Annotated in this window: 53 protein-coding genes (1 of these 53 running past the window's edge); 21 read left to right on the top strand and 32 right to left on the bottom strand. The window is 47.9% G+C overall.

Features of this window, described 5'->3' with window-relative positions; genetic code table 11:
- The 3 genes in view from KDK17_RS11880 to sctV are tightly spaced (at most 51 nt apart) and all read left to right on the top strand, a layout consistent with a single transcriptional unit that may run on beyond the window.
- Positions 1 to 25, top strand: the final stretch of a protein-coding gene (locus tag KDK17_RS11880; protein ID WP_257255535.1) for a hypothetical protein. 347 nt of this gene lie to the left of the window's left edge; the window shows 25 of its 372 coding nt (coding positions 348-372); its start codon lies off the left edge, out of view; the stop codon is at positions 23 to 25.
- 23 nt (positions 26 to 48) lie between these two features.
- The gene (locus KDK17_RS11875) at positions 49 to 342 is read left to right on the top strand and encodes a hypothetical protein (RefSeq protein WP_257255534.1); all 294 of its coding nucleotides are present in this window, start codon (positions 49 to 51) and stop codon (positions 340 to 342) included.
- Between the two features lie 51 nt (positions 343 to 393).
- Positions 394 to 2481 (top strand): type III secretion system export apparatus subunit SctV, encoded by a 2088-nt coding sequence (gene sctV / locus KDK17_RS11870; RefSeq protein ID WP_257255533.1) that lies wholly within the window; start codon positions 394 to 396, stop codon positions 2479 to 2481.
- Between the two features lie 110 nt (positions 2482 to 2591).
- On the opposite strand, the gene KDK17_RS11865 is transcribed toward sctV, so the two are convergent.
- Positions 2592 to 3119 (bottom strand): GNAT family N-acetyltransferase, encoded by a 528-nt coding sequence (locus KDK17_RS11865; RefSeq protein ID WP_257255532.1) that lies wholly within the window; start codon positions 3117 to 3119, stop codon positions 2592 to 2594.
- Positions 3120 to 3198: 79 nt separating this feature from the next.
- Complete coding sequence (locus KDK17_RS11860) at positions 3199 to 3504, bottom strand: hypothetical protein (RefSeq protein WP_257255530.1); 306 nt, start codon at positions 3502 to 3504, stop codon at positions 3199 to 3201.
- A gap of 238 nt (positions 3505 to 3742) precedes the next feature.
- Here KDK17_RS11860 and KDK17_RS11855 point away from each other — a divergent pair, with 238 nt between their 5' ends.
- The 5 genes from KDK17_RS11855 (at position 3743) to KDK17_RS11835 (ending at position 8487) form a co-directional block, all read left to right on the top strand.
- Positions 3743 to 4021, top strand: coding sequence for a hypothetical protein (locus KDK17_RS11855; protein WP_257255529.1), 279 nt, complete (start codon positions 3743 to 3745; stop codon positions 4019 to 4021).
- Between the two features lie 229 nt (positions 4022 to 4250).
- Entirely contained in the window at positions 4251 to 6599 is a 2349-nt protein-coding gene (locus KDK17_RS11850; RefSeq protein WP_257255528.1) for a DUF1631 domain-containing protein, read from the top strand.
- A gap of 65 nt (positions 6600 to 6664) precedes the next feature.
- Complete coding sequence (locus tag KDK17_RS11845; protein ID WP_257255527.1) at positions 6665 to 6988, top strand: Hpt domain-containing protein; 324 nt, start codon at positions 6665 to 6667, stop codon at positions 6986 to 6988.
- A gap of 246 nt (positions 6989 to 7234) precedes the next feature.
- A complete protein-coding gene (locus tag KDK17_RS11840) occupies positions 7235 to 7810 on the top strand; it encodes an RNA polymerase sigma factor (RefSeq protein ID WP_257255526.1) in 576 nt (191 codons plus the stop codon).
- Complete coding sequence (locus KDK17_RS11835; RefSeq protein WP_257255525.1) at positions 7792 to 8487, top strand: anti-sigma factor domain-containing protein; 696 nt, start codon at positions 7792 to 7794, stop codon at positions 8485 to 8487. Before KDK17_RS11840 ends, KDK17_RS11835 begins: the two co-directional genes overlap by 19 nt.
- A gap of 45 nt (positions 8488 to 8532) precedes the next feature.
- Here KDK17_RS11835 and KDK17_RS11830 read toward each other — a convergent pair whose 3' ends face one another.
- A complete protein-coding gene (locus KDK17_RS11830; RefSeq protein WP_257255524.1) occupies positions 8533 to 9222 on the bottom strand; it encodes an SDR family oxidoreductase in 690 nt (229 codons plus the stop codon).
- Positions 9215 to 10219: an adenosine deaminase gene (locus tag KDK17_RS11825; RefSeq protein WP_257255523.1), complete on the bottom strand. Its 1005-nt coding sequence runs from the start codon at positions 10217 to 10219 to the stop codon at positions 9215 to 9217. The genes KDK17_RS11830 and KDK17_RS11825 overlap by 8 nt, the downstream gene beginning before the upstream one ends.
- Before the next feature lie 51 nt (positions 10220 to 10270).
- Between KDK17_RS11825 and KDK17_RS11820 the strand changes: the two genes are divergently transcribed.
- A complete protein-coding gene (locus KDK17_RS11820) occupies positions 10271 to 11149 on the top strand; it encodes a hypothetical protein (protein WP_257255522.1) in 879 nt (292 codons plus the stop codon).
- A gap of 60 nt (positions 11150 to 11209) precedes the next feature.
- Here KDK17_RS11820 and frdD read toward each other — a convergent pair whose 3' ends face one another.
- The 16 genes from frdD to KDK17_RS11740 all read right to left on the bottom strand — a co-directional run bounded on the left by frdD (position 11210) and on the right by KDK17_RS11740 (position 26365).
- Positions 11210 to 11560 (bottom strand): fumarate reductase subunit FrdD, encoded by a 351-nt coding sequence (frdD, locus tag KDK17_RS11815; RefSeq protein ID WP_257255521.1) that lies wholly within the window; start codon positions 11558 to 11560, stop codon positions 11210 to 11212.
- An 11-nt stretch (positions 11561 to 11571) separates the two neighbouring features.
- Positions 11572 to 11958 carry a hypothetical protein gene (locus tag KDK17_RS11810; protein WP_257255520.1) on the bottom strand — a complete coding sequence of 129 codons (387 nt, stop codon included), beginning with the start codon at positions 11956 to 11958 and terminating at the stop codon, positions 11572 to 11574.
- Positions 11958 to 12704: a succinate dehydrogenase/fumarate reductase iron-sulfur subunit gene (locus KDK17_RS11805; protein ID WP_257288154.1), complete on the bottom strand. Its 747-nt coding sequence runs from the start codon at positions 12702 to 12704 to the stop codon at positions 11958 to 11960. The genes KDK17_RS11810 and KDK17_RS11805 overlap by 1 nt, the downstream gene beginning before the upstream one ends.
- Positions 12705 to 12718: 14 nt before the next feature.
- Positions 12719 to 14503, bottom strand: a complete 1785-nt coding sequence (frdA, locus tag KDK17_RS11800) for a fumarate reductase (quinol) flavoprotein subunit (protein ID WP_257279836.1) — start codon at positions 14501 to 14503, stop codon at positions 12719 to 12721.
- Between the two features lie 486 nt (positions 14504 to 14989).
- Positions 14990 to 15655 carry an HrpE/YscL family type III secretion apparatus protein gene (locus tag KDK17_RS11795; protein ID WP_257279837.1) on the bottom strand — a complete coding sequence of 222 codons (666 nt, stop codon included), beginning with the start codon at positions 15653 to 15655 and terminating at the stop codon, positions 14990 to 14992.
- Positions 15634 to 16329 (bottom strand): Yop proteins translocation protein K, encoded by a 696-nt coding sequence (locus KDK17_RS11790; RefSeq protein ID WP_257288153.1) that lies wholly within the window; start codon positions 16327 to 16329, stop codon positions 15634 to 15636. The genes KDK17_RS11795 and KDK17_RS11790 overlap by 22 nt, the downstream gene beginning before the upstream one ends.
- A complete protein-coding gene (gene sctJ, locus KDK17_RS11785; RefSeq protein WP_257288152.1) occupies positions 16329 to 17117 on the bottom strand; it encodes a type III secretion system inner membrane ring lipoprotein SctJ in 789 nt (262 codons plus the stop codon). The genes KDK17_RS11790 and sctJ overlap by 1 nt, the downstream gene beginning before the upstream one ends.
- 78 nt (positions 17118 to 17195) lie before the next feature.
- Positions 17196 to 17612: an EscI/YscI/HrpB family type III secretion system inner rod protein gene (locus tag KDK17_RS11780; protein WP_257288151.1), complete on the bottom strand. Its 417-nt coding sequence runs from the start codon at positions 17610 to 17612 to the stop codon at positions 17196 to 17198.
- Positions 17613 to 17672: 60 nt separating this feature from the next.
- Complete coding sequence (locus tag KDK17_RS11775) at positions 17673 to 18044, bottom strand: hypothetical protein (RefSeq protein ID WP_257276067.1); 372 nt, start codon at positions 18042 to 18044, stop codon at positions 17673 to 17675.
- 78 nt (positions 18045 to 18122) lie between these two features.
- Positions 18123 to 19397, bottom strand: a complete 1275-nt coding sequence (locus tag KDK17_RS11770; RefSeq protein ID WP_257276066.1) for a TyeA family type III secretion system gatekeeper subunit — start codon at positions 19395 to 19397, stop codon at positions 18123 to 18125.
- A 61-nt stretch (positions 19398 to 19458) separates the two neighbouring features.
- The gene (locus KDK17_RS11765) at positions 19459 to 20952 is read right to left on the bottom strand and encodes a hypothetical protein (protein ID WP_257276065.1); all 1494 of its coding nucleotides are present in this window, start codon (positions 20950 to 20952) and stop codon (positions 19459 to 19461) included.
- Positions 20953 to 20970: 18 nt separating this feature from the next.
- On the bottom strand, positions 20971 to 22524 hold the full coding sequence (sctE, locus tag KDK17_RS11760) for a type III secretion system translocon subunit SctE (protein ID WP_257279844.1): 1554 nt from the start codon (positions 22522 to 22524) through the stop codon (positions 20971 to 20973).
- 16 nt (positions 22525 to 22540) lie between these two features.
- Positions 22541 to 23017: a SycD/LcrH family type III secretion system chaperone gene (locus KDK17_RS11755; protein ID WP_257288150.1), complete on the bottom strand. Its 477-nt coding sequence runs from the start codon at positions 23015 to 23017 to the stop codon at positions 22541 to 22543.
- 18 nt (positions 23018 to 23035) lie between these two features.
- Positions 23036 to 23872 (bottom strand): hypothetical protein, encoded by an 837-nt coding sequence (locus tag KDK17_RS11750; protein ID WP_257276063.1) that lies wholly within the window; start codon positions 23870 to 23872, stop codon positions 23036 to 23038.
- Positions 23873 to 23966: 94 nt separating this feature from the next.
- Positions 23967 to 25748: a hypothetical protein gene (locus tag KDK17_RS11745; protein ID WP_257276062.1), complete on the bottom strand. Its 1782-nt coding sequence runs from the start codon at positions 25746 to 25748 to the stop codon at positions 23967 to 23969.
- 197 nt (positions 25749 to 25945) lie between these two features.
- Complete coding sequence (locus tag KDK17_RS11740) at positions 25946 to 26365, bottom strand: CBS domain-containing protein (protein ID WP_257279846.1); 420 nt, start codon at positions 26363 to 26365, stop codon at positions 25946 to 25948.
- Positions 26366 to 26569: 204 nt separating this feature from the next.
- Between KDK17_RS11740 and ppa the strand changes: the two genes are divergently transcribed.
- From ppa to KDK17_RS11680, 12 genes are all read left to right on the top strand, one after another.
- On the top strand, positions 26570 to 27097 hold the full coding sequence (gene ppa / locus KDK17_RS11735; RefSeq protein ID WP_257279847.1) for an inorganic diphosphatase: 528 nt from the start codon (positions 26570 to 26572) through the stop codon (positions 27095 to 27097).
- Positions 27098 to 27255: 158 nt separating this feature from the next.
- A complete protein-coding gene (gene dsbD / locus KDK17_RS11730; protein ID WP_257288149.1) occupies positions 27256 to 29079 on the top strand; it encodes a protein-disulfide reductase DsbD in 1824 nt (607 codons plus the stop codon).
- A 120-nt stretch (positions 29080 to 29199) separates the two neighbouring features.
- Positions 29200 to 29646 carry a type II 3-dehydroquinate dehydratase gene (aroQ, locus tag KDK17_RS11725; RefSeq protein ID WP_257279849.1) on the top strand — a complete coding sequence of 149 codons (447 nt, stop codon included), beginning with the start codon at positions 29200 to 29202 and terminating at the stop codon, positions 29644 to 29646.
- Between the two features lie 218 nt (positions 29647 to 29864).
- Positions 29865 to 30332 (top strand): acetyl-CoA carboxylase biotin carboxyl carrier protein, encoded by a 468-nt coding sequence (gene accB, locus KDK17_RS11720; protein WP_257275731.1) that lies wholly within the window; start codon positions 29865 to 29867, stop codon positions 30330 to 30332.
- 10 nt (positions 30333 to 30342) lie between these two features.
- Entirely contained in the window at positions 30343 to 31686 is a 1344-nt protein-coding gene (accC, locus tag KDK17_RS11715) for an acetyl-CoA carboxylase biotin carboxylase subunit (RefSeq protein ID WP_257275730.1), read from the top strand.
- Positions 31687 to 31840: 154 nt separating this feature from the next.
- The gene (prmA, locus tag KDK17_RS11710; protein ID WP_257275729.1) at positions 31841 to 32725 is read left to right on the top strand and encodes a 50S ribosomal protein L11 methyltransferase; all 885 of its coding nucleotides are present in this window, start codon (positions 31841 to 31843) and stop codon (positions 32723 to 32725) included.
- A 148-nt stretch (positions 32726 to 32873) separates the two neighbouring features.
- A complete protein-coding gene (locus tag KDK17_RS11705; RefSeq protein ID WP_257275728.1) occupies positions 32874 to 33725 on the top strand; it encodes a DUF3426 domain-containing protein in 852 nt (283 codons plus the stop codon).
- Positions 33726 to 34275: 550 nt separating this feature from the next.
- Positions 34276 to 35217 (top strand): tRNA dihydrouridine synthase DusB, encoded by a 942-nt coding sequence (gene dusB / locus KDK17_RS11700; RefSeq protein ID WP_373690665.1) that lies wholly within the window; start codon positions 34276 to 34278, stop codon positions 35215 to 35217.
- Positions 35214 to 35516 carry a DNA-binding transcriptional regulator Fis gene (gene fis, locus KDK17_RS11695; RefSeq protein WP_257275726.1) on the top strand — a complete coding sequence of 101 codons (303 nt, stop codon included), beginning with the start codon at positions 35214 to 35216 and terminating at the stop codon, positions 35514 to 35516. Before dusB ends, fis begins: the two co-directional genes overlap by 4 nt.
- A gap of 262 nt (positions 35517 to 35778) precedes the next feature.
- On the top strand, positions 35779 to 37365 hold the full coding sequence (gene purH / locus KDK17_RS11690) for a bifunctional phosphoribosylaminoimidazolecarboxamide formyltransferase/IMP cyclohydrolase (protein ID WP_257275733.1): 1587 nt from the start codon (positions 35779 to 35781) through the stop codon (positions 37363 to 37365).
- 106 nt (positions 37366 to 37471) lie between these two features.
- On the top strand, positions 37472 to 38755 hold the full coding sequence (gene purD / locus KDK17_RS11685) for a phosphoribosylamine--glycine ligase (RefSeq protein WP_257275725.1): 1284 nt from the start codon (positions 37472 to 37474) through the stop codon (positions 38753 to 38755).
- Positions 38756 to 39057: 302 nt separating this feature from the next.
- Positions 39058 to 41442 (top strand): response regulator, encoded by a 2385-nt coding sequence (locus KDK17_RS11680; protein WP_257288148.1) that lies wholly within the window; start codon positions 39058 to 39060, stop codon positions 41440 to 41442.
- Positions 41443 to 41476: 34 nt separating this feature from the next.
- On the opposite strand, the gene hemE is transcribed toward KDK17_RS11680, so the two are convergent.
- From hemE to KDK17_RS11620, 12 genes are all read right to left on the bottom strand, one after another.
- Positions 41477 to 42544 (bottom strand): uroporphyrinogen decarboxylase, encoded by a 1068-nt coding sequence (gene hemE / locus KDK17_RS11675; protein ID WP_257279853.1) that lies wholly within the window; start codon positions 42542 to 42544, stop codon positions 41477 to 41479.
- Positions 42545 to 42727: 183 nt separating this feature from the next.
- Complete coding sequence (locus tag KDK17_RS11670; RefSeq protein WP_257275722.1) at positions 42728 to 44155, bottom strand: FAD-dependent oxidoreductase; 1428 nt, start codon at positions 44153 to 44155, stop codon at positions 42728 to 42730.
- Positions 44156 to 44286: 131 nt separating this feature from the next.
- A complete protein-coding gene (gene gltB, locus KDK17_RS11665; RefSeq protein WP_257288147.1) occupies positions 44287 to 48744 on the bottom strand; it encodes a glutamate synthase large subunit in 4458 nt (1485 codons plus the stop codon).
- 417 nt (positions 48745 to 49161) lie between these two features.
- Positions 49162 to 50253, bottom strand: a complete 1092-nt coding sequence (gene aroB, locus KDK17_RS11660; protein WP_257279890.1) for a 3-dehydroquinate synthase — start codon at positions 50251 to 50253, stop codon at positions 49162 to 49164.
- 77 nt (positions 50254 to 50330) lie between these two features.
- Positions 50331 to 50849, bottom strand: a complete 519-nt coding sequence (gene aroK, locus KDK17_RS11655) for a shikimate kinase AroK (RefSeq protein ID WP_257275719.1) — start codon at positions 50847 to 50849, stop codon at positions 50331 to 50333.
- Between the two features lie 135 nt (positions 50850 to 50984).
- Positions 50985 to 51476 carry a DUF29 domain-containing protein gene (locus KDK17_RS11650; RefSeq protein ID WP_257275718.1) on the bottom strand — a complete coding sequence of 164 codons (492 nt, stop codon included), beginning with the start codon at positions 51474 to 51476 and terminating at the stop codon, positions 50985 to 50987.
- 24 nt (positions 51477 to 51500) lie between these two features.
- Positions 51501 to 51998, bottom strand: coding sequence for a DUF29 domain-containing protein (locus tag KDK17_RS11645; RefSeq protein WP_257275717.1), 498 nt, complete (start codon positions 51996 to 51998; stop codon positions 51501 to 51503).
- A gap of 89 nt (positions 51999 to 52087) precedes the next feature.
- Positions 52088 to 54169 carry a type IV pilus secretin PilQ gene (locus tag KDK17_RS11640; protein ID WP_257275716.1) on the bottom strand — a complete coding sequence of 694 codons (2082 nt, stop codon included), beginning with the start codon at positions 54167 to 54169 and terminating at the stop codon, positions 52088 to 52090.
- Between the two features lie 267 nt (positions 54170 to 54436).
- On the bottom strand, positions 54437 to 54964 hold the full coding sequence (locus KDK17_RS11635) for a pilus assembly protein PilP (RefSeq protein ID WP_257275715.1): 528 nt from the start codon (positions 54962 to 54964) through the stop codon (positions 54437 to 54439).
- Positions 54964 to 55578 (bottom strand): type 4a pilus biogenesis protein PilO, encoded by a 615-nt coding sequence (locus KDK17_RS11630; RefSeq protein WP_257279856.1) that lies wholly within the window; start codon positions 55576 to 55578, stop codon positions 54964 to 54966. Before KDK17_RS11630 ends, KDK17_RS11635 begins: the two co-directional genes overlap by 1 nt.
- Positions 55575 to 56141 (bottom strand): PilN domain-containing protein, encoded by a 567-nt coding sequence (locus KDK17_RS11625; protein ID WP_257279857.1) that lies wholly within the window; start codon positions 56139 to 56141, stop codon positions 55575 to 55577. Before KDK17_RS11625 ends, KDK17_RS11630 begins: the two co-directional genes overlap by 4 nt.
- Positions 56141 to 57253: a pilus assembly protein PilM gene (locus KDK17_RS11620; protein WP_257279858.1), complete on the bottom strand. Its 1113-nt coding sequence runs from the start codon at positions 57251 to 57253 to the stop codon at positions 56141 to 56143. The genes KDK17_RS11625 and KDK17_RS11620 overlap by 1 nt, the downstream gene beginning before the upstream one ends.
- Between the last annotated feature and the right edge of the window lie 418 nt (positions 57254 to 57671).

The raw sequence follows: 57671 nt of genomic DNA, 5'->3' as shown, positions 1-57671 counted from the left end.
ACGGAATGTTCTGGTCGCGGGCTAATAGGAACAACAGGGAAACACACCATGAATAAGCCATTAAGGCAGTGGTTACTGGCTCAGGCCTCTTATTATATGGAGTATCTCCAGCCACGAAAGTCTATCGCTTTGCTGGAAGCCGTTAAACGATTTGAACCCCAAAACCCCGATGTTTATCGAATGCTCAGCTACGCCTACCTGCAAGTTGATCGACCTGAAGATTCTATCAAGGCCGCCGATACTTTTTTGCAGTACGCGAAGCCTGGAATGGATACCCGGGCCATTAAATGGATCAAGGGGCGAGCACTGCTCAAAAAGAGAAAGAAAGCCGCTGTAAAATAATCTCTTGCTTGACCAGACTGCTCTCCCCTGCAAACAGACTGGTCATAAAGCATGAATCCTGTCGTCGCAGGGCTTAATAAACTGGGCCAAAGAAATGACCTGATGCTGGCAGCCATGCTGGTAGCCATCGTCAGCCTGATCATATTGCCCATGCCCACCGTTCTGGTGGACTTTCTTATTGCCCTCAATATGGGGCTCTCTTTCATCCTGATGATGACGTCTATCTATCTGTTATCTCCGTTGGAATTCTCTTCGTTTCCAGCGGTGCTTCTGGTAACAACCCTTTTCAGACTGGCGCTCTCCATCACCACTACCCGACTGATTCTTCTTCAGGCTGACGCGGGTGAAATCGTCTATACCTTCGGTAATTTTGTGGTGGGCGGCAACCTGATTGTCGGTATCGTGATCTTCCTGATCATCACTATTGTCCAGTTTCTTGTCATCACCAAGGGCTCTGAGAGGGTGGCAGAAGTCAGTGCTCGTTTCTCACTGGACGGCATGCCCGGTAAACAGATGAGTATCGACGCTGACCTTCGTGCCGGTTCTATCGAAATGGAAGAAGCACAAAAACGTCGGGAACTGGTGCAGAAAGAGAGCCAGATGTACGGCTCAATGGATGGCGCCATGAAGTTCGTAAAGGGTGATGCCATCGCAGGTCTGATCATTATCTTTGTGAACATCACAGCCGGTGTCGCCATTGGTACCATGATGAATGACATGACGGCGGGTGAGGCTTTGCAGCTATATGCCATCCTGACTGTAGGTGATGGTTTGATTTCACAGATACCAGCTCTGCTGATCTCCATAACCTCCGGTATTATCGTTACCAGGGTGTCCAATGAAGACTCCAAAGATCTGGGTAACGAAATTGGTGGACAGCTCCTTGATAAGCCCAAAGCGCTGCTGGTGGGCGGCGTCCTGCTGCTTGGCTTTGCTCTGATTCCCGGTTTTCCCACTTTCATATTTCTAATGCTGGCGCTGATAATTGGCGGCGGAGGTTATTACCTGCTGAGGAAAGCCTCCCGCGAGATGGCTCAGGAAGCCGAAGGCGGGATTCCAGCCATGGCTGCCGCGACTGAATCAGCCGGAGATGCAAAGTCCAGACTGGACCAGCAGGAAGAGTTTACGCAGACACTGCCACTTATTATTGATGTACCTACTTCCATTCAGGAAACACTGAACACCCAGATGCTTAACGATGAGCTTCTGAAGGTTCGAAAAGCTCTGTACATGGATCTCGGGGTTCCCTTTCCTGGTATCCATCTTCGCTTTAATGACGCCATGATGGACAACAGCTATTCCATCATGCTTCAGGAAGTTCCTGTGGCGAGCGGTCATTTCAGACCTGGCTATGTCTTCGTTCGTGAAACCATTGACCATCTGGAAATGCTGAAAATCCCTTATGAACAGGAAGAAGATTTCCTGCCCAGCCTTGATACGCTCTGGGCAGAAGAAAGCCAGAAAGAGAAGCTGGAAAAAAATAATGTTAATTACATGGATGCTCCGAAAATACTGACATTTCATCTGGCTCACGTATTGAAAAAATATGCAGAAGAGTTTATCGGCATTCAAGAAACCCGATACCTGCTGGAAAAAATGGAGTCTTCCTTTGGCGAACTGATCAAAGAAGTCCAGCGTCTTCTGCCAGTTAATAAAATCACTGAAATATTCCAGCGACTGGTCTCGGAAGATATCTCGATCAGGAACCTGAGATCCATACTTCAGGCACTGGTCGTCTGGGGCCACAAAGAAAAGGAAGTGGTTCAGTTAACAGAATATGTCCGCTCATCATTGAAACGATACATCAGTTACAAGTATTCGAATGGTAAAAACATGCTGCCTGTCTACCTTCTTGATCAAGATGTTGAAGATACCATACGTGGTGGCATCCGACAGACATCAGCAGGCAGCTATCTGGCTCTTGATCCGTCCCAGTCTGCTCGCTTTGTTGAGAATGTAAAAAACACAGTAGGCAAAATTGGGCACCTTGAACATAAACCTGTACTGATCACATCGATGGATATTCGCCGATACGTCAGGAAGCTTCTGGAGCTGGAAGTTTATGATCTGGCCGTATTGTCTCACCAAGAGCTTACAGAAGAAATCACAGTACAACCTCTGGGTCGTATATCACTCTGATCAATGTTGATAACTGACAGCCCACTCTTTTTAGTAAGAAGGCTGTCTGGTCAGAAAAGAAATGCAGGAAGTGAAAAAAGATGTTTGCTCAGAGGCCATTCACTCGAGGATCATTGGAGTTCAGAACGAACCAGACCGTAAACGTATTGATCAAAGTAGTCTTCACCTTTGAAAATATGTTTTCTCAAGATACCTTCGAGTTGGAAGCCGCACTTTTCGAGTACTTTTCCAGACCCTTTGTTGTAATCAACCACATCGGCATAAATGCGGACCAGACCCAGCTCGTCCATGGCATACTGTGTGATACGGCTGAGAGCCTGAGTCATTACTCCTTTTCCCCAGTGGGATTCAGATAACCAATAGCCAATTTCAGCCGTAAAACGATGAACATCCACTTGGGTTACAAAGCCGATCTCACCAATGGCCTCCCCTTCATGATCGATCACAAAACGGGTATCAGCTTCATTTTCCTTCACATGCTGAATCCATGCTCTGGCATGCTCTATCGTATAAGGATGTGGAAAACTATCCCTGAGATTTTTGGCCACATTCCAGTTGTTGCCGTGACGTGAAAGTGATGGTGCATCACCGTAAAGAAAGCTTCTAACACAATATCCGTTACCCAGATCAAAACGCATATCCATTGCCTGACATGATCAATTCATCAGGTATTCAATCGGCAAAATACTGTGTGGCTAAAGAGGGGTATCAGAGCTGTCACTGCCCTTTTTTCATTTTATCGAGCATGGCATTGACAACGGCTCTAGCTTCATCCTGGGCATCGGGCATGGTATCAGGGTTAACATCTGGGGCAACACGCCATTCAATGACACGTTTGGCTAGTTTTCGAGCCAGAACGCCAACGATATCATCAAGGAACTTTTCGTCCAGCATGGGTGAATCCATAAACCGAAGGTGTACAAGAAGCTGCTCGGATTTACCTTCTTCTTTCATGTGGATGGCAAAATCGCCTGCGTCTGTTGTACTCTGACTGATGGTCAATGTGAAATGCTGTCCACTCATAACATTCTCCAAACATAACTAATCCAGTTGTCGGCGAAGCTATGGAGGGCTTTAAGGTGTGAACCCCCTGTTCTTACATAGATTGGAAATAATAATCCATGGTCTATAGAACAACTTCCATTTTGTCCCCTAACAAACTCTTTAACCTTTTTATCTACAATGAAATATGGTTATGGGCGATATAAATAAGGATAGACATTACCGCTCATCAGAATTTTCAACCCACAGGGAGAGAAGCATGATCACTAACCATGACGCAGAACCGATCCAACCTTCCAACCGCGGTCAAGTTGACCCAACCCAGCCAGTACAGCCAATTGATGCTGCTGAGGCAGAGCGCTTTGCTAATCTCAAAAAACAGGCAGAAATGGAAGAAGCTGAGACCAGTGAAGTGGAAGACGGCATGATCAGCCCGGAAGAGCTTCAGAGGCAGATCAGGGAGAACCTTTTCAAGAACGGCTTCAACAAGGCCATGGAGAAAGCCCGGGAAATATCTAAAGAGCTGAAAGAGGGCTAACCTGCAACTACTGTTATCACAAGTTTGACAACAGGTTAACCCTTTAGCCGTTTTTACTTCTTTTGATTATAAATATATTGATTCAAATAAATTACAATAGGACAAATAAGTCAAACATATTGGCTAAAGGCACCGCCAGAAATAAGCCTCAGGCCATTTAAGCAGGTAACCCCATAAACAATCAAACGTAAACTCAGACCTAATTGTCATACAGGGAGCAGTAGTATTTATGACAGGAACGTCGAGCAATGTTGTCACGCTACCGAGTTCAACAAAACTCTCTCAAGTGGGTGAAATAAACACCTCTCTCATCAATGCTTTCCAAAAATGGGTATTCCCTCCTGTCGATCATATTCTTACTGACCTGGCTCAGCATATCGTGGAGCTTTCTGATGCTGGCCAAAACAACGCTCAAATCATGCAGTTCATGGAAGCCAGGCAAAACCTGGAAAGATCAAAAAATCAGATCATACAATGCTTCCGGCAGGAGGCATTAAAACATTTCAATAATCTTGAAGAAGAGGACAATACACATGCCTCTGTTTCTCTGAGTGAGCTGTCATTGCTTGACAATGGCGATCTTGAGAAAAAGCTGGCGTGGCAATATGCCGCCAGTCAACTTAGCATAAATGACCAACTTCAACGCTTCAACAATATACAAAACAGGCTGTCTGGATTAATTCATCTTGAGCCAGAGAATAATCCACTAGGAGCTCAGAAGATTTGTGAGAGCTTCGCGCTAGCGCTGGTACCCGCTCAGCTGTCTTCAGACCTGACCCAGGAACTGCTTTTACAATTTGCTCTCAAGATAAAACCCGCTGTGATGGAGCTCTGGCATGAAGTGGACGAGTACCTTGATTCTATGGGGCTTGAAATCAGCATGCCAGCTACAAAAATTGCAGAAATACCAGAAGATGAACCCTTTTCAAAATCCAAACACATTCAAGTGGTACCAGAGGCCAATAGCAGAGAGGCTGCTCCCCAATATCGCTCAGAAGCGCCTGAACCTGAGACGACGTCAAAAACGGAGGATTCATCGCAAACCTGGAATGAAGCGTTCATGAATGAACTGGTAAACAGGCTGTTTTCCAGAGTAGAAGGACTACTACATACCCCGTCAGAGACTTCTAATGCAACGGTGAGTGGTGATGCCAGACTGTTTGCCAGCATCGAGCTAGCCAGTACACTGACATCCATACAGAAAGAGCTCTCGGGTCAACATGACTCTATCTTCAGTCTGGCAGAATCGATCAAGAGTGCCTTGAAGGACAAGGGTGTAAAACAAAAGCTCTCACCAAGGCACCGTGACCTTATCAACATGGTCGGCATGCTGTTCGAGTTTATTCTGGACGATCATGAGTTACCGGATGACGTTAAAAATCTGATTGGTTTACTTCAGATTCCTGTTTTGAAACTGACTTTACTGGAAGAAAGTTTTTTAACTGACCGTCGCCATGCGGCAAGAGAGTTACTCAATGACATGACCTCAGCCGGCATGCATACGACACTGGAGCCAGAAACAGAAAAGCCTGTTATCGAGTTGATTGAAGAAACAGTCAAGTACATTATCAAACATTTCACCGAAGACCCTGACATATTTTCCAGCTGTCATAAAACATTCAACGATAAGCTACTTAAAATCAGGGATTCTTTAGACCAGAATCAAACTAGAACAGAGCCCAATCAGACTGAACCTGCAGAGGGTGAAGAGGCCATTAGTACGGAAGATATTGTTCTTGAAGCTCAGACAAGCAAGGTAAACTGTGAGTTTCAACTAATCATCTCCAATCTCATTTCTACCCGGCAATATACAGTGCCGGACTCAATGGAAAAGCTGGTTAATGAAGTTTGGTCTGATGTTCTGGAAACCGCTGGTATGAAGAGCACTGCTAATACCAATGATTCAGCTGACATTCCATGGTTCGATGCCATTAATACACTGGATATCTTGTTATGGAATCTACAACCAGAAAACCGTGATTCGGTCCCAGCTCAAGACTGGCTCCTATTAAAAACTATGTTGCTCGACCATCTCAACAAAACCGGTCATGCCCCCTCTATCTTCGCTGAATGGATGCATGATTTGACCACACTGATATCAATGCCTGTTGAATTCCCAATAGAAGAAGAATTTATTAACGTAACCCTCGAAGATTCAGCAGCAAAAGAAGAGTTTGCAGAATCGGATACAGAAGAGATCGTACTTCAGAGTCAAAGGTTAGATCATCCTCACCTTGAATCAGACTTACTCATTCCCGAGGTCGTTGATACGACTCCAAAGGAAGACGGAGTCATCGAAAAAGATGTTCTGGAAGAGCATACCGGAGTAGAACTTAGCATAGGCCAGTGGGTTGAATTCATTGGCAAGCAGGATCAGCATTTCCGTTGTAAACTCTCTTCTATTAATACAGTCTCCCATCGCTATACCTTCATTAATAGTTCTGGCATGAAAGTAGCCGAAATGTCTGGCTACGCAATCAAGTCCGGTATAGAAAATGAGCGCATTCGTATTATTGAAGATACTCAATTCTTCGATAAGGCTCTGCATGCCGTCATGAACAAATTCCTGAAGTTTTAGCATCTGTCGACGACACATAACCTGAATGTTTTCCCCAACTGATCCAGATACAAAGGAGGTATCCATTGATCGACCTTGGGAACCTGGAACAGCTCACCGAAGACGATGCACCAATGATGCAGATGCTTCTGGATGAATTCCTCAACACCACAGAAGAGGATCTCAGATCCTTGGATAAAGCAGTTGAAAACAAGACACACCGCGAGATCGCCAGTCTCGCACACCGAATCAAAGGCTCATCAATGATTGTGGGAGCCAATCAGCTGATACAGCTGACCAATGAGCTGGAAGAAGCGGGCAAACAGGCTGAAAATGAGAAGTTCGAATCATTACTCTCTGATATCAGGAAGTGTTATAGCAGCGTTTCTGAAGCTATCAAAAAGCTATGAAATCTAAAACTGTATATGTGTCATGCTACCTTTACTCAAGCCAGAAAGACACTGTCGGACAACCTCCAATATCGTCACTCCCGGAATCATTCCTATGACCTGATCAAGGTTGCATAAACACTGCCTCATACCCCCTGCCTGTGTAAGGTCGTCAGACTGGATGTGGTCAGAGTCTTTTATGGAGGTTTGATGAGAGTGATTTATCCGGTAGAGTAAGCGTCCTAACCCATAAACAGTACAACTCGAATGAGTCTGACCTCCACCTCAATATCAACACCCTCTCCCCAGAGTCTTGCTGAAGATCTGGCCAGATGTGCCCGGGGGGAACAAAAAGCCTTTAAACATCTTTATCAGCTGACTTCGTCGAAACTCTTTGCCTTGATCCTGCGTATATTGAAAGACAGAGAGCTTGCAGAAGATTGTCTTCAGCAGGTTTATATAAAGATCTGGCAGGCATCCTCCAGCTATAACAGCAGCAAAGCTGCTCCCATGACCTGGATGAACACCATTGCCAGAAATCAGGCACTGGACCATCTGCGGAAACTGAACCGGGAGCCCCAGGTGGAAACGGAGGCGCTTGACCTGCAGGTCGACCAGAGTTCCAGTCAGGAACAAAAGATGACAGAAACACAGAACAGTCAGCAAGTCCACCGCTGTCTGAGAACTTTGAATGATAACCAGAGACGCTGTCTGGAACTCAGCTATTTTGATGGAATGACTCATCAGAATCTTTCTAACCAGCTGGAAGTTCCTATCGGAACAGTGAAAACGTGGATTCGACGTGGACTGATGAGGTTGAAGGAATGCATGACGACCGCTTAGATCTAAGCAATCCTGATGAAAGAAATCAGGCTGCAGCAGACTATGTGCTCGGCCTGCTGACGCCTGATGAAAAGGCTCAATTTGAAGTATTAATGGCTGTTAGTCACGATGTTCAGCGTGAAGTAGACGAGTGGCGAGAGTACCTGGATACTCTGAACGAGGCTCTGCCTCCTGTCGAGCCTCCCAAGCATATTTGGAAAAATATTGAGCAAGCTACCAACAATAAAGAATCATTCTGGAGCAGCCTGAAGTTCTGGCAAGGTTCCGCTTTTGCTTCGGTTGCCCTGGCTCTTATGGTGGCTCTGGCGAATTTTCAGTCGGTAAACCCGGCGAACATGGAATACGTTTATGTCGTCAACAACCAGAAAAAAAGCCCCGGGTGGATTCTTAACGCATCATTGGGCAGTAAAAAACTGGTTATGGAAACCGTTCAGCCTGATTCCATCCCTGAAGGGAAAGCCTGTGAACTCTGGTTGGTGGTGGATGGTGTAGAGCCTGTTTCTCTGGGAATGCTGCCTGAATCAGGTACAAAAGAGATGACGATACCCAAGGGATGGGCAGAGAAGCTTTCCAAAGCGAAAATTATTGTCACACTTGAAGACCAGAAGGGCGCACCCAACGGCTGGGACATGGGGCCTGTTCTGGATAAAGGTGACTGGAGCACTCGAACTTACTAACTTGTTTCGAGGCACTGCCTGACGGGGCAGTGCCTGATCTTCTAATTACCAGGGAATCAGGGCACCATCATAGTTAAAAAACTGCCCGGTATTTTCCGGCCCAAGCTGCTCAATCACAGAAATCAGCCCTTTTATGGAGGTTCGGGTATCAATCAAAGCATTGGGTCCGCCCATATCCGTCACAACCCAGCCCGGATGACAGATAGCCACACTGACCCCCTTATCAGATAGATCCTGCGCCATACTTTTGCCAACAGCATTCAATGCCGCTTTTGAGGAACGGTAGATATAGCTTCCACCGCTTGTGTTATCAGCAATACTCCCCATTTTGCTGGTCATCAATACAATCTTTGAACCTTGAGGCATCAGCTCAAACAGTTCCTGCACCAGCAAAACCGGTGCAATGGTGTTGACCTCCATGACCTTGTGCCACTCTTCAGATTCAACCTCGCCAAATTTCGCCCGCTGACCATAGATACCCGCATTATTAATCAGTATATCGATCTGCTCTCTCTGCAGCGTATGTTTAAGATTCATTCTCTGTGCGGGGTTGGTGACATCCAGAGGTACCGTTTCCAGTTTTTCGCTGTTCTGCTGCTTCAGGTTCAGCAAATCTTCTGCCGACTCTGGTGCCCGGCAGCAGGCATATACTTTGTAGCCTTTTTCCAAAAACTGCCTGCAATACTCCAGACCCAGACCCCGGTTTGCACCGGTCACCACCACCGTTTTAGTCATCACTTAACTCCTTATAGAGAGTGTCCAGACGAGCCAGATGCCGGGATCGTTCTGAACTCTCAAGAAAACTGGCATTGAAGCTGTTTCGTATCAATTGATAAACAGCCTGATCGTCCAACCCTAAGGCTTGCTGCGTAGCATGGAAATTATCGTTGATATAACCACCAAAATAGGAAGGATCATCAGAATTGACAGTGACACAAAGTCCTTTATCCAGCATCTGCTTCAGATTATGTTCTGACAAACTGTCAAATACACACAATTTGACATTCGAAAGGGGACACACTGTCAGGGGAATTTTGTTCTCAACCAGATACTGAACCAGACTCTCGTCATCCAAACATCGAACACCATGGTCAATCCGCAACACTTTAAGTGCATTCAAAGCTCCCCAGATGTAGTCTGCCGGACCCTCTTCTCCCGCATGAGCAACGGTCTTCAACCCAGCCTGTATGGCTTGGTCAAAGACCTCTGCAAACATCTCCGGAGGGTGCCCCAGCTCCGTTGAATCCAGACCCACACCGACCAGTCGCTGATGCCATGGTTTGGACATTTCAAAAGTATTCAGCGCTGCCTCAGCTCCTAAATGACGAAGAAAACACATAATAGTATGACTGCTGATACCCAACTGCTTTCTGCCATCCTGAAGAGCGGCATCCATTCCCTCAAACACAGTGCCAAACGGGATACCTCTGCCAGTGTGGGTCTGTGGATCAAAGAAAATCTCGGTATGAACTACATTGTCTTTTTGACAGCGCTCCAGATACGCCCAGGTCAAATCATAAAAATCCTGTTCGGTCTGTAGAACATTTGCACCAGCATAATAAATGTCCAGAAAGGATTGCAGGTTGGAAAACTGATAGGCGTCCCGGACTTCTTTAACGCTTTGGTAAGGCAGGCTGATTTCATTTCTTTCAGCCAGAGACAACATCAGTTCAGGTTCCAGGGTACCTTCAATATGCAGATGAAGTTCTGCCTTGGGTAACGAGTCAATCATGGAAGAATCTACCTTTTCATCTGTCATTAAAGATCGTCAGGAACTTGTTCTTTGAATGAATACTGCATTTCCACGTTAAAAAGAGCTATTCTTTCTAAAGATACTTATTATAACGCTCTGGCTGCAAGTCAGGCAGCGATATCAGGAAGGATGCTTTCGCTTTCAGGCGTCTTTTCCGGCAAAAAACCATGGAATGGCACTATGTCGAAGATTGATGGCTCAGGACAACCTCCCTCCCAAACACAATTTGAACCCAGCCGACCGCCTGTAAATCAGGGCAGTGGTGCTTCTGATGAAACGCAACCGAAGAAATATCTTTCAAAAGAGAAGCCGCTGTCAGGACCAGAAAAGAAATCGATTCTCTCCAGAGGCGTCAAATCAACGCCTTCAGAAGGTAAACTGGCACCTGCAGACTTGGGTATGATGCTGAAATTTTTTGAAAAAGGTGATTTGGTCGGTGCTCGGGAATCCATGGAACGTTTCATCAAGGACCTGAATCAACTCGATAAACTGATTTCTACCTTACCAAAAGATCAATCAGAGGGAGCCAAAAAATTGTTAGTCACCTTCGCTGGGCAGCTCACTGCTGACGATATTGTCAGTAAACTGGTGGTTTCAGACGTTTCACTGGAAGAACAGTTTGAACAAATCAGTGGCTACATGACCCAGCTGGGAACCTCAGAGAGCCCGGTCAGAACAATTGCCAAAATAAGGGCAGATGAGTACCTCAGTAACAGCAGTCTGGGACAGAACCAACTTCAGGAAATGACCAGACTCATGGAGGAGAAATGCCTCTTCTCTTTAAGTCAGACAGCCAACAAACTCGGATTAATGTTACAGGAAGGTGAGCTGACACCTGACCAGCAGAAAGCTGTGGAACAGCAGCTTCGTCAGATGCGCATCGAAATGTCGGCTTTTAACGGCACTTAGATATGATAAAAGCCGTCAAAGGCTGTCTGACGGCTTTTCTTGATCGGAAACCTCATTAAATCAGGACAGTACCAGAATCACAGTCACCACACTCAAAACCAGAGTAGCTCCATATAACATTACTTTAAGCCCTGCCCCCGGATGAACACCCAAATCATGCAGGCCGTGGTAAATACGGTGGATACAGGCCCAATAGGAAGGCACCAGGGCGACCAGAAGAACCAACTGTCCAATCAGATTATTCAAGAAGAAACCAGACATTCTTTCATAAGACAGTGCTTCTGCTGGAATCACGCCCAAAGATACCGCCAGAATCACCAGGATCGTAGCCGGGAAGAAAAAAGCGATTGTTGTTCCACCAGCGCCGAACAGGCTCCAAAGCAACGGCTCAATGTGTCTTTTCTGACTCATGACCATCTCCCTCAAAACAGCACAGCAGCAGCGAAAATAATGACAGAAACACCTGCCAGACCTGCATACATCAGTTTATTGACTACATGATCAGCCACCATCTTGCGAATCTGCTGAGGCAATACCCGTGGTGTCATATCAAAATAAGTGGCTGCATGAAACAGAGTCATCCCTAGCGTCACAACCGTGAACAGAATCATCAGAGGATTAGCCTGAAAAGAAAGCCAGCCCTCCCAGGCGTCTCCACCACGGGTCAGCTGAACAATACCAAAGAACAAGTTGATGCTGTAAAGCGCATCAAACACACAGGTCGCTTCCCTGATCATGTAGGTGCGATAAAAAAGATGATCCATATACCAAGTGCGCTTCATGGGACGCACATAAGGACGACGACTCATCACTCACCTCCTTTAAGCGGCATCAGGAAAGACAAAGCCCAATCCTGAGCGCCCTGCAACTTGTTCTGGTTGATAGCTGCAGCAGGATCGACATTCTTTGGGCAGACCTCTGAGCAATAGCCCACAAAGGTACAGGACCAAACACCGTTCTTGCTCTGAATCACTTCTGTGCGCTCATCATACCCGTCATCCCTTGTATCCAGATTGTAACGGTGTCCCAGTGCGATAACGGCTGGCCCGGTAAACAGTGGGTTAATCCCCATTTGTGGGCAGGCTGAGTAACAGAGCATGCAGTTAATGCAGCTGGAGAACTGCTTGTAAAGGCCCAGCTCTTTGGGTGTCTGCTTGTTTACACCTTCTGCAACCGGTTTTTCCATTGCATTAATAATATAAGGCTTCACAGACTCCAGTTTTTTGATGAAGTCTTCTGCATCCACCACCAGGTCACGCTCAATCGGGAAGTTGGCCAGTGGCTCTACCTTGATGGTGCTTTTGTAATCCCTCAGGAAGGTCTCACAGCCCAGCTTGGGCGTGCCATTAATGACCATGCCGCAGCTTCCGCAAACAGCCATCCGGCAAGACCAGCGATAGGCCAGAGAAGAGTCCAGTTCGTCCTTGATGTACTCAAGGGCATCCAGCACAGACCACTCTTCAAGAAAAGGAACCTCAAATCTACCGTAGCCGGGCTTCTCATCGCTTTCCGGGTTGTACCTCAGAATTTCGATGTTGATTGTCTTTTTACTCATTTACAGCCCTCCCGTCACTTTGCATCCGGCACCGCAGCACCCTTCTCAGCCGCTGCACCGTAAACACGCTCTTCTGGCTGATAACGAGTAATATTGACATCCTGATAGTCCAAACGGGGAGCTGAGTCACCGTTATAATATGCCAGAGTATGTTTCAGGAAGTTCTCGTCGTCACGATTGTCAAAACCATCAATTCGCTGATGAGCACCACGGGATTCCCTTCGATTCAGCGCTCCTACTGCAATGGTTTCAGCAACAGCCAGGGAGCTTTGCAGTTCAAAAGCCTGCAAGAGTTCAGTGTTAAAAACCTTGCTGCGGTCTTCAACCTGTAAATTACGAAAGCGCTCACGAAGCTCTGCAATCTTATCGACCCCTTCCTGCATCTCTTCGCCAATTCGGAAGATACCAAAGCAACGCTCCATAGTTTTCACCATCTCTTGACGAATGTGAGAAGCTTTTTCAGTGCCCTTCGCATTGCGCAGATTTTCGATGCTGGAGAGATGCATTTTCGCCTGATCCAACAGCTTTTTCTCATCAGGCATCACAGCCTGCTGAGCAAACCCGGCCGCTTTATCACCGGCCATTGCACCGAATACCACCGTTTCCGCCAGGGAATTTGAGCCCAAACGATTAGCACCGTGCATGCCAATGCTGGCGCATTCACCGGCAGCGTAGAGGCCTGGAATATCGGCCGCACAGTTGATATCGGTACGGATCCCCCCCATGGTGTAGTGAACCGCAGGACGAACCGGAACAGCCTGATGAACAGGATCAACACCTACATAGTTTTTAGCCAGTGAGCAGATCAGGGGCAGGCGCTCCATCAATTTCTTTTCACCCAGATGGCGAAGATCCAGCAGCACAGCATCACCAAGAGGAGTTTCAATGGTGTTGCCCTTACGCTGCTCATTCCAGAAAGCCTGGGAGAGCTTGTCACGCGGGCCCAGTTCCATGTATTTGTTCCTTGGCTGGCCCACCGGTGTTTCTGGCCCCAGACCGTAATCCTGAAGATAGCGATAGCCATGCTTATTGAGCAGAATGCCACCTTCGCCACGACAACCTTCGGTCATCAGAATGCCCGAACCGGGCAGACCGGTTGGATGGTATTGAACAAACTCCATATCTCTCAGTGGCGCCCCCGCTCTCATAGCCATACCATGACCATCACCGGTGACAATGGCGCCATTGGTATTGAAGCGGAATACACGACCAGAACCACCGGTTGCCAGAATCACGGATTTTGCCAGGAAAACCTTCGGCTCCCCTGTTTTTACTTCAATAGCAACCACACCCTGAACACGACCCTCTTCAACAATCAGATCGGTAGCAAAGTATTCGTCGAAACGTTCAATCGCAGGATATTTGACGGATGTCTGGTAAAGCGTGTGTAACATGTGGAAACCGGATTTGTCGGCAGCAAACCAGGTTCTCTCAATCTTCATGCCGCCAAAAGGACGTACGTTAACATCACCATTCGGCTTACGACTCCAGGGGCATCCCCAGTGCTCCAGACGAATCATTTCTTCTGTAGAGTTCTGAACAAAGTAATCGACAACATCCTGATCACAAAGCCAGTCGCCACCGGAAACGGTATCCTTGAAGTGATTCTCGAAAGAATCATGATCCTGAATAACGCCTGCTGCCCCCCCTTCTGCCGCCACGGTGTGACTGCGCATCGGGTATACTTTTGAGAGCAGTGCAATATTCAGGTTTGGGTCTTTTTCTGCAACCGCTATAGCAGCACGAAGTCCGGCACCACCAGCACCTACAATTGCAACATCGGTCTTGATGACCTGCATTTTATGCCAACCTCTACTGAAGGTCCGGTCTTTCAGCCTGGCAGCAGACTCCATCACAACCGGACAGGGTTAAGTGAAATCGTTGAAAGGAAACCTATTGGGAAATGTCTGGATACTGCCTATTGAGAGGATTTTCAGTGCTCACATTGAAAATCAGTATAGCTCTATTCAAGACCCTTACGGCTCATGCCATCGCAGTGGTCAGCCAAACCCGTTAACAAGTTAACGAGTTCAATATACTCACTAATAACATCTGAAGCAATCACGTGAAATCCCATAGATATGAGTATTCAACACATCCTGACTCTCACAGGGAAAAGTACAAATTCTGAACCATTTTCCTTCAAACAAAAACATTCAGAGAAATCAGTTTCTGAGCATGATGTGTAACAGACAGACATTTTCCTGTGGATAACGGTAAGCATCCCTGAGTCAGGGAGTGAGAAAAAAACTATAGAAGATTATATTTTCAAATATGAGTCACGATCATTGTGTCTCATCGAACATGGAGTGATCATTGGTAATACTGTTTACAGCTTCAGAATTAATTCTTTCAAAACGTTTTTGTAGTGCCTTGATCTGCAGATCCACGCTGGCATCAACCACCCCAACATCACTCTCCATGATACAATCCCCCGTAGACAGACGCTGATCCGAAACCAGGTTGATAAAGCCTACACCTTTGTATTCCGCCAGTATTTCATTAAGCCTTGCTTTAACCATCTTGAATTGACTGGGCGGGATACGAATGGTGACTTGCTTTTCATTTCTGACGTGCTGTAGTGCATTTTTTACCAGACTTACGGCAAGCTCTTCCTGATCATATTCACCAATTATTTTTTTAATCCCCGACATTAAAATATCAGCCAGAGCTTTCTCCACCTCTGAGAGATAGTTTATGGTTCGGCTGACGACCTTAAGCATTTGCTCAGCCTGATCAACCTTACTTTCTGCTAACCCTTCTTCAAAACCTCTTTGCTTTTCCTTCTCATAGGCCTGACGAGACTGCTCCAGTATTTCTCTGGCATGATCCCGGGCTTTCTTGATAATGTCTTTAGACTCAAGATAGTCTGCATAATCTTGTGTTTTCAGGACTTTCGCTGACGGGTCAATCGTCAACTGTCCGGAAGTCAGACGAACAGGTGACGCCATTCTCTATTCACCTCTTTATGTGCTTTAACGACCAGTGTCTTGCACTGATTGATATCCAGGTCCGACCTCTCTGAACTCCGGATAGTATCGCGAAATGAAACAGGCAGTTTTAATTCCAGCCTTTTGATAAAGGCAGGAGGACTGTCTGAGAAAGCCCTTCCGAGCACCTGAAAACCAGATTGCATAAGATAACGTTTAAAACTATCAAGATGATCCCAGTCAATCAAAAAACTTGGTCCCAGATCACTTCCGATGCGACTGAAAAACTGCGCCTTTTTAACAGCAAAACGAAACCCATCCTCTCCCAGTGTTTTCTTTAGCAACAGTCTTTCCTGCTTACGAAGGGTATTTCGAATAACGCTTTCGTTTAGAATAATACCCAAATAAAAAGCCAGCTTTGTAATGGCTTCTTCGTTCGCCAGGGCTACTCTTTTGTACTTTTCATCAAAGTCGTAATCATAGTCATTGCTCAGATCAAACTCTTTTAGTAAAAAATGAGACAGATGGTAATCTGCATTACCGGCTTTTCTGAGCTGTTTGACCAGTGGTGATAACTTGATGGTTTTCAACCAGCTGTGATGAATAAAGCGCACTAAGTACAGGTTAAATTCAGCAACGGACTGAAACAGCTCTAATTGTGGGTCTTCCTCGGGGTATCGCTGCTCTGCGTTCATTAACTCTTCCTGACTTTTTTCTTGCCTTTCTTCATGAACATCATCCAGTACAGTGCTCCACAACCGGCCAGTGCCACGATCAAGAGAAACAGGAGTCCGTAGACAACGCCCCTCAAAGCACCGGCGGAAGAAGGATTCACTTTAACGAAAAAAACCGATTCCATTTTGGGCGCGGCACTGCTCCCCTGATTAATGCGAGTAGCAGGAAAGAGAGAAACCGTGATTTTATCAAGAGACAGGCCTTCAATACTGTTAGACACCAGTGTTTTCACCTTTGGAATGAAGCCAGCCAGCTCCAGTTCTGGTGTGTACTTGATAAACACAGAGGCTGAGGAAGGGTAATTGACATCACTCAGAGAATCCTGCTCCTGAGGCAGGACAACATGGACACGAGCGGTGATAACACCATCAATCATGGATAATGTTGATGAAAGCTCTTGTGACATGGAATAGGTATAACGAGCTCTCTCTTCAGTGGGTGAAGAGATCAGACCGTCTTTTGGAAAAATATCACCAATTGAAGAGTATTTCTCCTTGGGGTATCCGTAACCACGAAGCAACTTGATGGATCTTGAAACTTCCTCAGATGGCACCATCAGGGTCACCATCTTGTCCTTATTGATAAGCTTTTCCGCAGGTATTTCGCCATCCAACAGGATGGCCAGCATGTCATTGCCTTCCTTTTCAGAAAGGCCAGAATAGAGCTCAACCTGACACCCTGACAGCAGAAAGCTGAGGCAGATGACTCCCAGGTATTTCAGAGTACGGTGCACAGTTCCCTTGCTCATGAACGGATGACTCCGGCTGTATTTCTGGATCCAAAATTACCAGGCAGCTGTGCACTTGCTTCAGGACTTCGTCAGGAATTATTGATTTCGCAGCAGAGTATCAAACGTCTGGGTACTCTTACTGACAATCTTCCCTATGTAATCCTCGGTGACCATCAGGTTGGTCATGGCCATCTGGGTTTTAAACATGTCCTGCATGGTCATCGTTTCACCAGGCTGCAGGTTGGAAACGACATTCTCCTTACCTGCTTCAACATGCTCTCTTAACCCCTGCATACCCCTGAGAATCTTATCTCCCAGAGTCAGGGCTTCCCCTTCTGGCTGTCCAACCGCTGAAGCAGCTTCTATTGACTGCTGTCCATCAGCATCACCTGAAAGCAGGCTGCCAAATTTATCGGCCGCACCTGCATCCACTTTTTCCGGAACGGCAAACGTTTCGGCAGATTCAAGCGCTTTCTCTGTCAGGCCTTTTGAGTTGATAATATTTTCGGCCATATAACAGACCTCTTGAGTTGGTCTTCATTTTCAGCAAGCGGGGCCTGCCACCTTGCAACCTTAAGCAGCAAGCTGCTCAGACTGTCTAATTATTGTTTCGATAGCACTTTCAACGGTTGGACGGGAGAACTGTTCATTATTGAGATGAATCAACCAGACCAGTTCCTCTTCTCCTTTCAGCCCTGCCTGCAATGGCAGCGCAAGAGACTGGGTGTAATGACATTTTCTTAGCGCATGAACCAGGCTTTTGCAGGCATCAAATCGGGACAACCCCTGAACCATGTAAATAAGAACACCCTCTTCCTGTGTCTCCAGATACAGAGCCCTTTCAGATTCAAATTCAATGCTGATTACTCCGGAGACGCCGAAACTGAGTCCCTCAATACCCATTCCCCGGCCAATATCCGAAATCACCTCATCCCGCCAATCCATTGCCTGCTTCCCTCATGCTAGCGTCCTTTCACAGCTACCCCTGCCTGTTATCACCCACAGAGCCTTATTCCATGGTGGCTACTCAGATTTTTGTTCCTTCTCAGCAGCAAAAAAAGGTGTTTCAACTTTCTTACTCGATGGTAAATCCAAAGAAGCGGTTAGTTCACCCAGGAAACTGTCATCCAGCTCGGTATCCAGCACAGCCTCTTCAATGGCCTCTGACTCTTCCTCTTCAATTTTGTTATCCAGACTGTCCGTTGCCGCAGACAACATATTCAGCTTGGTCTCATCATTGGTAAACACTTCTTCAGGAATGGACCTCACAATATCCACGATGGAAGTCAGAGCAAAAATATGAGCTTCCAGTTTTTCCAGATTCATTTTTAACGGTAACTTTTCAAAGTCAGACTCTGTGACCCACTGTTTATCGACGAGGTCCAGCATCTCTCCCATCAGCACAAGACGAACGACGTTTTCTTCAGGGAATGTTCTTTCCAGCCTCTCTTCCGCTTCACAGCAAGCATCATGAACACCTGACTGAATCTTCAAGCCTTTCATATCATCAATAATGACTTTCAATCTGACCGGTGAAGTAGAATGAGTCGTACAGTTCAGGTCCGTCGCAAGGAGATCAAGTTGTCCCTGAATAGCCCCTTCAAGATTTTCTGCTCCATAAGTTTCTACTAGATAGCGGTAAGTTTTCTTGAGTGAACCATCATCTCGAACGTGATCCATCTTCGCTGAATCAATAAGATCAGCATAGCTTTCACGGACCGTGCGAACATCAACATCAAAGCCCATTTCTTCGATCATCTGGGCTGCTGACTCAGAGATATTGAGGCCAGCCTGGATCAGTGTCGGATTCTTTTCCCTGATGCTTTGTTGAGCCTTTCGAATTTGACTGGCTTTCTCTTGATCTCCTAGCTCTTCGAAATAGTCTGCGGCAAAATCCAGTGCCGCGAATTGCTCGAGCACATCATCCGAAAATTCCTGAGCCTGCTTGAGAACCTGATTGGGATTGAGATTGGTTTGATTACTGAAATGGTTAGCGAGATCCTTAAACGCCTGGGTTTCCTGAATCGCCTGTATTTTCTTGATGCGCTCAAGAAGCTTGTCAGAGAGTTCTGAACCGGAAGAGAGTTTTCTGTCTTTGAGTTTGGTTTGCTTGAAGCGATCGGCGACCATGGAAAGCTCTTCTGCACTGTCAAGCAGTGCAGAAGTAGCATCAGACCGAACCTGAACCGTCTGTCCGGCAACCTTGCCTTTGGCTCCCTGGTTGCCTGCAACGTTCTGGTTACTCTCCAGAAACGATGGTGTTGATGCACCACCGGCCCTGTCGAGTGGAATAGTCATGTCATGCCTCCTGCATGTCGTAGACGGGAATTCCTAAATCCGCGAATCTGAGCGTCTCTGTCTAGCCTCTAGTGGTAGTTTTCAGTGTTTCGAACCAGGTTCGTATAATTTCGTCCATTTTACTTTGAACCGTCTTAACCATGTCCTGGTGCATTTGCATCCATTCAGATGAACTCTGGGCGGCGTTTTCGTGGGTTTTCTGGAAGGCTTCATGCTCTTTCTGTCGTGCCTGGTGTTCAGACGACTGATAGTTGAAACCCGCAGAAATAATGTCACCCACCCCCGTTACCATTTGAGCCTTCTGGGTAGCCAGCTGCATCTTGATATTCCTATCAGCAGCGGAACCACCACCCGATGCCCCGCGAATGGCCACCGCACCAGCCCCTATTTTCATGACACCACTGGCCATTCCGGCTGCCAGAGAAAAGATGGCGGCTTTTCTCATTTCTCCGGCCTGGTGCAGAACTTCCTGCTTGGCCGCATCATACTCAATGGCTCTGGTTTCCCTGGCGGTTCTTCGACCCTGAACACTCATCTCATGAAGGAGTTCAAACACAGTAAAAATGTCCACCAGCTGTTGCAGAACCCTGTCCCCGATCGGGCTGCCTGTTGATAGTACGTTGGCGGCCTTTGCCATCTCTTGCAGATGAGCCAGCTGATTAGCATCCGTTGATCGAGCCAGCTTATCTAGAGTTTTCAAAGATTGCGGATCGGCCGTTGCCAGTAGCACATCGGCTTCTGGATCACTGAAACCCATTTGTTTCAGTAGATCTTTCTGTTGTTCAGTGCCAAATGTTTGGCCATTCAACATTGCCGTCAAACGTTCTGCCTGAGCATTGCTGAAACCCTGAGAGGCAAGAGCCAATTTATTTTTCCCGGACCCGCTCTGGTGAGTAGACGTCAGTGAATTACCTTCATCATCCGGATCAGCCAGTGATAGCAAAGCATCCACCTGACTTTCACTGAAACCCATGGATTTCAGAGCGTCTTTTTTACCCTGTAAGGCTGACTGACCTCCGTGCATCGACGCCAGAGAGTTACCCGCATCATCGGGATCAGCCAGTGACATCAGGGCATCGAGCTGGCTCTGACTGAAGCCCATTCCGGCAAGAACACTTCTCTTACCCTCTGCACTTCCGAGATTGTGACCATGAAGACTGCTTAAAAGACCGGCACTCCCTTTCAAAAGATCGGCGTTTCTTTGCAGCTGCTGTTGCTGTTGCGGATTGAGGTTGCCACTGCGTAAACTTTCCGCCAGCTTCTGAGTCTTTTCAAGAGATGACTGAGTCAGCTTACTGATATCGTTGACGTCAGAATTGGCTGTTTCAAGATGGGTGGGCTTGACATCACCGGGTTTATCAAGCTCTGGCGCCCTCTTCTGCTGACCTTTCAATACCTCGGTATTTTTGGCTTCACGGGAATATCGAAGGTTTTCACCATCGAGATCTCCACGACCGACTTCATCCAAGGGGGCTGCGCCACCTAGCCCTGATGCCTGAGAACCATAGTCCACCGGCGTATTCTGTGACGCGCCTGTCTGTCCTACCTGTGACATAATCTACCTCCTTGAGACTCAGGCACGCAGGTTGCGCGCAAGTGTAGTCTTGGTTTCGTGATTCGCTTTAATGATGCTGGCAGCTGTGGAGTAGCCATTCTGGAGTTCTTGGATAGCCTTTTCCAAACCTTCCATAGCATCATCGATGGCCTTCTGGATCCTGACCATTTCGGCTTTTTCTTCAAGCGCTTCCGCCCTGAATATGTCTGCTTCGTATTTGTAAACAGAGGTTCCGATATCAGCACCACCCGAAGCCATCTGACCAGCCCCCCCTATCCACTGGGCTGTCTGTCCTATCCTGGACAGGATCGCAACATTTTTTGCAACAGCAGCTGATGTGGTTGCAGCCGTGTTGGCGCCTGTCGCCGTCACCGATGCAGCGGTTGAAGACCCTGTTGCTGTTCCCGAGGCTGTACTGGCAGCGGCGCCACCAGCACCGGCAGCTCCGCCTGCGAAAGCTGCACCCGCAGAAAGTGCGATCATAATGACGGCCCAAAAGACCGTGGCACCAATTTTGGCATCTCTCTCACCGTCTTCGTCACTGGCAAGACCGTCAAAAATTTTCATCATAAAGTTACTGGTTTCTGATGAAACCGTCATAGTGATCATAAGACCCGTCGCTGCAACCATCAGACTTGCGGCAACAATACTTAAAGCACCACCGGTAAGAACTCCCGCAGCAGCCACAGCGACGGTTGCAATCGCCAAGAATACCAGCGCGATATAACTGAAAATCTTCCCTACCATTTGAGATTTTTTCGATTCTTCGACTTTTGCAATGGATTCGCGGATTTTAGATATGATATTGCTACTGCGTTGCTCAGCAGCAACCTGACCTATCTTGATACTCTCCTGATCAAACCGGAGTCGCTCGTTCTGTAACTTTGACTGAATCTGAACCAGCATCGTGGTAGCGCTATCAATATCCAGAGGCTTTTCAGCGTTGAAAGCCGCTTTGGTAAACGCATTGAGATCTTTAGTCAGCTCAGCTTTCAGATCATCCGGAATTTCTCTGATGGCAGAGAAACGGACCATGACATCTTCGAAAGTATTGAACAATGTATTCAGTTTGGGATCGCCACCCCGGGCTTCCATATCTTTGAATCTGGCAGAAGAAGAGTGCATCGGAGCAAGAGCGTTTTTGGGATCATTGGGATCAGCCACGGCCAGCATCCCGTCAATTTGGGATTTACTAAAGCCCATACTTTCAAGCTCAGTACGCTTAGCCTGAAGCTGGTTTGTCTGCTTTCTGATGGGGAGATTTTTCTGTTCCTGAACCACCTCACCGGGCGTCTTGGGTCGGTTTGCCGACTTTTCCATGGCCTGCCCTTCCTGATGCTTCAATACTTCTGCGGTAGCCTTGTCAGACTCAGCATCAGCCGATGGAGCATCCAGAACCGGCGCATTGATATGAGCTTTTGGGGCTTCACCACCTTCCGTTCTGGAGTAACTGTTCTGGTGACTAAAGCCTCGTTGAACCGGATTTTCTTCACTATCAACGGCATCAAAAGAAGCCTGATGAATGTTTCCGGTTTGCTCTGTGGTAACAGGTCCCTGACTGATTGAAGACATCCTTTCACCTCTTCCCTTAACTGCTCAGGTTATCCAGCATGCTTTCGGCTCTCTGTTTCTCTTCCTCGTAAGCAGCCGTATTTCCAGCCCATTCAATGGCCGTCTCGTAAGACATTTTTGCTTTTTCGTTGTCACCCATCGCCAGATGACAGTCAGCGATGTAGATCATGGGTCTGGGATCGTCGGCATCCAGTACCGTGGCAAAAGTGAAGATCTCAATAGCATTTTCATACTGCTTCATCATTTGCTGACAGGCGCCGAGACCCATGAAGTATTTTCGATTGAAGTGATCATAGAAGCAGAGGAACTGAAAGACCTTTTGTGCCTCTTCGTACTTCCCCCCCTGATAAAGGTTATAAGCGACGCTATATATAGCTTCCATGGCATCATCGCTCATATTCTTCAGATCTTTGAAGGTTCCCCCCTTACCAAAGAACTCAAGAAGCATATCATCGAGTTCTTCAGTTTCGTTCATTCTGGCTTCTTCATTCACAGCGTGATCCTCCATGATTCACCGTAGGTTCTGAATAATTGTACTCAGTGACTGATAGTATTTGTTGACAAAGTTAGAAAGCATTTCAAAGCTTTGATTATATTTATTTATAGTCTGCTGTAGTTTAGTTGTTTCCAGCTGGGATTGACTGGTCAATGCCTCAATTTTGGTCTTTAAACCTTCGATATTGACCTCCCAGTCTGCTGAATTGTGATCAGTACCACCCTGGTACTTGGCACCGAGACTGTCCCAAAACTCCTTGAACTCCGGACTAAAGGTTGTTGTGCCCGATGTACCGGCGTCTGCTTTTTTAGCTTTAGCTTTAGCTAACCAGTCGTTTGCCACTTCCAACTGGGCATTCTTGTCCTGAATCGATTCAATCTGCTCTCTGAGTTGAACCTCTATGATTTCCGCCCTGGCCGTAAGAACTGACATCACCAGGGCATCCAGACTGGGTTTGGAAAAATCGACAGGCTCTCCATTCAAATAGGCATTCACAGAGGCGGCCCCCGGGCCAATGTAATTGTCTCCCTGCCAGTTGCTCGGATCACTGACCTGATTCATCAGTGAGACCGGCGTCTGGACATAAACCAGCTGTTTTGCCGCATCCGTGAGCTTGCCAGCGTATTGAAGAGAATTGAGTGTCGACTTATCAACAGTATAAAAATGAGTAGGTGTCAGGGAATTTCCCTGATCATCAGGGTCGGCCAGTGAGAGCAAAGCATCTATCTGAGCATCACTGAAACCCGCCGCCCTGAGTGAGTCCCTTTTAGCGTCAGTAAGATGAACTGACCCTCGCGTGCCAGAGAGTGTTACTCCTCCCTTGTTATCCACCGATGGTGTGGAATCAGTCATAAATTGGCTCCCTGCCGCTCTGAGCAAACCACATTAGAATTAATTTAGTACATGGTTTTCATGCGAAAATTTCATTAAAAACGTAAATTATGCGCTATTTGAAATAATCCTTCTTTCTCATCTTCTCAATCACATTAGCGAACTTATCGCGTGTATACCTTTCAAGCTCGTCTAAAAACTGTGCCCCCGTGATCTTTTTCCCTCTGGGCCTTTCGAGCACTTCCTTGGCGGCCTTCAGAAAGTCATTCTTGTCGCTGCCATCAAGACGATCAGCCTTGTCTAAAGTGCTCAGCTCAAAAGAAAGCACTCGGAAGTGAACCAGATTTTTTGAAATAGATGGATCAACCGCCTCTGAAACACCTGTTTCACTAGTAGAGGACTGTGGAGGTGTTCTCGGTGATTTTCCAGATTTTAGGGCTACTGGTGGTCCAGGCACTAAGTCAGAGACCTCAGCAGAATCCCCAAATGCGACTGGGTACTGGTGCTTTAACAATCGCTCTGCTTTTTCTGCTTCGAGCAACTTCAACACACTACTCAATATTTCCCTTGCCTCTTCTGTACCAGGACTGGCCATGGCTCCTCTGGTCATAGCAATCAGCTGATCCAGGGATGCATCGCTCATTCTCGGCAGCATCTCTTTCAGTTTCGTTAGAAATGCAGCCAGAGCTTGTTCTCTCTCACTGGCCGATGTGGCATTCATCATGGCTTCTGCCGCACTCAAAATAGCGTTTGTGACCGCTTTGAATTCAGCATCATGGGGGTCAAAACTCTTATCTCTACTCAGGACACCGGCAATAGCCTCTGAAACCACCTCTGAGAGAGGCATGCCTGTTTGTATTCCACTAGACATTTGCTCCAAAAGCGCTTCGGGGCCTGCAATAAGCTTGTCCTCTTGTGCGAACCTCTTAAGCCTTTCTTTGGCTTCGTCTTCATCCAGAGAACTCTCTTCCCGGACAGAAATCACGCCATCTCCCTGGGTGAGAGCTTCCAGTACAGGTTTGCGAACAGCCATGAACTTGCCATCATCCACATTGCTTTCATCCGATTTGGATTTAGACTCATCGGGTTTGGGCTCAGGCTTATCGGGTTTTGGTTGAGGCAGGTTCTGCTGGACATCACCTGAGGGGGCCATTATCTCTGTGAGACCCATACTTAACATCATTATTCCGCAAGCGTACAAACAAATCCCTAACGGGGGGAAAGCAATAGTTGCAACCGCGCCCACACCTACCAGAATACCTCCAACTGTGGTGACCGTTGCCTCTTTTTTGTGCTTATCGAGAAAGCCAAGCTTGGGCTGAAGCTCATTTTTGAACGCTTCTTTTCTGCTTTGCGCATCAGGATCAGCGGATGAGCTGACAGATACCCTTGCTTTTGAAGAGTGAGAAGAAGCTGTTGATGTATTTAGCCCATCTTCCGTCCCCGGAGCATGAACGTCAACTTCCTCACCCGGAGATGGTTGCCGAGGTTCTGACTGGAGCGGAGCACCTTCGTCTTCGTCCGGATCAAGTGTTGAATGTGCCCCGTGAAGCCCATAAGATTCTGAAGGACTGGTTGTGGGAGACTTTCTCGAAGCTTCCAGCGAACGGAGCATTTCAGACGCTTCACCGCTGCTCAGTGAATATTCCAGCTCTTCTTCTTTAGGTTCTGGCAAATCTTCCTGATCATAATAGGTTACAGAAGCAGAACGTGAGTGAATACTCTCGGGTGCAGGGCCCGAGCCCTCACTGTCACGTCTGCCAACCAGACTCTGCCCCTGTGTTCCGGTGACATTTCTGGCACCCAACCGACCCGATTTATTGACCTCGTGCTTTGGATGCACTGAATCAACGGGTGGTGTAGTTTGAGCATCAACGCCCGACGTTCTCCCTGGCATAAACCTTCTTCCGAAAAATGCAGCATGTTCTTCAGTAAAGCTTAGATGAAGTATCGCTTCGGCAGGTAGATTTAATACTCAAAGAGAATAAGTGAAACTTTATTATCTAGCCAATTTATTGGCATTTCTATCCGACAGTCACTCAATATATTCACCTGAACTCGTCTGTAAGAGCCTCAGGCTTGTTTCAACGCCCCTTACACCGCTTTTTGTGTAGTAGGTGTTTCATAAAACTCCAACACCGCAGACATGACATCTTTAGGGCTTAGCACCCCCACCAGTGCACCATCATCGACTACGGGCACTCTGAAAGCATGGGCTTTCATGAAGTGTTCATAAGCAGTGATGATATCGTCATAGGGCGATACGCAAAGGACTTCCCGGGTCATACTTTCACCCACAAGGCTGCCTTCCTGAGAAAAATACCCACCCATCAACGTTCCCTGAAGACAGTCGGTTTCTGAAAGGAGACCTACCAATCCCTCATTCTCATCGACTACCGGAACAGCTGTGATGTCGTTATGGAGCAGTATTCGTATAGCCTCAACCACTTCCATAGTTGGTGGAATGGTGATCACTTGAGGAGTCATGCAGTCTTTAACTTTGATTGATCTCATAAAACCTCTCCGGTTGTTCAGAGCATCAGAAGCAATACTGACACCTTAAAGTATTCTACTCTTTTCCGAACAATGTCCAATTGCAGGGAGAAACTTAGTTCATAAAGTCTTGTAGAGAACGAAGACAAGTCTCTTCGGGGACTCTATAATGGCTACCTTCCCATCCATTTACCTCTGTAATCGAAATAAGGCAAAGGTATACACATGAGCTATGCGAATATCCCGGCAGGTAAAAGTTTGCCTGAAGATATCTATGTTGCCATCGAAATTCCGGCCAATGCGTCACCTATCAAGTACGAAATCGACAAGGATATTGATGCTCTGATGGTAGACCGTTTCATGGCTACCCCCATGTTCTACCCTGCCAACTATGGTTACATTCCTCAGACTCTGGCAGACGATGGTGACCCTCTGGACGTTCTGGTAGTGACGCCTTACCCTGTTGTCCCGGGTTCCGTCATTCGCTGCCGTGCGGTCGGTATGCTGAACATGTCCGACGAGAGTGGTCAGGACGAGAAACTGATTGCAGTTCCCCATGAGAAGCTGTCTGCACTGTACAACAATGTACAGGAGTACTCTGATCTGCCAGAACTGCTGCTGAAGCAAATCGAACACTTCTTCGAGAACTATAAGGATCTGGAACCGGGCAAGTGGGTCAAGATCGAAGGCTGGGAAGGAAAAGAAGCGGCCTTTGAAGTCATCAAAAAGTCTGCTGCCAACTACAAAGGCTGAAGGGATTAACGCAATAAACCATTTTTTGTAAATGGATTATTAATCCCTTAATGGTGTTGGAGATATTCTCTCCCGCACCATTTGCCAACTCTGGAGCTTGCATCCCGGCGGATTCACTTCACAATTAAAGGACCATAAACAAGAACAGTTGGTTTTACATGGTTCAGCTATTTCGAAGCAATCAAAAATCTTACCTCACAACGTTTTTCCTTACTCTCTTTACCTGGGCTCTTGCCGGTGTTTCTTCTGCTAATGTGAATGCACTATTGGGATCTGACACCCAACAATTTTTGCCTGTCGAAGAAGCCTTTCAGCTGGAAGCAGAGATTGTAAACAACACACTGCTGCTGCACTTTCTCGTAACGCCAGGGCATTATCTCTACAAAGATCGATTCAGCTTTTCCAATCATGAAAGCTCTACACTGCTTGGAGAGCCTTTATTCCCAAAAGGCAAGCAAAAGTACGACATTAACTTTGAACAGAACATGGAGGTCTTTCCAGAAAATGTCACTGTCAGAATTCCTGTCAAGAGTACTGAGTCCGAGCCTCAATTCCAGATAAGGTTTCAGGGCTGTGCTGATGCAGGTCTTTGCTATCCGCCACAGACACTAAATATTTCTGCCCGGAACCCCAATGTCACCAGTGCTGGCCTGATTGAGTCTTCTGAAACAACATCGGAAGACGGCAAGGCTCTGAGTTTCTCAGAATCCTTTGGAGACAGAGACCTCCTTGTGACTCTTTTACTATTTTTACTGGCAGGTCTGGGGCTGTCTTTCACCCCCTGTGTACTTCCGATGATTCCCATTCTCTCCAGTCTGCTGGTAGGCGCTGCATCAAAGGGAGCCAGTCGAAAAAGAACGCTCTCTCTTTCCATCATTTATGTACTCAGCATGTCGATCACCTTCGCTCTGGCTGGCACCTTGACGGGGCTTTTCGGGGCGAGCCTGAACTTGCAGGCAAAACTGCAATCGCCCTGGCTACTGATCCCTTTTGCTGCTCTCTTCGTCATTCTTGCTTTGAGCATGTTTGGTCTTTATGAGCTTCAGCTCCCGGAAAAACTCAGAGACCGTCTCAACAGACAGCCTCAGAAATCAGGAAGTCATTCTGCTGCAGCCATTATGGGGATTTTATCGGCTCTGGTAGTATCGCCATGCGTCTCAGCACCTCTGGCAGGCGCATTGATTTACATCAGTTCAACAGGTGACGCACTCATTGGTGGACTCTCGTTGCTGGCTCTGGGCCTGGGAATGGGACTGCCACTCCTATTGATCGGCCTGGGTGGCAAGAGCCTGCTGCCTGGAGCTGGCGGCTGGATGGAGAATGTCAAACACTTCTTTGGTTTCCTTCTGCTTGGCGTTGCCGTCTGGATGCTGGAGCGTGTTATACCCGCACCACTCACACTCTTTCTCTGGGGCACCCTGGCCATTGGTGCTGCTGTTTGTCTTGGCGCTCTGGACTTCAGCAAGAAAGTTGGATCCGCTCTATTTTTTCAGGCAGTTGGCCTCGTTTTCCTGATCTATGGTGCTCTTCTGATCATCGGAGCAGCTCAAGGTCACAACCACCCACTGCAGCCTCTTGGCAGAATCAGCCAGCCCGGTGAAAACCTTTCAACAAGGGACTCTTTCCGCACAGTTACAACAGTTGAAGCACTCTCAGCTCAGCTGGAAACGGCTAAAAAGCTTGGCAGAGCAGCCATGATTGATGTTTATGCGGACTGGTGTGTTTCCTGCAGGGCTATGGAAAGAGACGTTTTTCCTGAAGCTTTTGCCAAAATTGACACAGGCAATTGGCATTTCATCAAGTTTGATATAACCGCGAATACCTCCGAACAACTGAACTGGCTAGACAATTATCAATTGTTTGGCCCTCCTTCCCTGCTGTTTTTCGATCCCAATGGTCAGGAGCGAAGTGAAATGCGCTCTCAGGGAGAGGTAGCCTCCTCACAACTCCGGAAAAAGCTGAACCAGACGTTTTATCCATAAGACATTCCTTAAACATGGCGTTGAAATGCTTCGTAACTGGCCTTAACGTTCAGTAACACGCACGAACTAGACCCATTCATTTCGTTGCGGCACAATGAACGCCAATATGAGAGGATACTAATGGCAAAAATACTTGTTCTTAATGGCCCCAATCTAAACCTGCTGGGAACCAGAGAGCCCAGCGTATATGGTGCCACGACACTGAAACAAATCGACCAGATTCTGATCCAACAGGCTCAAATGGCTGGTCACCAGCTCAGCTGCTCCCAAAGCAACGCTGAACATGAACTCATAGAACGGATTCATAAAGCCTCTGAAGAAGAGGTTGATTTCATCATTATCAACCCTGCTGCTTACACTCATACCAGCGTTGCTATCAGAGATGCCCTGCTGGGTGTTGCCATTCCCTTTATTGAAGTCCACTTGTCCAATATCCATCGACGGGAAGCTTTCCGGCATCACTCCTATTTCAGTGATGTGGCGGAAGGCGTGATCGCTGGAGTCGGACCAAAGGGCTATGAGTTTGGTCTGGCCTATGCTATTGACCTGCTCAGTCAGAAGTCTTGAGGCTGATCTTGACAGGCTCCATCAGCAGGGCGCTCTTCTGAAAAGCCAACATGACTGAAAGCTTTAAGGCCGACTACAGAAAATCACTTCTTCTGTTTAGGGAATAAAATGATTTTCACAGTAAAAACAATCAAGGCTGCATGATTGAGTGCGCCAATGAATACATCCAATTAACCACGGGACAGTTTCTCCCTGTCCAACAGCATTTGAGAGTGACGATGGACATCCGAAAAGTAAAAAAGCTCATTGAGCTTCTGGAAGAGTCTGGAATTGATGAGCTGGAAATTCACGAAGGTGAAGAATCTGTTCGCATCAGCCGTTATTCCCAGAATGCTCCAGTAGCCTCAGTCGCTGCTCCACAGTTTATTCCTGCAACGACTCCAGTGCCTGTGGCAGCGGCCTCTGAAACCCCGGCAACAGCCCCGACGTCAGAAACCAAGCCCCAACTGTCCGGTCACTATGTAAAATCTCCAATGGTCGGTACTTTCTACACAGCATCCTCACCCAGCTCACCGGTTTTTGTTGAACTGGGACAACAGGTTAAGGAAGGTGATGTTCTCTGCATTGTCGAAGCCATGAAGATGATGAACCAGATCAAGGCCGACAAATCAGGTACCATCGAAGCTATTCTGGTTGAAAACGGGCAGCCCGTTGAATACGACCAGCCCCTGTTTACCATTGCCTGAGACAGATGTCATGCTGGATAAAATCGTAATCGCCAACCGGGGCGAAATAGCTCTGAGGGTGTTGCGGGCCTGTAAAGAACTCGGCATTAAAACCGTAGCTGTGCACTCCAAGGCTGATGCAAGCCTGATGCACGTGCGTCTGGCTGACGAGTCAGTCTGCATTGGTCCCAACAGCCCTACTGAAAGCTACCTGAATATCCCTGCTATTATCAGTGCTGCGGAAGTGACTGACGCTAACGGTATTCACCCTGGCTACGGCTTTCTATCAGAAAATGCCGATTTTGCCGAGCAGGTAGAACGCAGCGGATTCACCTTTATAGGCCCTGCGCCTGACGTTATTCGCCTGATGGGTGACAAAGTATCCGCAATTGCCGCCATGAAAGAAGCCGGTGTGCCAACCGTTCCTGGCTCTGATGGTCCCATCACAGACGATGACGAACGCACACTAAACATTGCTCGCTGCATTGGTTACCCGGTGATTATCAAAGCATCAGGTGGTGGCGGTGGTCGCGGTATGCGAGTCGTTCACAGCGAGTCTGATCTTCTGGATGCCATCAACTTGACCCAGTCTGAAGCTAAGGCAGCCTTCAACAATGACGTAGTCTACCTGGAGAAATTCCTTGAAAATCCTCGTCATGTTGAATTCCAGGTACTATCGGACAGCCACGGCAATGCTATACATCTGGGGGATCGTGACTGTTCTTTGCAGCGCCGTCACCAGAAAGTCATTGAAGAAGCGCCTGCACCCGGCATTGATGAAGATGCCAGAGCTACCGTAGCAGCGGCCTGTACCAAGGCCTGTATTGAAATTGGCTATACCGGGGCAGGTACCTTCGAATTCCTGTATGAAGATGGCCGGTTCTACTTCATCGAGATGAACACCCGTGTGCAGGTTGAACACCCTGTAACAGAAATGATTTCTGGCATAGATATCGTCAGAGAGCAGATTCGCATCGCCAGTGGCCTGCCTTTGAGCATTACTCAGGAAGAAGTTGAACTTCAGGGACATGCTTTTGAATGCCGTATCAATGCAGAAGACCCCAAAACCTTTATGCCTTCCCCGGGTTTGGTCAACCAGTTCCATTCACCCGGTGGTAATGGTGTTCGGGTAGATTCGCATCTCTACAGTGGCTACAGCATTCCACCTTACTATGACTCTCTGATAGCCAAGATAATCACCTATGGCCCAGATCGTGAAACCGCTCTTTTTAGAATGAGAAACGCATTGGATGAAGCCGTTGTGGATGGTATTCGTACGAATATTCCACTGCATCAGGATCTGGTGAAGGACAAAAACTTCCAGAAAGGAGGCGTCAGCATCCATTATCTGGAAAAGAAGCTTGAAGAGGACTGATTCTGCTTCCAAAGCTCTCTGAAAGCTGCTTTCGGAGAGCTTACCCCCTCTTCTTTCATAATACCTCTTGTCCCAGTCCTTCAATCAGCTAGAATGTGTCCGATCCGGCGGATACTTATCCTGCCTCCCTCCCCTAATCAGTAAGTCCATACCCATGCCCTGGATACAAATCAAACTAGACACCTCTTCCGACCATGCTGAAGAACTGGAAGACCTGCTTTTGGAAGCTGGAGCCAGTGCTGTAACCCTTCAGGATGGTAAAGATCAGCCATTGTTCGAACCTGAGCCAGGCAGCACACCGCTGTGGCAACACACCCTTGTCATTGGCCTCTTCGATGCCCATACAGATATGGACGCTGTAGTAGAGCACTTACAGTCTCAATACCAACAAAACCCATTTCCGGGCCACAAGATTGAAATTGTGGAAGACAAGGATTGGGAAAGAGAGTGGATGACCCATTTTGTGCCCATGCGATTTGGCACAAAACTCTGGGTTTGCCCCAGTTGGAAAGAGATTCCAGAACCTGATGCTATAAACCTGATGCTCGACCCCGGTCTGGCTTTTGGAACAGGCACTCACCCAACCACAGCCCTGTGCCTTGAATGGCTGGAAAAGCAGGAAAATTTCGAAAACCAATCGGTTATCGACTACGGATGTGGGTCCGGCATTCTGGCGATTGCAGCACTATTGCTGGGTGCCAAAACAGTCACAGGTGTGGATCTTGATCCTCAGGCACTGGAAGCTACTATCGATAATGCTGAGAGGAACGGGATCGCCCCGGAAAAACTGAAAGTATATCTGCCCGAACAAGTCCCGAAAAATAAAGCAGACGTCGTCATAGCCAACATACTCGCAGGCCCACTGGTAGAACTCGCCCCCACATTGGCGAGCTATCTCAAAGGTGGCGGAAAAATCACTTTATCCGGCATTCTCTCAGAACAGAAAAGCAGTATCGTCAGCACCTACTCTGAATGGTTTGACCTGGGACCAGTTGTACAGAACGAAGACTGGATCCTGGTGACCGGAACCCGGAAGTAATAACCATAAAAAGATGCAATATTTTTTGATATCAGACTGATTTCAGACAAGATCCCGGAAGATTTTATCTTTCGGGCTGTGGACATCCTTTGTAGCTCTTTGATCTAATAATCCACACTCAATCAAGACAGTAACGCATACAGGCTTCATGAAAGGCTCTCGAATCACCCGCTGCCCAAAATGCCAGACCTCCTTTAAGGTGACCCAGGCGCAATTACGAGCCGCCAGTGGTTCGGTTCGATGCGGTTCCTGTCTTGAGGTGTTTGATGCCCTATCAAACATGCCCAATAAAGCTGCTCCGGAAAAACCGCTCCAGAAGAAGCCGAAAGACAAACCGGCTGAAAAACAATCGACCCGACATGACAAAGTAGCAGAGAAAAACACGACTCAGGATAGCAAGCCTGAAGAAAGCACTTTAAGAGCCGTCGAAACGACGCCTGAAGAAGAGCCCCCATTCCATTCTTTTCTGGATACTTTGAATAAGGAGCACGTTGAGGTTGATGAAGAATCAGGAAGAAGTTCCCTGAGAGTAATGGGCTGGGTCACTCTGATCCTGATTTTTTCTGTATCGCTTGCTGGACAGTACGCATGGTTTAACAGAGATCAGCTTTCACTCGACCCACGTTTGAGACCAGCATACACTTTAAGCTGTCAATATCTGAACTGCTCCCTTCCGGCATTGGTAGATGTTAACGCCATCAAAAGCCTGCAACTGCACATCCGTAGCCACCCCGAGCGAAGCGAAGGTCTGGTAGTAGACTCAGTGATCATCAATGAAGCCACGTTTCCGCAACCCTGGCCCCTGCTTGAGTTAACATTTACTGACATTAATGGCCAACCCGAAGCCAGTAGACGGTTTCGCCCGAAGGAGTATCTGGGCGGTGCACTGGCTGGATCCAGAGAGATACCCAGCGGACACCCCATAAGGCTCAGTATGGAAATCGTTGATCCCGGCAATGGAGCTACCAACTATCAGCTGTATTTTTTACCTGCCAATTAAAAGACTGGCAGAAGCGAAAGCCCTATAAATCGAGTCTCTATGGTGTTTTACCGGCAAGTGCATCCACAAACCGTAACCGAGCAATTGCAATAAGTAGATATCGCAAATCTATAGGTATTTAATCGAGATCAAAAATCACTTAGATCACCTAAATTATTACTTGCGGTACTTTTCACAAAAGTCACTATACACCGTCTTTGAAAGGTCATATTTCGCAACAGGACACCGGTACGTGGTAATAACTGCTCGTGAAGATGAGTGCTGTTCCAGTCAGAGCCCACAATAAAACACCCTTTCGTCTAAAAATTGTACAGAGTATTATATGCGATTACGCCTGCCTGATCTCCCACAAAGAGACACTGAAAGTCGTATAAATCTTTGAAAACCCCGCAAGATCGACCTCTTGCTTTTTTCATGATCCCGAGCAGTCATTTAAATCACCTTAGAGGATTTTTATCACGCTCTGGACAGTAGCAACGCTGGATTGAGGCAAACCACTTTGTTAAAGATAGGTCCATACACTATTCAAAGTCCGGTTATCCTGGCCCCCATGGCCGGAGTAACAGATCGCCCATTCAGGCAACTGTGTCTGAGAATGGGAGCGGGTATGGCCGTCTCAGAAATGGTGACCAGCAACCCAAAACTCTGGAACACACGAAAGTCTCGACTGAGAATGGATCATCACGCCGAAGAGTTTCAACCTCGCTCTGTTCAGATTGCAGGCAGTGACCCGGAACAAATGGCTGTTGCGGCTCGTCTAAACCAGGAACGGGGCGCCCAAATCATTGATATCAACATGGGCTGCCCTGCAAAAAAAGTCTGCAACAAAGCGGCTGGCTCCGCTCTGATGAGAGAACCTGAACTGGTAAAGCAAATATTGAAGTCAGTGGTTCAGGCGGTTGATATCCCGGTCACTCTAAAGACACGGACCGGCTGGTGTCCTGAAAACAAAAACGGCCTCGACATTGCCTTGATGGCACAGGACTTTGGTATATCCGCTCTGGCCGTTCATGGTAGAACCCGCCAGTGTATGTATAAGGGTGAGGCTGAATACGAGACCATTGCCCGAATTTGTGAATCCATGGAGATTCCAGTGATAGCCAATGGCGATATTACTTCTCCCGAGAAAGCAAAAGCGGTATTGGACATCACAGGCGCAGACGCCGTCATGGTGGGACGTGCAGCCCAGGGAAGACCCTGGATATTCAGGGAGATTAACCACTACCTTGAACAGGGTAAACAGCTGCCAGCGCCGGAACACAAAGAGATCCAGTCCATTCTACTGGGTCACCTTGCTGCACTTCACGAGTTTTATGGTGAAACCCAAGGCGTGCGCATAGCCAGAAAACACGTTGGCTGGTACCTGCAGGCCAGCCCATCCGGATCAAGACTTCGCAAACAATTCAACAATCTAGAGTCTGCAGAAGAACAAGAAAACTGCATACTGGAGTACTTTCAAACCTTAAGTCATCACAAGGATATTGCAGCATGACGGCACCTCATATTATTACTGATAAACCCTCTGTCCATGGACAGACACTAACCAGCCCTATCGAGAGTGAAACGCAGACACTCCGCGACAGTGTTGAGAAAGCAATGAACAACTACTTCAGCCATCTGGATGGTCAGGAAGTAACCGATGTATACCAGATGGTCCTTTCTGAAGTAGAAGCCCCCCTTCTGGAAACCGTTATGACGTACGTCAAGGGTAACCAGACCAGAGCTTCAGTCCTGCTTGGTTTGAACCGTGGCACACTAAGAAAGAAACTCAAGCAATACGACCTTTTGTAACCTCCCTGCCTCTAAAGTCGTATTATGATCTGTGACATGAATACGACTTTATCTACCTCCCGTCTTTACAACCCATATAAAAACAAAACCCAGATCTTTTTGAAGATCAATAGCTTTGTAATAACCTGTACTTCAGTTCGAGGTAGCAACATTATTTTTGTATTTCCCACTATTTCCGAGAATCGGATGCTGCGAAGAAGCTCAAATCCGGCTAGAATCAGTCAGCTTTTCAGGCAACGATTTTTCAGTGAGTAAAGGAATGATGGCAAACGATTTCGAACAGCCTCCCCTTCGAAGAGCCCTGATCAGTGTCTCAGATAAAACCGGGATAGTGGAATTTGCACGTGCACTGCATCAGCGCTCAGTAGAAATCCTCTCCACGGGCGGCACGTACAATCTGCTGGTTGAGCACGATATTCCCGCTGTGGAAATCTCCAGTTACACTGGCTTTCCGGAAATGATGGACGGCAGAGTCAAAACCCTGCACCCCAAAGTTCACGGAGGCATTCTGGGTCGCTCCGGTCAGGACGAAGCCGTCATGACAGAGCACGGTATCAAGCCAATCGATCTGGTCGTCGTCAACCTCTACCCCTTCGAGCAGACAGTGACCCGTGAGGACTGCACACTGGAGATGGCGATCGAGAACATTGACATTGGTGGCCCCACCATGGTTCGTGCTGCTGCCAAAAACCACAGGGACACCACGATTGTCGTCGATGCAAAAGACTACACCCGGGTGCTCTCCGAGCTTGGTGAGAACAACGGCTCTGTTTCTGCAGCGACTCGTTTTGATCTTGCAGTAAAGGCCTTTGAGCATACTGCTCAGTATGATGGTGCTATTGCCAACTATCTCGGAACATTGACGGGCGATAACGAAGAACCAGAAGCCTTTCCTCGAACTTTTAACCGTCAGTACAAAAAAGTACAGGACATGCGTTATGGCGAGAACCCCCATCAGAAAGCCGCTTTCTATGTAGAAGATCCTGCTCCTTCGGGCACTGTTTCCAGTGCTCAGAAGATTCAGGGCAAGGCACTCTCTTTCAATAATATTGCTGACACCGATGCGGCTCTGGAATGTGTCAAATCCTTTGAATCTGCTGCCTGTGTCATCGTCAAACATGCCAACCCATGTGGTGTAGCCATCGGCGCTGACATCTTTGAGGCTTATAACAGAGCCTACACAACCGACCCCACATCCGCCTTTGGTGGCATCATAGCGTTTAACAGAAAACTCGATGCAGTCACTGCCAACGCCATCATTGATCGTCAGTTTGTAGAAGTCATCATTGCTCCGGAAGTCGACAGCGAAGCAGAAATCATTCTTCAGAACAAAAAGAATATCCGGCTACTGTGTTGCGGCACACTACCAGAGACAACAGAACATTTTCTGGATTTCAAACGAGTCAATGGCGGACTGCTGGTTCAAGACAGCGACATCAAGGTAACCAGCACCCTGGAACTGAAATCAGTTACAGAGAGAACACCCACTGAAGCAGAACTGGACGATCTGCTTTTCGCCTGGAAAGTGGGTAAGTTTGTCAAGTCGAATGCGATCGTCTACGCCAGGGATCATCAAACCATCGGTATAGGTGCAGGTCAGATGAGCCGGGTTTACAGTGCTCGAATTGCCGGCATCAAGGCAGCCGACGAAAATCTGGAAGTCCGCGGATCTGTAATGGCATCAGACGCCTTCTTCCCATTCAGGGATGGCATTGATGCAGCCGCCAGTGCCGGAATTACCGCTGTCATCCAGCCAGGCGGCTCCATGCGAGATCAAGAAGTGATTGATGCCGCCAACGAGGTCGGCATTGCCATGGTATTCACAGGCGTCAGACATTTTCGTCACTGATCGCTGACAAGAGACACAGAATGTGTCTCTTTTTTCACTCGATCTACGACCAATAACAGACACTGGCTATCCACCACAAACAGACTCCCCGGGGACAGGCAAACCTATGAAAGTACTCATCATCGGCAGTGGCGGACGCGAACATGCGCTCGCCTGGAAAGCAGCTCAAGACGACAAGGTAGGACAGGTTTTTGTGGCACCTGGAAACGCAGGAACAGCTCTTGAGCAAGGCATAACCAACATCAGCATTGATGTTCTTGAACTCGATAAACTGGTTGAATTCGCCAGCGAAGAAAACATCGACCTTACCATTGTTGGCCCTGAAGCCCCTCTGGTGGCCGGTATTGTTGACCGCTTTGAAGAAGCCAACCTCACTATTTTCGGCCCCACTCAAGGTGCTGCACAACTGGAAGGCTCGAAGGCTTTCACCAAAGACTTCCTGGCTCGCCACAAAATCCCTACTGCCGACTATCAAACCTTCACTGACATTGATCAGGCCAAAGCCTATGTCCGTGAGAAAGGCACCCCTGTTGTCGTAAAAGCGGACGGACTGGCGGCTGGCAAAGGCGTCATTCTTGCTGACACAGAAGAACAGGCACTTGCTGCCATTGATGACATGCTGGCTGGCAACGCCTTTGGTGAAGCAGGACACCGGGTGGTTATCGAAGAATTCCTTCAAGGAGAAGAAGCCAGCTTTATTGTTATGGTGGATGGCAAAAACATTCTACCTCTGGTGACCAGCCAGGATCATAAAGCCAGGGATAACGGTGACAAAGGCCCTAACACGGGTGGTATGGGTGCATACTCGCCGGCACCGGTAGTGACTCAGAGCATTCATGAGCGCGCAATGGAGGAAGTGATCATTCCCACCGTGAAAGGTATGGCTGCCGAAGGTAACACCTACAAGGGTTTTCTTTACGCAGGCCTGATGATTGACGACAAAGGCACACCAAAAGTACTGGAATTCAACTGTCGTTTCGGTGACCCTGAAACCCAGCCCATTATGATGCGTCTGCAATCCAGTCTGACTGAACTTTGTCTGGCTGGCGCAACAGGAAAGCTGGATCAAATCCAGGCCCAGTGGGATGAAAGAACCGCACTTGGCGTTGTTATGGCCGCAGGTGGCTACCCGGAAAAGTACCACAAAGGCGACATCATCACTGGTATTGAGAAAGCCAACTCAACAGACTGCAAAGTGTTTCACGCCGGCACTCAGTTAAGGGGAGAACAAGTAGTGACCTATGGCGGTCGCGTACTCTGTGTCACGGCTCTGGGCAGCAGCGTCAGCGAAGCGCAGGACAAAGCCTATCAGGCCTCCTCAAAAATTCAGTGGGATAATGCTTACTTCAGGACAGACATTGGCTATCGCGCTATAGCCAGAGAACATTAAGTATTTGATGCTTTTCAGATGGAGCGAACAGCCTACCCGCTCCATCAGCTGATCACACTTCACCCCATCTAAACTAGCGTCCACCGAACAATAGAATAAAAAACTCATAAAGCTTCTATCTCCAGAGCACAAAAACCTTCAAAGTAAAGTTATATAAAATTGCAACGATTCCACTTTTCCGCAAGCCAGCTTAGGGTATACTCACTACCAATCGAAAAATGGAATTTTCAATAAATATTATGTGCGCTGTATTCAACCGCCTGTTATCGATTGCCCCCCACCCCTCCTCAGGCACAGAGTCGATGTCGCGCCTTCGTATCAAGGTTGGGTTGTGGATAAGAGCAGTATTACTAATGGTTCTGGTTACCACCTACAGTGCGAAAGTATTCAGCCTTGATCAGATCACTCATCAGCAGCCTCAAAAAGTTTCCATCAATCTTGAGTCTTTCTCCAGAATTTTCATTGATCCGGAAAGTTCACTCGATTTAGATCAGATCAATGATCTGGATTACTTGTTTCGTTTTGCTCCCTGGCAGAGGAAAAGCCTTTACTTCACCAGCCAGAAAGGCACAGCCTGGATCAAGATCTCACTGCCCAAAGACATCAACGTTAAGCCTATACCCATTCTCTGGCTTCAACCACCACCCGGCGTATCGCTAACTGCGTATATTTCAGGCCCAAAACATTACAGGCAACTTCCAGATAGACGACAGCCCGGCAGCAATGTTTATCTTTATAATCTGATGCCCTTTGTGGATAAAACACTGGATTTATTTATTGAGATACCCGCAAGCGCCTCAGGCAACCTACACGCCTCTCTGAAGTCTCCCAGTGCAGTTCTCAGCGATCTGGCATTCACTCACTGGCAAAGCGGTTGGCTGCTGGCTCTGTTTTTCGTCATGATGATTATGAATGCCATTAACGGGTTTAAATTTCATCAGAAGGCTCATATCTATCTGGCCGGCTTCTGCTTTATGGGCACGATATTTTTGATAAGCTGGCAGGGATTATTTCATATCAGCAAGTTCGAGTCAGGATGGCTGCAAAACTTGATGATGAACGTTTCACTGATCGTTGGAACCATTCTGCTCAGTCAATTAGCTCGCGCCAGTTTGACGGGAAAGAGCGTTAAACTCATCTACTGTTTTAACACGCTCTCCATCATCTCGACATCATTACTGATACTTACTTTGACAGGCACCTCTGCATCCCTGGAGCACAGTCTGATACTCAACCTGCTGACGACTCAGATCATCTGGTATTGCAGCCTGTTCGTCAGAGTACCCGGTGCACTGAAGATTCCTGCCTGGATTACCACCCCTTATGCCCTTGTCCACCTGTTAGCCTCACTGGCTATTCTGGGCGTTTTCGATTATAACCCCACTGCCGCCACTTGGATGCTGCTTCAAGCAACTTCGTTAACCATTCTTGCCTCCAGCTTTTATTTTGGTTACCAGAGACGTCTGCCAAAGGGAGCAAAGCTCGCACAGGAACCACCACTCAGCCCGGCATCCAAAACCCAAATGACAAAAGATAAGAGTCTATTTAACGCTTTGGGCCATGAACTCAGAACACCTTTAAATGGCGTACTGGGGATGTCTGAACTACTCCGAAGCACACAGCTGACCCCCAAACAGGAAAACTATGTTGAAACCCTGAGATATGCAGGCAACGAGCTCAGCAATCTGATCAACCTGCTTTCTGAAGCCTGGAAACTTGAGCAAAACGAAGCCAGCCTTGAGATCAAACCCTACGATATCAATGAGTTTCTGAACGACTGCCTCATTAAATTCCGGTTACGGGCAGAGCAACTGAATACTGAACTGATCAGCTTTGTGCACCCTGATGTCCCGGATATCAGTGAAACAGATACACGTCAGCTATCACTCATTTTAGAAGGCGCCCTGATTCATATCTTTCGCCAAACAAAAAACAGTGAAATAATGATTTCCGTCAGTCAGAACGCCCAGCTGCCAGACTCAGAACCGAACAGGCAGAATGAAAGTAAAGACGGCTACATTCTTTATCAGATCAGTTACAGTCAGGGGAAACAAGCTCTGAACCTTCCGGGTAACATCAGTGGACTCAGTTACTCTGAAGCGAAAAAACAGGCCAACATCAGCATACATCTTTACATTACCATCCAATTAATTGAAGCCATGTCCGGGCACTTTGGCATCATGAATCAGGGCAACACGCATATCTGGTTTGCCATTCCACATAAACAACAAACAACAAACGCCATTCGTCGGGATGAACAACCGCTTTTCTATCACAAAAATATCAAGGCACTGATTGTTGATGACAATAAAACCTGTAGACAGGTTCTGGCCCAACAATGTGCACTGATGGGCATCAATACACTGGATGCTGAAGACGGTCGGGAAGCGCTGGCTATGATTCGCAACGAAGCCTACCTGGGAAGAGCCTTCGACGTGATCATACTTGACCACCATATGCCGGGTATGAATGGCATCCAAATGGCTGAAAGACTCCAGGAAGAGAGTCAGATGGAGATCCCAAAAATCATCATGCTCACCGGTGCTACAAACCCACCAGGAAAACAACATGCGGATAGATTGAGGATCAGTCAATTCCTGACCAAACCCACTGAATCCAAAACGCTCAAGAAGACAATTTCACAGGTTCTGGGAGAACCCCATCAGGATAAGAATGAGACAGCCTGATGCCAGAAGACATCAGGCTGACGAATACGGTCAATTATTGTGCATGGTATCGGACTGACAGTTCGTGGACCGCATCGACAAAGGCTCTTGCACGATCAGGTTCGACAAACTGATGAATGCCGTGCCCCAGATTGAAGACGTGACCCTCACCCGGTCCGAAACCTCTGAGAATTTTAGCCACTTCTTCTCTTATGCGCTCTGATGATGCATAGAGAACCGATGGGTCCATATTTCCCTGCAACGCGACCTTATCCCCTACACGACGACGTGCATCAGAAATATCGGTCGTCCAATCCAGGCCCAGAGCATCCGCACCGGTTGCGGCCATAGATTCGAGCCACTGACCACCATTTTTGGTGAAAAGAATGACGGGCACCTTTCTACCCTGATGTTCTCTGATCAAACCTGAAACAATCTTCTCCATGTACTTTAAGGAAAATGCTCTATAGCACTCAGGAGAAAGCGCCCCACCCCAGGTATCAAAGATCTGGACGGCCTGAGCTCCTGCTTTAATCTGGGCATTCAGATAATGTGTCACAGAGTCTGCCAATACATCCAGCAATTGAGACAACATCTGGGGCTGATCAAACATCATCGCTTTTATACGACGAAAATCTTTACTGCTCCCCCCCTCAACCATGTAGGTAGCCAGAGTCCACGGACTGCCGGAAAAACCAATCAGAGGCACACGACCATTGAGCTCGGAGCGGATAGTGCGTAACGCATCCATGACATAGCCCAGATCCTTTTCGGGATCCGGAACAGACAGTGCTTCAACATCGCTCGCTGTTCGAATGGGCTTTTTAAACCTCGGGCCTTCTCCCGTCTCAAAATACAACCCCAAGCCCATTGCATCCGGGATGGTGAGGATATCTGAAAAAAGAATGGCCGCATCCAGGTCAAAACGCACCAGTGGCTGAATGGTTACTTCACAAGCCAGCTCAGGATTCATACAAAGCGACATAAAATCACCCGCTTTGCTCCTAAGCTCCCGATATTCAGGCAAATAACGTCCAGCCTGACGCATCATCCATACGGGGGTGACATCAACAGGCTCTCTCAGCAGAGCCCTCAGTAAGCGATCATTTTTCAGCTCGGTCATGGGGTTTCCAGAATTCAGGAACAATGCAATAAGCCGTAAGAAGATCCGGGCAAGCGCTTAGAGTCTGCCCAAACCGAAAAAGCTACGATGTTAGAAAATAAAAGGGGGAGAATACTCATTCCCCCCCCTAATGACAATCTTCCACTGCTCGAGAACATTCATCCTGATAAGCTCTCTGCAGGATCAAACATCCAGATAGTCCATAATGCCCTCAGCCGCCTGACGACCTTCCCAAATCGCTGTAACCACCAGATCAGAACCACGAACCATATCCCCACCGGCGAAAACTTTAGGATTGGAAGTCTGAAACTTATACCTGGCCTGCTCAGGCGCAACGACTCCACCCCACTCATTCAGTTGAATATCATGGGACCCGAACCAGTCAGCAGGACTTGGACGAAATCCAAAAGCAATCAATACCGCGTCGGCTTCTAATATTTCCTCACTGCCCGGAACCGGCTCAGGACGACGACGCCCTTGCTCATCAGGCTCACCCAGCTTGGTGGTGATAACTTTGACACCTTCTACCTTACCGTTACCGACAATCTCAACAGGCTGACGATTGAACAGGAACTTGACACCTTCCTGTCTGGCATTAGCGACTTCACGTCGCGAGCCCGGCATATTCTCTTCATCACGGCGATAGGCACAAGCGACCGACTCAGCCCCCTGACGGATGGAAGTACGGTTACAGTCCATGGCCGTGTCACCGCCACCGAGAACCACGACACGTTTTCCTTTCATGCCGATGAAATCAGACGCTTTTTTTTCAAAACCCAGGTTGCGATTCACGCTGGAAATCAGGAATGGCAGAGCATCATGAACGCCAGGAAGGTCTTCACCCGGGAACCCCCCTTTCATGTAGGTGTAGGTTCCCATGCCCATAAATACGGCATCGTATTCTGCCATCAGATCTTCCATCAGGACATCTTTACCGATTTCAGTATTCAGCCTGAATTCAACACCCATTTCCGTGAACACTTCACGACGACGGGACATCACTGATTTCTCAAGCTTGAACTCAGGGATACCAAACGTCAGCAGACCACCAATTTCCGGGTTTTTATCAAATACAACAGGTTTTACACCGTTTCTGACCAGCACGTCTGCACAGCCCAGACCCGCAGGACCAGCACCGATCACGGCTACTTTTTTATCTGTCCACACCACCTTGGACATATCCGGTCGCCAACCCAGGGCCAGCGCCGTATCGGTAATATATTTTTCAGTAGCGCCAATGGTTACAGCACCAAACCCGTCATTCAGGGTGCAGGCACCCTCACAGAGTCGGTCCTGTGGACATACACGACCACAGACCTCTGGCAGACTATTGGTCTGATGAGAAAGCTCAGCGGCCTCAAATAAATTACCCTCTGAAACCAGCTTCAACCAGTCCGGAATGTAGTTGTGCACAGGGCACTTCCATTCACAATAAGGGTTACCGCAGGCAAGGCAGCGATGAGATTGCTGCTTAGCCTGTTTTTCACTGTAGGACTCATAGATCTCTACAAAATCATTCTTGCGAACCTGTAGGGCCTTTTTTTCCGGATCTTCTCTTCCTACTTCGACAAATTGAAAATGATTGTTAAGTCGGTTGTTAAACTGTGACATGAATTTGACCTCATTCGCTGATTGTTTTTATAACGCTCATGCCGCTGCTGCATATGCTGCTTATTACCATCTCTTGGCTGCAGCGCACATGGCTGTTCTAAAGACTTTTCTTGCAAGCGGTTGCAAGCACCCTACTCGGGACGCCCACGTGTACTCGCCAGCAATGAGTCCAAACTGGCCGCCTTTGGCTTCACCAGCCAGAAACGACCCCGATAGTCGTAAAACTCCTCCTGAAGTTCACGCCCCCATTCACTGCCTGTCTCTTTTACATACTCATCCAGAAGACCCATCAGGTGAGACTGATAGTCCTCCATGGATTCGGTATCAATTCGGTGAATATCTACCAGTTCGTGATTATAACGATCAACAAAGTTACGTTTCAGATCTAGCACGTAGGCAAAGCCACCGGTCATACCGGCACCAAAGTTGTGTCCTGTTTCGCCCAGTACCACCACCAGACCACCTGTCATGTACTCACAACAGTGGTCCCCTGCACCTTCGACAATGGCAGTAGCCCCGGAGTTCCGAACACCAAGACGCTCACCGGCACGGCCAGCGGCCAGAAGGCGTCCACCGGTAGCGCCATAAAGAGAGGTGTTACCGATGATAGAGGTTTCGTTAGAATTGAAAGCACTCCCCCGGGGCGGACGGATAATCAGGTTGCCGCCTGTCATGCCTTTACCCACGTAGTCATTAGCATCCCCTTCCAGACGCATATCCAGACCGCCCGCATTCCAGACACCAAAGCTCTGTCCGGCAGTACCTTTCAGGTTGAGCTTAACCGGACTCTCTGCCATCCCCTGATTACCATGACGTTTGGCAATCTCACCCGACAATCTGGCACCAATTGAACGGTCACAGTTGCCCACCGTGAACTCAAACTCGCCTCCCTCGCCACTTTCGATAGCGGGTAGACAGGCTTTAACCATTACCTCTGCTAACTCACCCTTGTCATAGGAAGGGTTACGCTCAACCTGACAGGTATGAGGCTTGTCTTCGGGAATCAGATCGTTGTGGACAATGGGTGTCAAATCGAGGCCTTTTTGCTTGTCTGTATCACCAGGAAGCAGCTCCAGCAACTCTGTTCGGCCAATGACGTCTCCAAGACTTTTAGCTCCCAACACGGACAACCACTCACGAACCTCTTCAGCCACAAAAGTGAAGAAGTTCATGATCATCTCAACCGTGCCGATGAAGTGATTTTCTCTCAGATGCTGGTCCTGAGTTGCGACGCCGGTTGCACAGTTGTTCAGGTGGCAGATTCTGAGGTACTTACATCCCATAGCAACCATCGGTGTGGTACCAAAACCATAACTTTCAGCACCCAGAATGGCGGCTTTTACGACATCAAGGCCTGTTTTGATGCCACCATCGGTCTGAAGACGAACCTTTCCGCGCAAATCGTTCGCTCTCAGTGCCTGATGAGCCTCTGTCAGACCCAGCTCCCAAGGAGAACCTGCATATCTGATAGACGTCAAGGGACTGGCAGCAGTGCCTCCGTCGTAACCAGAGATGGTAATGAGATCAGCATATGCCTTGGCAACACCCGCAGCGATGGTGCCGACACCGGGCTCTGATACCAGTTTTACGGAGACCAGCGCATCAGGGTTCACCTGTTTTAAGTCGAAAATCAGCTGAGCCAGATCTTCAATCGAATAGATATCATGGTGCGGTGGCGGTGAAATCAGTGTCACACCAGGTACCGAATAACGCAATCGGGCAATCAGCTTGTTCACCTTGCCACCCGGCAGCTGCCCCCCTTCACCTGGCTTGGCACCCTGTGCCACTTTAATTTGCAGAACATCCGCATTGACCAGGTAGTGGGGCGTCACACCAAAACGACCAGAGGCAATCTGCTTTATTTTAGAAACCCGGTTAGTGCCAAAGCGTGCTTCGTCCTCACCCCCTTCACCTGAGTTGGAACGACCGCCCAGACGGTTCATCGCTTCAGCCAGAGCTTCATGGGCTTCCGGAGACAGGGCGCCAAGACTCATAGCTGCAGAGTCGAATCGTTTGAGAATATGGGTAGCAGGTTCAACTTCATCGATAGCCAGAGCTTTATCGGCCTTTTTGAGGCCCATCAGATCACGCAAGGTAGCAACCGGCCTTTCGTTTACCAGTTTGGAGTAACGACGAAACTCTTCATAATCACCTGTGGACACTGCTTTCTGAAGCTGCTGAACGACGTCAGGATTGAATGCGTGATACTCACTGTCGTGCACATATTTAAGAAGGCCACCCTGCTGAATGGGCTTCCTCTTCTTCCAGGCGGTTTCAGAGAGTAACTGCTGATCTTGCTGAATCGCATCAAAACCAGCTCCTTCAATACGACTCTGAACACCCTTGAAACACAGGTCAACGACTTCAGAAGAGAGACCAATGGCTTCGAACAGCTGCGCAGCACGATAGGAAGCAATGGTAGAGATCCCCATCTTGGAGAGAATCTTCAACAGCCCTTTATCGATGCCCTTGCGATAAGCTTTGTAGGCATCCAGAGGATCCGCCAGAACCTCTCCGGAGCGAATCTGGTCATGAATAATTTCGTAAGACAGGTAGGGATAAATAGCCGTAGCACCGAAGCCCAGCAATACCGCGAACTGATGAGAATCTCTGGCGGTGGCTGTTTCTACCAGTATATTGGCATCGGATCGCAGGCCCGTATCAATCAGTCTGTGATGAACTGCGCCTGTAGCCATAGCCGCATGCACAGGCAGCTTTTCATCATTGATATCCCGATCACTCAGATGAATCAGTGCCTTGCCGTCTCTTACAGCCTGCTCTGCCTGAGCACAAATGCGCTCTATAGCCGACCTTAAACCTTCTTCAGGCTTGTAATTGATGTCGATGTAAGCCACATCAAGGTCATCATGCTGATGATGAGCATTGATCAGATTCAGGAATTTGGTCGTCGACAGCACTGGCGATTTGAGTACCACACGACCAGCATGTTCAGGGGTCTCTTCAAATATATTTTTCTCACGTCCCAGACAGGTTTCCAGGGACATAACGATCGCTTCACGCAGAGGATCGATAGGTGGATTCGTGACTTGGGCAAACTGCTGCCTGAAGTAGTCATACACGGAACGCACACGACCTGACAATACCGCCATTGGCGTATCGTCGCCCATTGAGCCTACCGCTTCCTGTCCGCTCTCAGCCAGAGGACGGATCACCTGATCACGCTCTTCAAAAGTCACTGAGAACATCTTCTGATGAACCTTCAGTAGTTCTGAATCCAGATGCTCAATTTTGTGATCTTCATCCCTGAATCGGGAACGGATACGATAAGCATTCTGTTTCAACCACTTCTTATAAGGCTGTCGAGTCTTCAGCTGCTCATCAATATCATGGGCCTGAAGCAATTCGCCTGACTCAACATCAATGGCCAGAACTTCACCCGGACCAACACGACCTTTGGCCACCACATCTTCAGGCTGATAATCATAAACACCCACTTCAGAAGCAACGGTCAGATAGCCGTTTTTAGTAATAACCCAGCGGGAAGGGCGCAGACCATTGCGATCCAGTGCACAAACAGCACGACGACCGTCGGTAAGCACCAGACCAGCAGGACCATCCCAGGGCTCCATGTGCATGGAGTTGAATTCATAAAATGCCCTGAGACCGGGATCCATGGTATCAACATTCTGCCAGGCAGGCGGAACCAGCATTCGGATAGCCCGGTACAGATCAACACCACCGGTTACCAGAATTTCAAGCATGTTGTCGAGGCTGGATGAATCGGACCCGGTTCGGTTGACCAGAGGAGAGATCTGATCCAGATCGGGCAGAAGCTCAGATTTGAATTTGTTTCGACGAGCCTGTGACCAGTTTCTGTTACCGGTGATGGTGTTAATTTCACCATTATGAGCCAAGAGACGGAAAGGCTGAGCCAACTTCCAGCGTGGCATGGTGTTTGTAGAGAAACGCTGATGGAATACACAGATTGCGGTTTCAAACCGGGGGTCACCCAGATCTTGATAAAAGTTAGCCAGATCTACAGGCATCATCAGACCTTTGTAGGTCACGACCTGAGTAGACAGGGAACAGATATAAAAGTCCTGATCCTGCTCAAGCGCCATATTGGTGAAGCGACGGGCCATATAAAGACGGGCTGAAAACTCGGCTTCCTCCAACTCGCCCTGATGACCTACAAACACCTGTTCAATAACGGGTAGCTGATCCAAAGCAATAGGGCCAAGACACTCACTATTGACCGGCACCTTTCGCCAGCCAAGCACTACCAGGTTTTTCTTTTCCAGTTCAGCTTCGAGTTTTTTTCTGGCATGATCGGCGACGGATTCATCCTGACTCAGGAATAGCATCCCCACAGCGTAAAGGGCTGGAAGATCTTTACCCAGTTGCTCTTTAACGACAGTGCGGAAGAAGGTATCAGGTGTCTGAATCAACAAGCCACAACCGTCGCCTGTTTTACCATCTGCAGCAATACCACCACGGTGCGTCATGCAGGTAAGTGCTTCAATCGCGGTTGTCAGGAGATTATGACTCTTCTCTCCTTCCATGTGGGCAATCAGCCCGAAACCACAGTTATCCCTGAACTCCTCAGGATTATACAGACCTGGTTTCATAAGCACTCTCTCATCGTCAGTTATTATAAACCTTGAAACTTCTGTCACTCTGGAAACCTGCTCGCTCAGACTCCCGGACTATCGTTGTTCTCATTTTGTCCAAGGCACTTTATTCTGTAAAAATGCAGCTCTCCCACATCCCGCTGCTGTCTTGACACTGTGATGCTGGCTGCATTTATGGCTCAGGTTGTAGCGGTTGTCTTGCAGGACAACCACAACCAAAGAATATTTATTCGTTTTTATGGATTTTAATTCAAAAAAGAGTACAAAAAAAGAGTGTACTCCCTACTACTACTTCATGAAAAACAGGTCGAAGTTGCAGACATTCAATCTCGCCACAAAAGACGAGGGGCTGACCATTTTACACGGCCAACCCCTCGATCACAAATACACAAAAAGAACAATAAGCAATAAGCTCTATATTCTGCACACCTCATTCAGCATCTTATTAAGCACAACCCGGTCAAACTGGTCTGTCACAACCGCTTTACCGATCTGCTCTAAAAGCACTAGCCTCAATTTTCCATCCAGCACTTTTTTGTCGACGGACATCAGTTCAATAAAGCGACCGGGTGACATGCCCTCAGGAGGCTCTACCGGCAGATGTGCGGCTTTGAGCATAGCCACGACCCCCTGTAGTTCTTCTCTGGTAATCTGACCCAGTCGGCAGGAGAGTTCAGCAGCCATCACCATACCGACAGCAACCGCCTCACCATGCAGCCATTCGCCATAACCCGTGTGCGTTTCAATAGCATGTCCGAAGGTGTGGCCCAGATTTAAAATCGCTCTGAGCCCAGACTCTTTTTCATCTTCTGCCACCACCCAGGCTTTGTCAGAGCACGAACGATGAATCGCATAAGTCAGCGCCTTCTGATCCCTCGCCATGATTCGCTCAATATTTGCTTGCAGCCACTGATAGAACGATTCATCACATATCAGGCCGTATTTGATCACTTCGGCAACGCCAGCGGAAAACTCCCGGTCAGGGAGTGTATTCAAAGAGTCTGTATCGATGAGGACAACATTGGGTTGATGGAAAGCACCAATCATATTTTTGCCCAACGGATGATTAACGCCGGTTTTCCCGCCAACAGAAGAATCTACCTGGGACAGCAGAGTGGTTGGAATCTGAATAAAATCAACGCCACGCTGATAGGCTGCTGCTGCAAAGCCTGTCATATCACCCACCACACCACCACCCAGAGCGATCAATGTGGTTTTACGGGTATGACGAGCTTTAAGCAAGCCGTCAAACACTTTTTCAAGTGTGCTCAGATTCTTAAACGCTTCTCCATCAGGTAGCGTGACTTCCAACAGGTCAAAGCCCTCCAGCAGGCTACGCACCTTGTCCAAATAGAGAGGAGCAATGGTTTCGTTAGTGACAATAGCCACTTGCTGCCCCTTGATATAGGGCTTGAGCAACCCGGGTCTGGCTGCACCCGCATAAAGGCCTGAACCAATATAGATGGGGTAGCTTCTCTCACCCAGATCCACATTCAGTTCAAGGATGTCCGACTCCTGCATCAAACGTCTCTCTCTTTCTGAAAACCTTTATTGATTAACTAATCCAAAGGCTTTTTCTTTGCTTACGGCAATTTGCCAACGGTTCGGATGATTTCGTTGATCAGTGCTTTAGGTGATAGTAACTCTGTATCCAGCTCGACATCGGCAATACTGGAATAGAGTGGCGCTCTCTCATTCAACAGCTGCGTCAGCACTTCCTCACGATCAGATCTCTGCAACAAGGGTCTTTTCTTGTCTTTCTCAGTTCTGACCAATTGTGCTGCTACTGATGCCTTGAGAAAAACAACCACCCCATTGGTACCCAACTGCTGGCGATTTTCCAGTCGGGTCACAGCTCCACCCCCCGTCGCAAGAACAATACCCTGCCTGGAACAAAGATCCTGTATTACCTGTATTTCACGCTGCCGAAAGCCCTCTTCGCCCTCGACATCAAAAATCCAGGGAATTTCAGCACCACTGCGCGCCTCAACCTCATGATCTGAATCAAAAAAAGGCAGCCCCAGCTCTTTGGCCAACATTCGCCCGATCGTACTTTTACCGGCCCCCATAGGGCCTACCAGATATATATTTCTCAATGGCATTGTCTTTGTTAGCCCGACTTCCTGCCTGCGTGTGAGGCTGAGCCTAGCGCATCCTGAGTCATGCTGACAACAAAAAACGGGAGCTTTCACCCCCGTTTTTTGTCAAATGAACGCATGGCTCAATTCATAGACAATTCAAGGCAGCCACTCTTCTGTCATGATCTCTTCAAATGACCAAGGGCAACTCTCCGGATAACTATCATCAGTCAGCCAGTTTTGTTTTGGCAGATAGTCATTCATCTCTCTTATTGCACGCTTCTTGCCTTCTCTGTAGGCCGAGACATACAGCTCATCCAATCGAGACTTTAGTGATGGATTAGCAAGCAATACTTTGCCAGCATCGTCCCTGGCATTGCGAATACGCCCAAACCAGGATCGGAACACTTTGGGCTCGGGCATATGAGGGTTCAGGATATAGGTCTGATACTGATACTTCAGTAAGTGTTGCAACAAAACCACCAGATGAGACTCCAGCGACCTTGGCTCACTCTTACCCATACCCTCAACTTCCTCAATGAGATTATCCAGGTCAAGCTCATCAAACTGACGGTTTTCCAGAAGTTTTTTCTGTTGCTGAACCCAGCCAAAGTAATCTGTGTCGTACTGATTACCGGAAGCGTTAACCATATCCTTTTCCTCCAAATGCGCCGTTTATTCTGGCAACCAGTTTATCTCCATCACCTGATCAAAAGACCAGGGACACTCTTTTGGAAAGCTGTTCTTGTCCAACCTTTTGCCTTCTGAGCGAATGTACTTGTTCAGCTCTTGCACAGCATCTTTTCTTGCATAGAAATACGCTTCAGCCAGTGCTTCATCCTTGATCTTGTTCAAATAAGGACTTTTTCTGAGCAACGTCTTAATCTCAATCCTTGGGTTAGTGATGCTGGGCAGCCAGGTATGAATGACTTTGTCCTGCACCCAGGGGTCTTGCAGAACCCTGAGCTGATAATCGTATTTGAGCAGATGGAGCAACAGGATAATCAGATGGGACTCAAAGCTGTTTCGCTCACTTTTACCCATTTCCCCAACTTCCTCAATGAGATTATCCAGGTCAAGCTGATCAAACTGACGGTTTTCCAGAAGTTTTTTCTGTTGCTGCACCCACTGGTAATAATCAGAGTCGAACAGTTGATTGGAGCGGCCATCCATAACAAGATTCCTCTATCAGTGCGGAGTCCATTATAGGGCATTTTTTTGGAAGTGATCCCGGAAGGTCTTAGCCTTCCGGGATGGGAGAATTAACGGAGGGTAAAATTGTCGCTGATCACTCGAGGCGTGATAAAAATCATCAGCTCGGCTTTTTCATCTGAGCTGGTATCTTTTCTGAATAGTCGTCCTACATAAGGAATATCACCCAACACAGGTACTTTAACCGTCCCATTTTTCTTCTCCTGAGTGAAGACCCCACCCAGAACAACCGTTTCACCATCTCTGACCAGCACCTGAGTACTCACTTCATTTTTATTGATGGTAGGTACTCCATTTGGCGCATCAGTACCCTGAGAGTCATTGGTGACCGTCACATCCATAATAATACTGCCCTCAGGAGTGATCTGCGGTGTGACCTCAAGGGAAAGCACCGCATCCTTGAAGGCTACAGAAGTTGCACCGCTGGATGTTTTCTCTTCGTAAGGAATTTCCTTACCCGATTTGATCACTGCTTTAGTCTTGTCTGCGGTTATCACTTTTGGCTGAGAAACCGTTTCTCCTCCACCATCAGACAAGATGGCAGATAACTCAAGGTTCAAAATAGTGCTATTGGTTGCAAAGCCAATGGCCAGAGTAGCGGCATTAGCTCCGCCTACACCAAAGTCCATAAATGGGTTGCTACCCACACCGGCTGAAGGTGTGCCCCCGTCATTTCCTGCGTTAGTGCCACTGCCACCAATACCAATAGCCCGATTCGAGTCATTCGATGTCAGATCTGTTGCTCCACTCCACTTTACACCCAGATCGCGGGTAAAATCAGAGTTCATATTGACAATACGAGCCTCAATCATCACCTGTCTGACGGGAATATCAAGACGCTGAATCAGGGCACGCAGCTCATCCAGCTTTTCCTGAGTATCTTTAACCAGAAGACTATTGGTGCGGGCCACTACCTGAACCGAGCCACGCTCAGTCAGTAGACTGGTCTCTTCCCCTTCACCCGCCAGAACCTCTGCTATCTCTGAAGCATCAGCGTAATTGATCTGAATAAGATCGGTGTAGACAGGCGCCAGCTCGCGAATCTGTTTGTCATTCTCCAGTTGCTGACGCTCTCTGGCTGCAATCTCTTCGGCCGGAGCGACGGTCAGAACATTACCTTCAAGCCGTTTGTCCAGACCTTTTGATTTAAGAACGATGTCCAGAGCCTGATCCCAGGGCACATTCTGAAGACGCAGTGTCACATTACCACTGACCGTATCTGAAGCCACCAGGTTCAGATCAGTAAAATCAGCAATCAACTGAAGAACAGCACGCACTTCGATATCCTGAAAATTCAGGGACAACTTGTCACCCTTATAGGCCAGACCTTTACGGTCACGACCATAATCTTTACTGGATACCGGCTTAACACTCACTGTCAGTGTGTTATCAGCCTGATAAGCAAGGTAGCTGTAATCCCCCTTGGGCTCAATCACAATCACCGCATTCCCGTCTTCGACCTTGGCATCAATGAATTTAACGGGAGTAGCGAAATCAATGACGTCCAGACGGTTGCGTAAGCGGCCTGGCAGTACATTCCCCTGAAACTCCAGACGAATGCGACCACCCAGCTCATTCATATCCATAGGAATGTTAGGATCTGCGAGCGTAATGACAACATTACCCTCACCTTCTTCACCCCTCTGGAAATCAATATGGGTAATGCCATGACTGGCAGGGTCAGCCAGAGGTGCACCAGAACTGGCCACCGTTGGAAGAGCAGAACGGGTATTGGAATCTTCTGCTCCTACATAAACATAAAGCACGTTGCCGTCTGCTTTAGTGGAAAAGCCAGCAGCTGTTTTCAAATTAACAACGAGCCGGGTTCTGCCCCCGGCTTCAAGCACTGTGACACTCTCTGTGTTCTGAAATCCAACTTCGTTATACTTGGGCAGATCACTGCGAGTGAATGGCAGATCCAAAGAAATTCTGGGGGGCTGCTCTATTGTGTAGCCCTTGGCCTCAGGTGCTGGACCATCAAACATCAGACGCAGCTCTACGATATCCCCTGGCAGGGTACCTGCGTCCATTTTCTTGAGTGTTACACCCCAGACAGAAAGCGGCAACCACGCCAACACCACATACAGTAACATTCGTACTGCGCTCGCTTTCAAAACGGGCTTATTATTCATCTACTTGACCCACTTAGCATTTTAGAATTGTTGTTCTAATCGGCATGACATCAGAAAAATCCAGTTTTCTGCGGCGATGTCGCCTACCTTGTTATAACAGCCATAGAAACTCTTTATTAGAGTGAGCATTTCAACGAACACCATAATGAGAGCCATACCTTGTATGCCCGCCATCAAAAAGAGACGTAACTTGTGAGGTATGTATGGCAAAGCGGGAAATCCATTTCGAAACTGATCGGACTATCCTTGCAAATACATGTCTAACGATCAGGGTTGACCAAGATCCAGCCTCAGGCTTCTGGGTCTTTCAATCCAGACGTCAGAGCCCGCAGGCACAATCTCGACAATTCTCAGTTCACTGTCATCAATGTAAGTGATTCGACCGTGGTTTTTACCCAGATAATCACCCACCCTGACCCGGTGAATACCATCGTCACCACGAATCAGCCCCCAAAGGCCAGCGTCGTTACTGATAGAGCCCACCAGGGCAAAGGTTTCGATATCGAACTGTTCCAGATATTGTCTGGTCCGACTATTGTCCGGTTTGACATTACTGCTGAGCGCCAGGTCAGAGGCCTTCAACTTAATTGGCGGCTCAAAGGGACTTCTTAAACCAGAAGCACTATAAGTAAATGCTTCGTAGGGAGTAAAAGTGGGCAGCGGATCAATTCTTCCGGTAGGCTTGGACTTCATCTCGGCCATGAACTGGTCAAGATCATTGAAGCCACTGTTACCGGAACAACCCACCAACGCAACACCGACAGAAGCAATCATAAGTCTTTGTAAATACTTCATTACTCAGACTCCTTGTCGTTGTAGCGATAAGTTCTGGCCAGAATCTCCATTTTAAGAATCTGCCCATTTTTTTCCGGTGTGATAGAAAAGTCATGAAGCGTCACAATTCGTGACAAACTAGCCACACCACTGACAAAATTGCCAATATCGTGATAGTTACCACTCACCGAAATACTGATAGGAAGCTCAATATAAAACTCCGTAGCTTTTTCCGGCTGCAACTTGATGGTATCAAAGGTCAGACCCGCACCACGTCCGGTAAAAGTAATATCTTCCAGTAAACCGGGCACCTCGGTATCACTCGGTAACTGTTTTACCAGCGCACCAAATGAAGCCTCCATCTCTCTCATCTGGGCCCGGTAAGCATCCAGATTCGCAGCCTGAAAAGCCTTAACCCTGAATTGATCCTTCAGCTCTTTCTCTTTTGCAATAACAGTGTCGTAAGTTTTCTGGAGATCACTCAAGTGCAATTGATAACCCAGAAAAAATACCAGTCCCAAAGTCAACACACAGGCAACAATCCTGACCGGCAATGGCCAGGCACCTACATTTTCAAAATCCAGTTCAGCCAGATCCAGTTCATTCAGTTTTTTAAGAGAGTCTGCGAAGCTCATGATTCGTCACCCCCTTCTTTCCCGGGTGATGTTCGAATCACGGTCAGATCAAATTCATTCATCCGGTCTCCGCCGAGTGTCACTTTTCGTACGGCGGTCAGATTAGGGTCAGCAAACCATTCGGAGGCATCAAAATTACGCATCAGGCTGGAAATACGATTATTCGACTCGGCGACGCCCACCAGCTTCAGAGTATCTCCCTGAAACTGAAGGCTCTTGAAGTGAACCCCATCAGGAATCAATCGAGCCAGCTGATCAAATACCTGAACAATGATGGGTCGGTTACCCTGCAGATTCTGTATGACCTCCATTCGCTCCAGAAGCTGGACTCGCTTCTCTCTGAGGCCTTTGATCTCAGCAATACTCTTGTCGAGTTCAACAATTTTATTCTGAAGGAACTGATTCCTGCTTTGCTGATGGCCGATGGCATTAGCGGTATAGAGATCAGCCATGAAGATCATGGCACCACCTGCCAGAATAGTCATCATCCAGGCTACCACAAAGCGTTTTTTGCGCTCTTCACGAAGTTGCTCACGCCAGGGGAGAAGGTTAATCCTTGCCATCAGTCAAAACTCCTCATGGCTAACCCACAGGCGATCATCAAAGCCGGAGCACTGCCAGTTAATTTACTGACATCCACTTTTGAAGATAGCGCCATTTTGGCAAACGGATTGGCCAATAACGCCTGCGTTCCAAGCTTGTCCTGAATCAGAGCAGCAAGACCCGGAATAGAAGATGTTCCACCGGCCATCAGAATGGCATCAACATCATTGTATTGACTGGAGGAATAGAAAAACTGCAGGGACCGGGAAACCTGTTGCACAACTGCCTCTTTGAAAGGCTCCAGCACTTCAGGTTCAAAATCGTCCGGAAGCCCCCCTTCACGTTTGGATTTCTCTGCTTCTTCAGGGCTGAGACCATAGCGTCGCTGAATCTCATCAGTGAGCTGTCGACCGCCAAACAATTGTTCTCTGGTGTAAATAGTCTGCCCATTGCTCAAGACACTGATGGAAGTACTGCTGGCACCAATGTCAACAATGGCAACCACCGGATCTTCCTCCGGCAGCTCCAGCATATCACTGACCAGCTCGAAGACTCTTTCCATGGCGAATGCCTCGACATCCACCACTTTGGCTTTCAGACCACCAAGCCCAAGAGCTTCTTCACGCATTTCGACATTATCACGACGGCAGGCGGCAAGGAGCACCTCAGCCCGCTCAGGATTATTTTCCTTCAAACCAAGGACTTCAAAATCAATAGCCACTTCGTCTAATGCGTACGGAATGTACTGATCGGCTTCTACGGTAATTTGTGTTTCCATCTCGTCATCACTCAGGGAAGAATCCATCTCGATGGTCTTGGTGATGACAGCCGAACCGGAAACAGCCACTGCGGCGTTTCTCACACTGCTGCGACTGCGAGAAACAGCGCGCCTGATAGCCTCCCCAACAGCCTCTGGCTCCTGAATAACATTTTCTATCACAGTTCCAGGCGGCAAAGGCTCTTCACCGTAGGCTTCGATTCGGTATCCCTTGCTGCCACGACCCAGTTCGAGAACCTTCACTGAGGTTGAACTGATGTCCACTCCAAGGACAGCACTTGTTTTATTATTAAACAGCCCAAACACAGATGCGATTCCTGCTTTTTCACCATGGAGCGCCGGTTCGATCAACATCAACACCTCGGCGCTTGTCGCTCATGGCGGCTTTAGTTATAAAAATTCCCTATTTTTTTATTTAATAACAGTCCGTTCAATTGCGCAACGAAAGCAACCTTTCGAATTCACTTTATTTTGAGCAGATCACGCTAAGCGCCTTCCCGCGGCTACTTTTCGCTCAACACACCCAAAAACAGAGCCTGACGGTTTAACCACTTCGCCATGATCGTTTCGATAAATGTTTATCAGCAATGACAGAAATACATCGTCCAGCCGGCACAGCCCTGAGCTCAAAACCCCTTCACCCCATCCGGGTTAGAGAATCATTCTCACAGTAACGCAACGCAAAACCGAACATTACATTAACTAACGATCCATATCCTAGCAGCCTGTCGGACTTAAGGCTGTCCTACTGCTGTTGCAATAAATTGGTCTA

The sequence above is a fragment of the Endozoicomonas sp. SESOKO2 genome (genome assembly GCF_024606245.1).
Taxonomy (GTDB): domain Bacteria; phylum Pseudomonadota; class Gammaproteobacteria; order Pseudomonadales; family Endozoicomonadaceae; genus Endozoicomonas_A.
Note: the sequence above shows the minus strand (reverse complement) of the source record. Positions and strands in the feature narration are given on the sequence as shown.

Bases quoted from the DNA above. Each gene is read 5' to 3' on its own strand.
- KDK17_RS11795 (WP_257279837.1), bottom strand. From the start codon at position 15,655: ATGGCGTCACCTGTTCGTCTGACTTCCGGACAGTTGACGATTGACCCG.
- KDK17_RS11620 (WP_257279858.1), bottom strand. From the start codon at position 57,253: ATGTTGATCGAACCGGCGCTCCATGGTGAAAAAGCAGGAATCGCATCT.
- KDK17_RS11825 (WP_257255523.1), bottom strand. From the start codon at position 10,219: ATGATTGACTCGTTACCCAAGGCAGAACTTCATCTGCATATTGAAGGT.
- accC (WP_257275730.1), top strand. From the start codon at position 30,343: ATGCTGGATAAAATCGTAATCGCCAACCGGGGCGAAATAGCTCTGAGG.
- KDK17_RS11860 (WP_257255530.1), bottom strand. From the start codon at position 3,504: ATGAGTGGACAGCATTTCACATTGACCATCAGTCAGAGTACAACAGAC.
- KDK17_RS11765 (WP_257276065.1), bottom strand. From the start codon at position 20,952: ATGTCACAGGTAGGACAGACAGGCGCGTCACAGAATACGCCGGTGGAC.
- sctE (WP_257279844.1), bottom strand. From the start codon at position 22,524: ATGTCTTCAATCAGTCAGGGACCTGTTACCACAGAGCAAACCGGAAAC.
- KDK17_RS11640 (WP_257275716.1), bottom strand. From the start codon at position 54,169: ATGAATAATAAGCCCGTTTTGAAAGCGAGCGCAGTACGAATGTTACTG.
- KDK17_RS11810 (WP_257255520.1), bottom strand. From the start codon at position 11,958: ATGAGTCGTCGTCCTTATGTGCGTCCCATGAAGCGCACTTGGTATATG.
- KDK17_RS11790 (WP_257288153.1), bottom strand. From the start codon at position 16,329: ATGAACGCAGAGCAGCGATACCCCGAGGAAGACCCACAATTAGAGCTG.
- KDK17_RS11770 (WP_257276066.1), bottom strand. From the start codon at position 19,397: ATGACTATTCCACTCGACAGGGCCGGTGGTGCATCAACACCATCGTTT.
- KDK17_RS11875 (WP_257255534.1), top strand. From the start codon at position 49: ATGAATAAGCCATTAAGGCAGTGGTTACTGGCTCAGGCCTCTTATTAT.
- KDK17_RS11650 (WP_257275718.1), bottom strand. From the start codon at position 51,476: ATGGTTAACGCTTCCGGTAATCAGTACGACACAGATTACTTTGGCTGG.
- KDK17_RS11775 (WP_257276067.1), bottom strand. From the start codon at position 18,044: ATGGATTGGCGGGATGAGGTGATTTCGGATATTGGCCGGGGAATGGGT.
- purH (WP_257275733.1), top strand. From the start codon at position 35,779: ATGGCAAACGATTTCGAACAGCCTCCCCTTCGAAGAGCCCTGATCAGT.
- frdA (WP_257279836.1), bottom strand. From the start codon at position 14,503: ATGCAGGTCATCAAGACCGATGTTGCAATTGTAGGTGCTGGTGGTGCC.
- sctJ (WP_257288152.1), bottom strand. From the start codon at position 17,117: ATGAGCAAGGGAACTGTGCACCGTACTCTGAAATACCTGGGAGTCATC.
- KDK17_RS11780 (WP_257288151.1), bottom strand. From the start codon at position 17,612: ATGGCCGAAAATATTATCAACTCAAAAGGCCTGACAGAGAAAGCGCTT.
- fis (WP_257275726.1), top strand. From the start codon at position 35,214: ATGACGGCACCTCATATTATTACTGATAAACCCTCTGTCCATGGACAG.
- purD (WP_257275725.1), top strand. From the start codon at position 37,472: ATGAAAGTACTCATCATCGGCAGTGGCGGACGCGAACATGCGCTCGCC.
- aroK (WP_257275719.1), bottom strand. From the start codon at position 50,849: ATGCCATTGAGAAATATATATCTGGTAGGCCCTATGGGGGCCGGTAAA.
- KDK17_RS11740 (WP_257279846.1), bottom strand. From the start codon at position 26,365: ATGAGATCAATCAAAGTTAAAGACTGCATGACTCCTCAAGTGATCACC.
- KDK17_RS11750 (WP_257276063.1), bottom strand. From the start codon at position 23,872: ATGACTGATTCCACACCATCGGTGGATAACAAGGGAGGAGTAACACTC.
- KDK17_RS11840 (WP_257255526.1), top strand. From the start codon at position 7,235: ATGAGTCTGACCTCCACCTCAATATCAACACCCTCTCCCCAGAGTCTT.
- KDK17_RS11850 (WP_257255528.1), top strand. From the start codon at position 4,251: ATGACAGGAACGTCGAGCAATGTTGTCACGCTACCGAGTTCAACAAAA.
- hemE (WP_257279853.1), bottom strand. From the start codon at position 42,544: ATGACCGAGCTGAAAAATGATCGCTTACTGAGGGCTCTGCTGAGAGAG.
- accB (WP_257275731.1), top strand. From the start codon at position 29,865: ATGGACATCCGAAAAGTAAAAAAGCTCATTGAGCTTCTGGAAGAGTCT.
- sctV (WP_257255533.1), top strand. From the start codon at position 394: ATGAATCCTGTCGTCGCAGGGCTTAATAAACTGGGCCAAAGAAATGAC.
- KDK17_RS11635 (WP_257275715.1), bottom strand. From the start codon at position 54,964: ATGAAGTATTTACAAAGACTTATGATTGCTTCTGTCGGTGTTGCGTTG.
- dsbD (WP_257288149.1), top strand. From the start codon at position 27,256: ATGGTTCAGCTATTTCGAAGCAATCAAAAATCTTACCTCACAACGTTT.
- dusB (WP_373690665.1), top strand. From the start codon at position 34,276: ATGGCCGGAGTAACAGATCGCCCATTCAGGCAACTGTGTCTGAGAATG.
- KDK17_RS11745 (WP_257276062.1), bottom strand. From the start codon at position 25,748: ATGCCAGGGAGAACGTCGGGCGTTGATGCTCAAACTACACCACCCGTT.
- prmA (WP_257275729.1), top strand. From the start codon at position 31,841: ATGCCCTGGATACAAATCAAACTAGACACCTCTTCCGACCATGCTGAA.
- KDK17_RS11680 (WP_257288148.1), top strand. From the start codon at position 39,058: ATGTCGCGCCTTCGTATCAAGGTTGGGTTGTGGATAAGAGCAGTATTA.
- KDK17_RS11705 (WP_257275728.1), top strand. From the start codon at position 32,874: ATGAAAGGCTCTCGAATCACCCGCTGCCCAAAATGCCAGACCTCCTTT.
- ppa (WP_257279847.1), top strand. From the start codon at position 26,570: ATGAGCTATGCGAATATCCCGGCAGGTAAAAGTTTGCCTGAAGATATC.
- frdD (WP_257255521.1), bottom strand. From the start codon at position 11,560: ATGAGTCAGAAAAGACACATTGAGCCGTTGCTTTGGAGCCTGTTCGGC.
- KDK17_RS11855 (WP_257255529.1), top strand. From the start codon at position 3,743: ATGATCACTAACCATGACGCAGAACCGATCCAACCTTCCAACCGCGGT.
- KDK17_RS11830 (WP_257255524.1), bottom strand. From the start codon at position 9,222: ATGACTAAAACGGTGGTGGTGACCGGTGCAAACCGGGGTCTGGGTCTG.
- aroQ (WP_257279849.1), top strand. From the start codon at position 29,200: ATGGCAAAAATACTTGTTCTTAATGGCCCCAATCTAAACCTGCTGGGA.
- KDK17_RS11645 (WP_257275717.1), bottom strand. From the start codon at position 51,998: ATGGATGGCCGCTCCAATCAACTGTTCGACTCTGATTATTACCAGTGG.
- KDK17_RS11630 (WP_257279856.1), bottom strand. From the start codon at position 55,578: ATGAGCTTCGCAGACTCTCTTAAAAAACTGAATGAACTGGATCTGGCT.
- KDK17_RS11865 (WP_257255532.1), bottom strand. From the start codon at position 3,119: ATGCGTTTTGATCTGGGTAACGGATATTGTGTTAGAAGCTTTCTTTAC.
- KDK17_RS11835 (WP_257255525.1), top strand. From the start codon at position 7,792: ATGCATGACGACCGCTTAGATCTAAGCAATCCTGATGAAAGAAATCAG.
- KDK17_RS11805 (WP_257288154.1), bottom strand. From the start codon at position 12,704: ATGAGTAAAAAGACAATCAACATCGAAATTCTGAGGTACAACCCGGAA.
- gltB (WP_257288147.1), bottom strand. From the start codon at position 48,744: ATGAAACCAGGTCTGTATAATCCTGAGGAGTTCAGGGATAACTGTGGT.
- KDK17_RS11670 (WP_257275722.1), bottom strand. From the start codon at position 44,155: ATGTCACAGTTTAACAACCGACTTAACAATCATTTTCAATTTGTCGAA.
- KDK17_RS11625 (WP_257279857.1), bottom strand. From the start codon at position 56,141: ATGGCAAGGATTAACCTTCTCCCCTGGCGTGAGCAACTTCGTGAAGAG.